Below are 57671 nucleotides of genomic sequence, written 5' to 3'. Positions count from 1 at the left end.
ATTTTGATGCACTGTTTATTCCGGGAGGCTTTTCACCTGATTTACTACGGGATGATGATCGAGTTGTTGCCTTCGCTAAGAAATTTATGAGTGATATGAAGCCTGTATTTGCGATTTGTCATGGACCGCAACTTCTTATTACTGCAAGAGCATTAGAAGGCAGAGATATTACAGGATATAAATCAATTAGAGTTGATCTAGAATATGCTGGGGCAAAGTTTCATGATGAAGAAGTATTCGTTTGTCAAAAACAACTTGTATCTAGCCGTACTCCAAAAGATTTACCTGCATTTAACCGGGAAATTGTTAACTTGTTAAAAGAAAAAGAGTTATAATTATGGTAGTGTAAAGGCATAGTCAATAAAAGTTGTTGTATAAATATGGAATTACAACTTCCGTTCACTTATAATCAACATAAGTGAACGGATTTTTTTGGGGAGGGAATTAATTGTTATATAGTCCTAAATGGAGTAAAGCAAAAAAGCATTTAAAAAGTTTTATTTGCGATTCTTTACAATCAAGAATTGATTTTCAAGTAATTAATTATAGAAGAGCACATGATCAGCTAGGCAGAGCTGTCATTACTGTAGATAAAATAGAAAAACTTAGTATGTGTACAATTACAGCAGAGCGAGAAGAGTTTCGAAGAACTTGGGATAAAAGAATTGAAATGGAAGACTTCGATTTTGATGATGTAGAAATGAATCGATCCCTTCAAGACCAGTCACATGAACAATTGAAAAAAGATGGCATCTATGGTCAATATGATTTTTTTGATGCTTTAGAAAAATATTTTAACGCACCAATTAAAGACTCTTTAAAGTCCACAGATATATTAATTAAAATTTTATGTCTATTAGACCGTCGTGTTGGAAAAAGAACTTTACTTAAAATGAAGGAAACTATTTTAACTGAGCATGTTTTAGTACAAGACTTTTATAAACTACGTTGCGAAGCAGAAAATATTCTTGTTGCTGTTTAGTCAATTTAAGATTTCATTTATAACCTACTGACATACGGATTATCATAAATGCATCTTAAGAAAATATTCCTCGCAAAAATTAACCACTAGAGATTATAAACTAGTGGAATTTTTTTGAACAAAAATAAGCCTAAATTAGTACTAAATGTACAAAAGATTGACGGCGTGTTGCATATTCTGTATGATGAAGGTGCTTTAAAAAAATAAAGCAAGGTTGCTTTGTTATTTTTAAAGCGAGCGCATGAAAGGAGAGAAAACGAGCGCTTTATAAGTAAAAGGAAAACAATAATAGCGCCTGAGCTAAGGAAATCGAACGGTCACAATCCTTAGTTGACGAGGTGGAGGATTATCGAATTTTCGGCGGATACCTCCCGATCGCATGCCCGATTGTAAATTTCGTTTTTAAAACAAAAAAGTGATTTTTTGGACAGAAAAACGAAAAGGCAAATACATTTCAAAGCAATATCAATCTCAAGTGCTTTTTGTTTGCAGCAAGTGAATTAGACAGAATTCATGCGCAAAATAAAAGCAATTGTTTTTACATTGTCTTATTAGGCATTTCCTGATGTTGCTTATGACGGAGGATAAATAATATGTGTGGAATCGTTGGATATAACGGTGAATTAGATTCAAAGGAAATTTTATTAAAAGGATTAGAAAAATTAGAGTACCGCGGTTATGATTCTGCGGGTATCGCTGTTCGTAATGAAGAAGGAATTACAGTTTTTAAAGAAAAAGGCCGCATTGCGGATTTACGTACAGCAGTAGATGATGAAGTATCTGCAAATATTGGAATTGGTCATACACGCTGGGCTACTCACGGTGTGCCAAATAAATTAAATGCACACCCTCATCAAAGTGCAACTGGACGCTATACTCTTGTGCACAACGGTGTAATCGAAAACTATCATTTATTGCAAAAAGCTTACCTAAAAGGTATCCAAATGCAATCAGATACAGATACAGAAGTAATCGTACAACTTGTTGAGTTATTTGCAAAAGAAGGTTTATCAACAGTTGAAGCATTCCGTAAAACACTATCTTTATTACACGGCTCTTATGCGATTGCGCTACTCGACCAAGAGGATGAAGACACTATTTATGTAGCAAAAAATAAATCACCTCTTTTAGTAGGTGTTGGCGACGGTTTTAACGTTGTTGCTTCTGATGCAATGGCAATGCTGCAAGTAACTGATCAATTTATTGAGTTACGAGATAAAGAGGTTGTATTAGTTCATAAAAATAAAGTAGAAATTTCTACATTAGATGGCCGTGAAGTTGAGCGTAAACCTTTTAAAGCAGAACTTGATGCAAGTGATATTGAAAAAGGTACGTACCCTCACTACATGCTAAAAGAAATGGATGAGCAGCCAAGTGTTGTTCGAAAAATCATTCAAGCATATAGCGATGCTGAGGGTGAATTAGCAATTGATGATAATATTTTAGAGGCTTTGAAACAAGCTGACCGTTTATATATTATTGCTGCAGGAACTAGCTACCATGCAGGATTAATTGGAAAACAATATTTCGAGAAGATTGCTGGCATCCCAGTAGAAGTCCATATTTCTAGTGAATTTGGCTACAATATGCCGCTTTTATCTGAAAAGCCTTTATTCATCTTCATTTCTCAATCTGGTGAAACTGCAGATAGCCGTCAAGTGCTTGTAAAAGTGAAAGAAGAACTGGGCTACCCAGCATTAACAATTACGAATGTACCTGGCTCTACACTTTCACGTGAAGCAGACTACACGTTATTATTACATGCAGGTCCAGAGATTGCGGTTGCATCTACAAAAGCATATGTTGCGCAAGTAGCAGTATTAGCAGTTGCCGCTTATGTAGCAGGCAAAGCGACAGGAAAAGACCTTGATATTGATTTAAAACAAGAGCTAGCAATTGCAGCCAACGCTATTCAAACAATAGTAGATTCTAAAAATGAGTTGGAGCAAATTGCAGAGGATTACTTAAAAATCGCACGCAATGCGTTCTTTATCGGACGCAACCTTGATTTCTACGTAAGTATGGAAGGTGCGTTAAAACTAAAAGAAATCTCTTATATCCAAGCTGAAGGTTTCGCTGGTGGAGAATTAAAACATGGTACAATCGCGTTAATCGAAGATGGCACGCCTGTATTTGCTTTAGCAACTCAAGAGCAAGTTGCACTAAACATTCGAGGTAACGTGAAGGAAGTAGTTGCGCGCGGAGCTAACGCATGCATCATTTCAATGGAAGGACTAAATGAGGAAACAGACCGTCTAGTTATTCCAAAAGTACATCAATTACTAACACCACTTGTGTCAGTAGTACCATTACAATTAATCAGCTATTACGCTGCTCTACACCGCCGCTGCGACGTAGATAAACCTCGTAATCTAGCAAAATCGGTAACGGTTGAGTAAAATAGATATAAAGTTAATCTTGTGAGTTATAATTAATACTGTCACATTTTATAACTATATTTGTCATAGATTTATAAGATGTAGTGACATCAAAAGCTAACCTTGGTACAGTGCAATCGTTACTGTACCAAGGTTTTTTGATTTTTTTCTAAAATGTTGTTTAATTATTGTTCAAATACATATACAGTTAAATATTATAACTGTACTTATAATTAATATTGTCACTTATTAGATAGCAACAATTAGGTTTTAGAAAAAGTTTCATTAAAAAATCCAGTGTCTATCTCAGATAATAAAATTATTAAATTTACAAAACATTCAGCAAAAACGTTAGTAATTTATTTAACAAACGGACCATATTGTTGAGAAAAATAAACATATATTTATTTATAATACAATTAAGATTGTGAAGGATTACACTCAAACTAACAGTCAGTTTAGTTTAAGCACAACCTTACATAAAGTTACAAAAAAGCCGAACTCCACTTTGGAAATCGACTTTTTTTCTTTTTATTAGCTTTTAGTTATAATTGATTTAATGGACTCCTTATTTCAAATCTTTTAAATACCACGCATCCATAGCAGAGTGTTCAGAACCTGGCAGGGGTTCTTGTAAAAGTGCAAATCCAAATTTTTTATATAATATACATGCTGTTTTTAATTCATGCTTTGTTTCTAAATAGCACTTTTCATAATGTTTAGAGGCAAATGATAAAGCTGTTTCCATTAGTTTCTTGGAAAGTCCTAAACCTTGTGCTTTTGGACTTAAGTATAGCTTTTGTAATTCGCAAACTTTATACTGTTCGCTGAACGGTGCTATACCAATTCCACCAACAACTTCCCCATCTAATTCTACTACCCAATAATTCGCATGTTTTAAATTATTATAATATTGGTGAAGGTCGTTAAGTTGAGGATCAAAGTAGGCAGATCCAGGAACCGCTAATCCAAGTGATTTTAATGAATCTTGTATAATTTCTTTTACTTTTGCATTGTCTTCTTTTTTAATTTCTCTAATAATCATATACGATCTCCTTCAATTAGATCTTAATAAAGAATGCCACAGGTTTTGAAAATAGTATTCTAAAATGTTGACTTTGTCCACATTTTAGAGATACATTTATATTAATATTAAATGTGGACTAAGTCAACTAAAGGAGAACGTATGGATAAAGAAATTATTTATGAAATCAGACAATTTAATCGCTTTTATACAAAGGTACTTGGTTTATTTAATAATCAAATTCTAGATACAGACTATTCATTAACCGAAGCACGAATACTATTTGAAATAAGCGAGAGAACTGAGTGTATTGCAAATAATCTCGTGCAAGAACTTAATATTGATAGAAGCTATATGAGCAGAATTTTACGTAAATTTGAGAGGGAAGGATTAATAGAGAAAAAAAACTCACCAATAGACAGTAGAAAAAATCTCCTATTTTTAACGAGAAAAGGGGAAGAACTACTAGATAAAATTAACAATCAGTCAGATGAACAAGTAAATCAATTGTTTAATGGACTAACTAATAGTGAGATCATTGAAATTCGTAATTCAATGATGGTAATAAAAGAAAAATTAGATAATAATAAACTTTAAAGATTATCTTGAAATCGAGTCTTCTGTTAAAGGACGTAATTCCTTAATTAGAGGGCACTGCAAAAAAAAATACTACAAAAAAGTCTCTAGTAATTTAAATTTTTTATTACCAGAGACTTTATTGTCATTATTGCCTATAAAAAGCCCTTAGTGGGTTGGTAACTGACCATCATTTTTGAGACAATAAGAAAACACCCTACTTTACAGTTAGTTGACGGTATTTTACCGGCGATTGGCTGTTTAGTTTCGTTTGAATACGGATATTGTTATAATAATTTATATAGTTTTCGACGATTTGGATCACATGCGCATTCGTTGTGCGATTGATTCCGTCGAGATAGAACGTTTCAGACTTTAGCGAGGAGTGAAACGTTTCAATTGGAGAATTATCAGCGGGCGTGCCTTTACGAGACATGCTCATGGTAATTCTTTTTTCTTTTACTGCCTTTTGATAGTCATAGGACGTATATACAGAACCTTGATCGCTATGCAGGATACAGCCTTCAGGTAATTCTGGTAGCTGATTTAATGTATCTAAAACAAACTCTGTATCTTGAGTAAATCCGATTGTACGCGCTACAATCTCGCCATTAAAGACATCTAGAATACTTGAAAGATACATCATTGATTGACCAAAAGGCAAGTAGGTAATATCTGTTACTAACTTTTCAAATGGTGCTTCCGCTGTAAATTCACGATTTAATAAATTCGGTGCGACGTATGCTGGTTGTCCAGTGCTTTTACGTTTCTTCACTTTTACTCGACACTGCCAATTATATTTTTGCATTACTTACTGTATTTTCACTTATCGGTTCTCCATAAATGCTTGTGATTTTTCGGTATCCGTATCGATATTTATGAAGTTTACACAACTCACCAATTCTCTTATCCCGAATATCTTTCTTTGTTTCAACGTTATTATTCTTTTTCCAACGATAATAAGATGATCTACCTACCCCCAAGTGGTCACAGATTTCACCAATTGTCATGACTTCTTTTAGTTCTTCTACCAATTGCACAACTATTCTTGGCACCACTTCCTTTCCAATTCTGCGTACTTTTTTAAAACTTCAATTTGTTGCTTTAAATAACGATTCTCAGCCTTTAATTTAGCTGTTTCATTTTCATATTCTGGTCCTTTACCAAAGGTATATTGCTTTCCAACTGGCTGTTCAAGGCGATGAAGTTCTCCATTTCGATACCACTTCATCCACGTTTTTAGTTGTGTATAATTTCGAATATTCAATTCTTCTAAAACTTGATTAACAGGTATTCCTGCTAACCTCATTTCGATTGCTTTCATTTTAATTTCTACTGGATAACTAACTCTTGTTCCCATAGAAAAAACACCTCCACGTTGGATTTATAGGTTTAATACCCGTTTCTCAACGAAAGGTGTTTTTATTTGTCTCATTTTTTTAGGTCAGTGCGGTTTCTTGTAGTTTTATCATTCTTTTTACATTTACAACAAATGCAGTGAGATACGCTTGCATTTTTATGCCCTGTATTAAATGATTTCATCAATGATGCCGTACTCTTTTGCGGCAACGGCACTCATAAAATAATCACGGTCCGTATCTTGTGCAACCTTTTCAATCGGTTGACCCGTTCGTTCTGCAATAATTTGATTAATGTGCTCACGCAGGCTAATGATCCGTTTGGCGGATATCTCAATATCTGTTGCCTGCCCTCTTGCACCACCTAACGGCTGATGAATCATGATCTCACTGTTCGGCAGGGCATATCGTTTTCCTTTTGTACCAGCAAGTAGTAGGTTCGCCCCAAAAGAAGCTGCCATCCCCATACAAATCGTCCTGATATCTGGTTTGATGTATTGCATCGTATCAAATATAGCAAAGCCAGCAGTTACTGACCCGCCAGGACTATTGATGTACATCGATATGTCCTTGTCAGGGTCCTCTGCTGCTAGGAACAACAGCTGTGCCACGACACTATTAGCAAGCCCGTCAGTAATTTCATCCCCGACCATGATAATTCGGTCCTTTAACAACCGTGAGTAAATATCATACGACCTTTCCCCACGACTGGATTGCTCGATAACATACGGTGTTACATTCATTTCGCTTCCTCCTTCTTTTAGGCGGTAACCCAATTACGCCGCCTTTAGGACAGGGCGTGAAGGACATGAGTGAATGAGTGTGCGGTGCAGAGATCTTGCCGGACGTTGATCTTTCACTAGCGAGCGCAGCAACGGTATCGTCTGGATCAGAATAGTTGGATCCTGTCTCTTAAATGAGGTGTGAAGTAGATGTTCCACTTGTTCACGTTCTTCTTGTTCCCAATAAAGGTCAATGAGCGGACTTCCTTCTTGATCCACCTGTTTCATTAAGCGTTGTTTGGCTCGATGAATAGTTGATTTTACAGCTGTCTCAGATGTCGAAAAGATGTCTGCAATTTCAGCGAGCTGATAGCGAAACCCTTCTTTTAAAACAAGCATAACAACTTGCTTCGGTGTTAATTGGCTCATCAATCGTTGAATGATCTCAAAGCGAGTCGCAATCTTGCTAGTCGTATCATCCGAATCCAATTCATCAGGATCAGCTTCTAAGCACTCTTTATTGTGCTTTCGAATCGTATCAATCCATTCATTATGCGCTATCTTATTCACTAAAGCTGCTGGAATAGAAGTCTGGTCCTCGTAATGTAGCCAAAGCTTCATCAACGCATTCTGTACCAGTTCCTCTCCATCCCATTGATTTTTGGCTAATACATGACAGTATCGTCGCAGCTTCGGATAAAGCTCAATAAATCATCTGCACCGTGCACACGGTTTCTCTGCATCACAATCACTCCTTCAGCACGTCTCTAGTTTATAAACGGATTACGAAAACGAAAAGATATGGGGTGGGAGAAATTTTTTATAAGTTTAAATGACAACTTGAACTTTTGTTTCTTTTAATTCTAACATTACTTTCCTTTAACATGTAAAATTTGCCCCCAACAGTCGCTAACATTCCTACAGGTATTATTACTTTATTTAACTCATTCACAATCGGTTCAAACTCAATTTTAATATGATCTTTTCCTTGCATAAGACTCGCAATTTCAACAGGATGGATGGTTAGATACCTCGCCTCCTCTTCTATGGTTCCGAAGAATGGAGCTCCCATTTAATACATATTTCATTAAACCAGCTAATAGAAGCTGATCGTTATTCAACAAAATCTGGCCGACCTTATATTACGATCGGGCGTATTTCCAGAGTATGGATCAGTGCTTTTTTTGTATGAAAGTTCCGTTTTATGGAATAACCTCAGTAAAGATTATCTGGATATTTATGTTAAAATTTAAGTAGAATTATGAAGAAATATATTTAAACTACGGCGCAGTTTACTTGAAGAGCAGGAGTATATATTTCTTTCTACAGTATTTAATTATAAGGCAGAAGGAGTGGGAATTATGAAGAAAATACTTTTATTTGTGTTTTTGGTAACTTTGATTTTGACCGCTTGTAATTCATCAACATCGAGTTTTAGCGAAGTTGAAAATGTACCTAATAGTGTGCAAGATAATGTTGATTTCAATTTAAGACTTCAATCAATTACTGATGGAGGAAAAGGGTCCTATATTGTTTTTCATTCAAGTGGAGATGTGGAAGCAGATTTAGAAACACAAGGGGATACAGTAACAATAAAGCTTAATGTAACTAATCTACAAAATAGAGCGGTAAAGCAAAATACATTTTATTTAATGACAGACCCTAAACACGATGTAATAGATGTTCAAGTAAATGGTGAATCAATACCTTTTGATAATGTTACAGTTCAATAATCAACGGGCTAACTGTATTAAGCTAAGGGGTATCTTAGTTGAACAACGATCTTCAACTATCGTGCGCTTTCTTAAATAAGTAGAGCGTCCTTCTTCATGAATAGGACCAGATTGTGGAGGATTGTTTTTTTATTGACTAAACGTTCATTCAATAATAAAATAAAGTCAATACTTCAAAAATGCATGGAGGGATTCCAATGGATTTGTATTACGAGGTTAATGGTACTGGGCACCCTATCGTTCTTCTTCACAGTGGTGGCGCTGATTTACGTGACTGGACATATGTTGCACCACTTTTAGCAAAACATTACATGGTTATTAGTTTTGACGGACGCGGAGCCGGGAAATCACCGGATCCAGTAGGAGATATTAATTTTGTGGAAGATTTAAAGGGGCTACTTGACCACCTGAACATTCATAAAACCACATTGATCGGACATTCTATGGGGGGACAGATTGCAATAGACTTTTCATTAGAATATCCTGAATATGTATCGGAATTGGTTTTAATCGCACCGGCATTGTCAGGGTTCAACTATTCATCAGAGTTTGAAGAATACATGAATAAGGTAAGTGCGCTAGCACCAGACATAGATAAAATGATTGAGGTTTCACAGAGTGCACCGTCGTATCGTGTTGTCCAGGCTAGTCCCCACAAGGAGCTGACTGAACAAATGCTTCGACACCATATCAAACGAACATTTAATTGGCCAGCTTTTGAAGTGATTTGGCCAAATCCTCCAGCAACCGAAAGACTGGATGAGTTGACTGTTAAAACTTTATTTATGATTGGTACAGAGGAATTACCTGATAACCTTCGTGTCGCTGAATACTTTCGAAAGCAATTAGACGCTCGAATCGTTGAAATTTCCGGTGCAGATCATATGGTTACTTTAACTCATCCCGAGGATTTGTATCGTCATATTATGGAATTTGTGGAGGGATGATAATTGCTATGCCAAGAACACCACAAGAGAATGAGCGTATTCGTCAGTTAGCCAAAGAGAGTATTCTTAAAGCTGCGATGGAATTGTTCATCAAGCAGGGGTATCACGCGACTTCCATTAGCGACATTGCCGAACAGGCTGGCATATCTAAAGGCTTGCTTTACAATTATTTTAAAGGGAAGGAAGAACTCCTGGCCACAATGGTTGACGCTAGGGTTGGGGAAATGGTTGAAGTCATGAATCAAGCAAAGACTATTGAGACCCCAGTGGAGCAGCTCAAGCATATTATAGAGGGAGCTATCGATAATGTCTACAAGAAGCCGGAAGTATTCCGTTTCTATCTCCACCTGCAAACGCAACCTGAAGCAGATCATGAGCTAATCAAATACAGTCGTTTTCTTATTGAAGAAAACGCCAGACAATTTGAGTTTCAATGTGAAATATTTGAAAAACTAGGAGCAAAGGAAGCGCGGAAGCGGTCGTTATACTTTTCATCCACGCTTCAAGGGATCATGTTGATGATATGTACTTATCCACAGCAGTTTCCTATACAAGAAATAAAAAAGCAAATCTTTGATGAGTTTTGTAACTCGCTTTCCTTTTAAAAAGCTTAATATTAATATTCAATTATAGGGCGCATCTCTTTAATTAAGAAGTGCGTCTATTTTCATTAAAGGGCAGTTTGTGGAGCAACGTCTTTAAGGAGAATTATATTTCTATACCTAAATTTACAGGCTATTATTGTAGTATGTAATTAAAATAGTACAAAAGAATTTCCACAATACTCCTTCTCTTTGACAGCAATTTTCTTACATATCCCTTTCTAAGTCAGCTATTTTAACAATAATTGATTAACACCTAACTTTAATTAACTTATAAAAGATTCAATCCCCTACCTGCATGTTAACTCACATACAAGTACCAATGGCGAATATTTAGTTATGTTAGTATTTGCCATCATCGGAATAGTAATTGCATGCTTTATGCCGAGAATAAGAAAAGCGAATAATACAACGACAGTTTTTCTTAAAGTCAGCCCCGTCCTTACTTAGAACGGGGTTATGCATGTTTAAGGCTTACAATTAGATAACTTATTTATGTTACAATTGAACTTTTAAAGTACTTTTTAAAAAGATGTACTTAAACTAGAATGGAGGGGCTTATGCTATTTGAATTCCTAATGTCTTACTGGTTAACTTTCACTACGGGTTTAATGACCAATTCACTAACATCGACATGGTCTGGCTGTTCAAGTGCATAAACTATAGCATTGGAAATGGCTGTAGCTGGAAGAGCGATACGTCGGTATTCCTTCATGATTTCCTTTGCCTCATTATCAGTAATGCTATCAGCTAGTTCTGATTCCGTTACCCCAGGAGATACAAGGGTCACTCGGATGCCCTGACCAGTAATCTCTTGCCGCAATCCATCCGTTATTGCACGTACGGCATATTTTGTCGCACAGTAGACAGCTGCTGTTGGGCTCACTTCGTAGGCGCCGATGGATGCGATGTTTATAAAATGACCAAAACCTTGTTTCTTCATGACCGGCAGACCTGCGGCAATGCCATGGAGAACACCGCGAATATTAACATCAATCATTCGATTCCATTCCTCAATCTTCAATGCTTCCAGCGGAGAGAGGGGCATCACTCCTGCATTGTTGATAATTGCATCAACTCGTCCAAAACGACTTTGGGCCATTCCCATGATTTCCTGCATTTGTTCTAGTTGTGTAACATCGAGCTGTTGAATGACTACAGATCCACCATCTGCACGAATGTTGGCCGCTAATGCCTCTAGTTTTTCCACACGCCTTGCACCGATGACAACATGAGCGCCAAGGCTTGCGAGTAGTCGGGCTGTTGTTTCACCAATTCCACTGCTTGCTCCAGTAATCACAACCACTTTTCCATTAAGTGCTGACATCTTACTTGCTCCCTTCACTATGTTTTTCTAGATATAGCACCATACCCGCATGGTAAAGCACTCCGTTGATAAAATCACCATCGGCAGTAAAGCCTGTATCATCGACATACTCAATATGATTGCCTTTAATGGTATAGCTCCCTCGATAAGCGCTTTTGCGCTCGCCACGAGCTTCGTCATATCGTCCATTTGGAAGCAGCTCGTGCCGAATGTAGCCGTCTGCGGTCACCCAGGTACCCAAATAAGAATGATAGTTTTCATGCTCTTTTTTCATTTCAAAATCTCCTTTCACTTAAACGATGGATGGCACTCAAATCTTGGTAGGGTTGAAATGTAAATACAGCGAACCAAAGGACATACATTACTTACCCTCCATTTGATGTGATGTGTCTGACCATAAACTTATTATGAAACTTTACATCAATGAGGAGGTAGCCGAAATTTATACTATTATTGCCTAATACTCCAAAAAAATATAGTATAGTGAGTGATAGATTCATAAAGATATCTGGAAAGATGGAGGAATTGTCCATGGAGCAAATTAAAGAATTGGCAGAGTTGATTGAGAGACATGTACCGATGGATGGAACGTTTGAGACAGCTATACCAGGCTTGCGACTTGTTCGTAGCTCGCAGATTTCTGAACCTGTTTACTCAGTTTATGAACCGTCCCTTTGTGTTGTGGCCCAGGGATCAAAATTAGTCATGCTTGGGGAAGAAAACTATCAATACGATACGGCAAGTTATTTGACTGCTTCTGTTCATTTGCCAATCACAGGACAGATCATAAAGGCTTCAACCGAAAATCCATATTTATGTGTAAATTTGTCACTTGATATGACCCAAATTTTTGAGGTGGTACAATCATCGAGTCAAGTAATTTCCAGTGAATCTCCAGGACGGGGTCTGGTAATTAACATTGTCAATGATTCACTCATTGAAGTGGTATTACGGCTAATTAGGCTTTTGGACACTCCGCAGGATATACCAATCCTTGCTGCCAGTATCAAACGTGAAATTATTTACCGTGTTCTGCAAAATGATCAGAATGATTCCTTGAAACATTTTGCCCTTGTAGGCAGTCAGGCCCAAAGGATTGCAAAGGTGATTGGAATATTGAACCGTGAATTTTCACAGTCATTGAGGGTGGACGAATTGGCGAGAGAAGCTAGTATGAGCCTTTCATCTTTCTATAGTCATTTCAAGGAAGTCACGGGTATGAGCCCAATCCAGTATCAGAAGCAGCTTCGACTACAGGAAGCGCGTCGATTGCTTTTAACGGAAAATCTGGAAGCGGCTGAGGCAGCATTCCAGGTAGGTTATGAAAGTCCATCATATTTCAACCGAGAATATAGTCGTATGTTTGGCTTGCCTCCAATGAAAGACATAAAACGTTTACGGGAGATGTTTTAAATAAAAGGAAATATAAATTATAAAAAATATTGATTAAAGGTAATTATTATACGAAAGAGCCAGATTGAACTAGAGATTCGTTGTATACGTGCCCACTGCCACTGCTCACTCACACTTTAATAATTTCTTCATAGTTTTCCTCACTCTTTCTTAAGATTTAATTTTTATAATTAAACCCTGTTATACGGAAAGATTTTTGTAAATTAACAAGGATGCAAGTAGACTGAATGCATCTACGTAAAACGAATTACACGCAGTTTTTTATTGCGAACGATTGTTATTGTGGGCAGGCACACTATTCGATAGAATACCGTATGAAAATGATAAGAAAGAGGCTAATTATAATGGAGCCAGTAATAAATAAGTACCGCATTAATGTTATTGATTTGATTAGAGGGTTTGCTCTGATGGGGCTTCCTTTTGTAAATGTGCTTGCATTTTGGAGCGCAAACATTAACTTAACTGGAACACAGGAGGATATTTGGGTTCAGCGTTTCTTGTATCTATTTGTTGAAGGGCGTTTTTACGCTATATTTTCTTTTTTGTTTGGATTAGGGCTTTGGATTTTTTTATCAAGGGCTAAAGAAAAGAACGATCGTCCATATTCACTTTTTATTCGGCGTATGTTGATCTTGGGTATAGTAGGATGGATACATCACCTAATAAACCCTGGTGAAGCTTTATTGATTTATGCAGTTTTAGGAGTACCTGTTGTTTTCTTTGATAAGGTTCCGAAACAGATTAACCTAATCTTAGGTATAGCAGGCGTTATTATAGGAAGCTTTATTGGAGCAAAACTGCTTTTAATCTTACCTTTAATGATGCTGGGTCTAGCGTTCGGACAGTATCGTATATTTGAATCTTATATAAAAAGGCGAAAAACGTGGATGATAGTTGCTGTTCTTTCATTTGTTGCAACTAGTATTTCAGTCGCTTTTCTTTGGCAAAAAGCACCTGTCGATGGGTTAGTATACTATATGGAGGGTGTTGAATTAACCGAAGCGCAAGTATTATCAAATCGTGCCTTTTTTGACTTTGCGAACTTGTCCTTGACTTTCGCCCCATTTTTCTCTGTTTTTTATGTTAGCTTTCTTGTTTTGCTCGAACCTTTAGTAAAGAAATTGTTATCACCATTAAACGCATTTGGACGAATGGCGTTTACGAATTATATAAGTCAATCCGTTATTTTGGTTATTATTGCAATGTTTATTCCCGCTGGTACAGTAGTTTCATATATCGACGCAACAATTACGTGTGTACTTGTAGTGATAGCGCAGATTATTACTTCTTCATTTTGGCTTAGATCTTTTAAGTATGGTCCATTAGAGTGGCTTTGGCGATGCGGAACTTATGGGAAATGGATCTCTATACGAAAATAAACAGACCGCTACAAGGTAAGAAACAAAGTTCGATATGTACAATGCATCACACTATTTAATAAAAATTGACCAAGACAAAGCAGGTATCCGCTTTTTATCCACATCCTATTGTGTACCTCAATCATAATTAAAAATTAAGATATCTTTTATGGGCCCTTACTTTTGTAAGGGTTTTTTTTCGTACAAAATTATTTTCGTTCATTTGTTAAGAAAAACTTAAGAAGTTTCTGCAATTAATATTAAGAATTGACCTTTATACTGTTAGCTATCTAGCTGTTTTAACTAATTGAAGGTCCAGCTTAATCCAAAATAAGGAGTGAGTTTGTAAATTGGATATAAAAGGTATTTTCGATAAATTACTACCGATTTTGCCGATAGCATTAATTGTGGCAGTTGTAATAATTGGAATAACCTATTTATCTTATACCCTGTATCGAAAACGGGGTGGGAGTAAAAAAGCAACTCTTAGTCAATTTAGTGCTTTATTTTTACTATTTGGTTGGTTTGTTGTTGTTATGGTATTAACAACATTTAGCAGGGGAGCAAATTTTGAGGGATGGGTTAATTTTCGACTATTTAGCGATTATATAAATGCTTGGAATCAATGGTCTCTTAGTGAATTGCAACTTATAATTTTTAATATGTTAATGTTTGCGCCTCTCGGGTTTCTGTTGCCGCTTCTCGGAAAAAGAACTCATCGAATAGTTCCTATTTTACTTATATCTCTAACTGTTACATTAAGCATTGAATTTTTTCAGATGTTCACACGTAGAGGAATATTTGAATTGAATGATATACTACATAACACAATTGGAAGTATTGCGGGATATCTCTTGATGAGTGCAATTCAAGATGTGGTAGTACATCGAAAAGTAAAGGCTCAGTCGTTATCTAAAGCTTTTTGTATACCACTCGTTTTTACGCTGCTATTCACAGGGGCAATGGTTGTATATCATTCAAAAGAGCTTGGGAACCTTTCCATTCGCCCAGTATATTCTCAAAATATGAATCAGGTTGAAGTAGTACTAAATACAGAATTGGAGACGGACGGTGACACAGTTTCTCTATATTATAACGACCAAATCCATAATATTGAATACGCAAATAATATAGCGGATTTATTGCAAAGTTCATTTAATTTATCGCAAAAGGGCAGTACCCGTATAGATGGCTACAATCGGATATGGTCTTTATTAGATAATAGTGGAAATGAATTAATATTCAATTACAATTCAAAAGATGGCACATGGGGATTTTATACCGAAAGTAATGAAACAGTCTATATGGCTCAGGAGGATTTAAATAGCTATAGGAAATTTTATGAAAAATGGTTGCTATCAAGTGAGTTATTACCTAAAGGGGCAATATTTAGTACACAAGATGATAATACTCTACGGTGGGATATGAAACAGTCTATTAAAAAAATTGCTTTTGAAGATAAAGATTTTTTTGAAGGTTTAATTATGCTTATACCATCTCAAAATAATCATATGCCAATTGATGTATTTTATGATATGAAGGAAAATGAATTCGTAAAAGATGTTAATATAATTAGTCCTTCAAAAGCTTATGAAGAAATTCTAAAAGGGAAATTTTATATATATAATAATCTCAACGATGGAGATAAATTAATTATAAATGACTATGAGCTTGACTATACTTACGACTCCAAAGGTTATTATCAGCCTGTTTACAGGTTTACGGGGTTAGTTAATGACCAACATTGGGAAGCATTAATTCCTGCAGTAATAAATTAATTAATATAATTAAAAGTTATTTGAGGATTAGCTATTTCCTTAAATAACTTTTTTATTTTGCACAAAAGGTCTAGATTTTGAAGGATAGATTGAACTATATTATAAACAATTTAGGATGGTGTGCAGAGGAAATACAGTTATTTAGCTTACAATAAAGTCGGTTAAAAATGTGAGTCATTTATTCAACAAACGGGCCACTTTATGGAGTTAAGATTGCATAAATCCCGCTTTTTATGCATCTGTTAAGATTCTGAAAAAATCCGAAACATTGATAAATCAATAATGTATAAATTTATGCTTAATCCATAATCAACAAGAGCCAAACCCTTGAAATAATAGGTTTGGCTCATTATACATTGTTTATAACATAAAATGAATTTTTATATAGCCCTTAAAATTTCTCCATAAAAGTTTTTTCTACTATGCCCTTATCTGCCATATCATTTCATTGAACCACCTAAACTCAATTACTTTTTGCAATTTCTTTTCTATTAGGAGCAAGAGGTGGTTGCTCTAACCAATTATTTTGCACCATAACATTAAACCATTTTTTAGTAATCATAAGATTTTGTAAAATGGTACTTTCGTAAGTGGCAACAAGGTCTGTTCGCATGGCTGATGCTAGACCTGCCCCGTGATAAGCTTGTGCAGCTTGGAATAAGAAGCCAGTATGATACATAATTAACTTATCGGAAAAAGGAGAGTCTGTTGAAGTCGTAACTTCAGTCTCCCACGACTTAGGAACTGGTAAATTATCCGTTTGCATAATTTTGGAAAAGGCTTTTATTTGTTGATCAGCGGTTTTTTCGGCATCCTCTAAAAACTTTCTTACTTCTTTTGTTTGTGTTATTTGACTGAATGCGATTGAAAGAGTTTTTGCCATAATACTTTTTTTAAGGTTGAAAGAAATGTTTATGATTTCTGGAGCTGATAACATCCTCTCCTTTCCGAAAAATCCAGCTATGAAATCTTGGCTGGAAACATATTCAGGGCTATTAACTGGATAGAATAAAGGGTCTCTCTGGAAACTTCCTTTCTCAAGCAATAAATCAATGGTTTGATGATACATTCTTTTCCCATCATTATCACAGGAATCGAAGAAATACCTTAAGTCCTCTCTAACAGAAACTCCCAACGAAGTTGAGTGTCCAAGCAAACCATGTAAAGTCATGACATGTAAATAATTTAGGCAAAATATATCTGTGAACAATCTTGGTTTACCTTCAAAGAGGTCATATTCAGTAAATCCAATTGGAACTGGAAAACCTTCGTTCTCTATAAAAGTTGCGATTTGTTGTTTTTGCTTTTCAAATGTCTTGATAGCATCCTCAAAAATAGTTTTAATTTGTTCATCCTCAATAATAGAAACCATATATCTATTTATAATATCAACGGCTGTTCCATTTACATATTCTACCCATAGTGACCCTATTTCAGAAGATGTTAGTTTTAATTTATTCTCATCCATTTTATCACCTCTTGGATATTATTCTTCGATTTAGCGATAATTATGAATTTAAAATCAAGATAACTTATTGATTGTAAGTAAGAAGCAAAGTAAATTGTTTTAAAAGTAAAGTAAAGTAAAGTAAAGTAAACTTGACATTTTGTTAATCAGACTTTACTCTTATAGTAGAATTTAGCTTACTTGAAAGGAGACTCAATCTTTGTGGATGTAAATAAAACCTTGTTGTCAAGCCGAATTCATATATTCTAAGTTGTTTATTTGTTGGAAAACTGTTTATCTATTACTTTTTGTATTTTGTACTAAGAAAAATAACGAATTCACTTCGAGGTGCAAAAATCAGAATAAAGGAAAAAGAGGTTTTAATCATGAAGTCGTACTCATTAAATTATTACATTATTATATGTTCTGTACTTTTTATTATTTCTATTAGCACCTTAATAAAAGTATTTGTCGATAACCACCCGCTAAAATTTATTTTTGTTTTATTATTTATTGTTGGTTTGTTTGTTGGATACTTCCGATACCTTATGCGCAAAAAGAGAGATGCAGTAAAACAAAGAAGCAAATATCAACGATTTGGAATACTTTTATTATTTATTCTAATCTATATGGGGATAAAAACAGGAGTAAGAGAGTTTGTAAGCAGTGAAGTATCAAGTCAAGATTACGGTATTGTTTTAGCTTTCTTTATTTTAGGGCTTTTCATATCTTATTATGCACTTTACTCATTTTATCTTTGGAATTTAAGAAAAATGGAGAAAATCGAGTAAAATAAAAAACAACAAAATTTTACCCCTTAATAAAAGCCTTTTTGAGTTCAATTATGTGTGTTAAATAAAACTCTTTTCAATTTAGGAAATTTTAGGATTTAAATTATTAATTTTGTTACCAACATTAATGTAGCCTTGGTACAGCGGGTTCGTTGCTGTATCAAGGTGTTTTTTATTTTTCTAAATGTTGCTTAATTATATAGTTGAATTTAAAGCCGAAATAATACTTCATAATCGTCCCTAATTATTGAGGAACGCTTCCACCTATTCGTGGATAGTTAATAATAAAGAATATGAAGGTTTACATCTAAATTAACGGGCAGAATATTTAAAGAAGTTTTAGTAAAGAATAATGCAAAAGAGGAGTTTATTTCTTATTATGTTCGGACTTATTATTTCGGTTATTCTGTTTAATACAGCTGCTATTATTACCGTCAAACGATTTACAAAAAATCAAATAGTACATATATGGACATTTACAATGATATTTCAATTTTTTGTTGATCTTTATTTGGGCCATAAATATCAAGCATATTGGTATTTTAGCAAGGAAATTGAATGGTCAGCACTGCCGGCACTTACTCTATTAGGTCCACCTGCCATTTTGTTGTTTTTAAATAGATTTCCGTTTCAAACCTCTTTATTAAAGCGTTTTCTATATATAAGTTTATGGTCCATCGTGTTAATAATTTATGAAGCCCTTGCTTCACTTCCAGAACCTTGGGGCTTTTTTAATTACGGATGGTGGAAATTAGCTTATTCAGCCCCTATTTACCCGTTTCTGCTTATCATAGCATTATCTTATTATAAGTGGATTTGCAGCTTGGAGAAAACAAGCTAAGAAGAGGCATTTTAACAGTAATTGAAGCAATCTTAATAAACAATGCTTCTGGAAAGACTTTAAATAATTTCTAAGGGGTAGCAGTAATGAACAATTATACTAATGATAATACAACCAGACGTTATAAAGCTCATGTAAGTACGGTTGGAACTACCCAACTACATTTACGAAGCCCTTATATTATTGCTTGGTGGTCAGCTGCGTTCCCTGGTTTTGGTCATCTCCTCTTATCCAAATATCTTAGAGGGTACTCTCTCGTTATATGGGAGGTTCTCGTGAATAATATGTCCCATTTAAATCAAGCAATTATATATTCTTTTACCGGGGAATTTGATATGGCGAAAGAGATTCTTGAACCGAGATGGCTGCTTTTATATCTTCCGGTTTATATATTTGGCATTTGGGATAGTTACCGGACTACTGTGGATATGAACAAAGTTTTTATATTGGCCGAAAGAGAAAATGCCAATTTTAATTCTTACGTTATTGGGGCCTTGGAAATAAACTATTTAGATAAAAGAAGGCCGGTAATGGCAATAATTTGGTCCTTTTTTACGCCAGGATTGGGTCAATTATATATCCATCGAGTGGTCACAGCTATTTTTATAATGATTCTTATGATTGTTTTTGTATACTTTTCCAATGTGCTTATTGCAGTTCATTACCTTTTCTTGGGGGAAATTAGCCAAGCGACAGCAGCTATTAACCCACAGTGGTTTTTGTATATGCCTTCACAAATAGGCTTTGCCGTATACGATGCTTACGTGAATACAGTGGAAAACAATAATTTGTTTGAAAGTGAGCAACGTAAATTTCTACAGAAGAACTATCAACAATATCGTGTGAAAATACCAGCATCTGATGAGGTGAATTAAATTGCAAATTTTTTCTACCTTTGAGCATTCATCATATCTTGAGTTAGCGATTACGGCAATAGAGAAAGCAGGGATACAAAAAGATAATATTCTTGCAGTGCCGCTTATGAATCGGGTTCAAGAAAGAAAGTTATTTGATACACTTCATCGAGCTGACGGCATTAGTTTGTTTGATAAGGGGGCAGCAATTGGAACAGCATTTTCTGTTATTGGAGCATGTGTTGGTTTTGTACTAGAATGGGGTCCAATTATTTGGGGGTTAATAGGTGGCGCGATAGGATTTATAGTTGGATTTATGATTGATTATATTTTCTATAAAGTCATTCATAAAAGGAAAAGGGTATTAAAGGGAAAACGTTCTGAAGTAGTGTTAGTGATCAATTGCCCTAATGAACTAGTAGAGAAAGTGGAGCAGCTGCTTTGGGATAATCTTGCATTAGGGGTAGCCAAATTAGAAGGAGCTGAATAACCAAAATATAGCTTATGTATCGATGCCTTGATTTGAGGATGTATCTCCTGTAGAAGCCTATGATCAGCATATAAACTGTATTATTATTGGAACTTATTAACATGTTAAATCGGGTTAATTAAGGGGATAGTCGAAATTAGATTTTATCAGCAGCTAAAAACCAAACCTACCTTATTTGGTCAATCCTTTCCAAATAAGTGGGTTTCTTATTTTTTCACTAAATATACAATCTCATTCCATTTTAATCAAATATTATCCAAGTTAAAAACTAAAGTGGATGGATCATTCCAAAACTAAAATCAATTTTCAGGAAGCACTAGGTTTATCAAGACAATGATTAATATACAAGTGGCAAATATAGTGACATAGAAATTGTGCTTTTAGGTCTTTTCTGAACAATAGCTAATACATAAAATGGATAATTGTGTTAAAGTTTAATTGAGCTAACTTTTAAATTAAATCCCTGAAACTGAAAAAGACATGCCCTAGTTCACTAACGAATTTTTTTAGACGATGATTCATCATTACATTAAAGCTGTAAATAGCTAAAACACTGAAAAATAGTATAATACCAGAAAATTGGGAATAGATGAAGTATTATAGTCTATAAAACGAATTTGTAATAACGCAAATCGGTTAAAAATAGGGTGTTAGTATAATCTTGAAAGGAGGTTGTTTGATGAATAAAACTACGTCTCTATTAATAATTTTTGCTATTTTAGTATCTGGTTATTCTATTGTTCAATATTTTATTATGGACGCACATCAAGCTGGATTTGTTCAATTGAAACTTTTATTTTCTTCTACATTAAGTTCCCTTTGGTACATTATGCTTTCTATACATATTATTTTTGGTATAGCAGCTTTAATCATTGGCCCCTTCACACTATTTGCCAAGTTTAGAGAAAGAAATATAAATCGTCATAAAATACTTGGCAGGATTTATATTATAGGCGTTTTCTTTGCGGGTATATCGGGAATCTATTTAGCAATTTATGCAACAGGTGGATTTATAGCACAATTAGGTTTTGGTTTTTTATCTGTATTTTGGTTGCTAACAGCATTCCAAGCACTTGTTAATGTAAAAAATAAAAATATTCAAGAACATCAAAAGTGGATGATTAGAAATTATTCATTAACTTTTGCAGCAGTGACTTTAAGAATGTGGTTACCATTGTTTACATTAATGTTTGGTTTTGAGAACTTTAATTACAGTTATGCTATTATTGCGTGGTTATGTTGGGTGCCAAATTTAATTGTTGCACAAATGATTATACAAAGAAACGTTTTAGTGAGTAGGTAACCCCCGATCTCTAGTTTGTTTGAATTCTTACTTGAATTTCAGTTAGGAATTCTTCACTACGTATAGTATCTCGATTATCAACTTCATATATCTCGAAAGGGTTACTTAATAATTGATAACCTTTTTCTTTTGCATAGTTAATTATATCAAGTATTCGATCATAGCTTTGACCGTAATCGCCTCGGTAGTAGAGAGAAAGGTAATCTCCTTCTAGGAGGACAAAATCACACTCAATGTTCTCATAATCCAAGATGAAAAAAACAGAATTAAATACATTCTTAATCCCTTTATTAACATCTCCAACTGATACGGATGCTCCAAATAATTATTAAACATTGCTATGAATTAATACATATCTACTACCGATATATGCAAAGTAAACAGGCTTCAATGAGGATGGAAAAGTAATGTTTTAGACTAAATTAAATAATAAGGAGGACACGATATGAACAAAAAAGTGATAGGGGTGTTATTTCTTTTAATGGCACTTTGTATTGGTGTGCTTCTATATGGAAATGTAGGACAAGCTGTTCAGCCAAATGAAATATATGTGTCTCAAGTCGGAAATGACAAAAACGAAGGTAGTAAGAGTAAACCTTTAAAAACCATACAACATGCTGTCAATCTAGCGAAACCAGGCACAACGGTTTTTATTAGAGGTGGAAATTATAATGAACAGATTGTTTTAAAGAATTCGGGAAAAAAGGACGCTCCTATCGTCATCAAGGCCTATCCGAATGAAAAAGTAACTATTGATGGAAAAGGTGTTAATGTTTCATGGGATTATCAAGGATTGATATCCATTCATGACAAAAGCTATGTCACGATTGATGGATTAGAAATCAAAAATTACACAACGAGACAACAAGATCTTCTACCAATCGGCATTTCTGTCAGCGGAAGTGGAAAAGGGATTCATATTTTGCACAACCATATTCATCATATCGAAACTCAACATCATGAAGGGAATGCTCATGGAATAGCTGTATACGGAACAAAAGCACCCGAGGCAATTGAGGATATTGTCATTTCAGGAAACACACTTGAAGATATGAAGCTAGGTGTAAGTGAAGCACTAGTTTTAAATGGGAATGTTTCGAATTTTAAGGTTACAAACAACATAGTAAGGCGAAACAATAACATAGGTATCGATGCCATTGGATTTGAGGGCGTATCACCTAATGAAGCCTATGATCAGGCGAGAAACGGTATCATTAGCGGCAACACAGTCTATCAAATTTCCTCTTTCGGAAATCCAGCCTATGGGAACGAATATTCAGCAGGCGGTATTTATGTAGATGGTGGAAAAAGGATTATCATTGAAAACAATAAAGTATTTCAAAGTGATATAGGAATCGAAGCGGCAAGCGAACATTCGGGCAAATCTACTAGTGAGATTACGATACAGAATAATTGGATTTATGAAAATAGAAGTGCCGGAATTGCAATAGGAGGGTATGATGCGGAACGAGGCAATACTATTAACAGTATCATTACCGATAATATCCTATATAAAAATGATACAAAGTTTCAAGATGCCGGACAGTTGCTAATCCAATATAATACAAAAGATAATAGAATCGAAAATAATATCATGGTTGCAGGCGATTCGAACCTCCTTATTAGCAACCCCTTTAAAAAAAATGATGGTAACAAAATAAATCACAATGTCTATTATCTAGATAAGGGAGAGAAGGAGACGCGTTGGATATGGGAAACGGAAGAAATAACAGGATTCACGAATTATAAACTGAGAAGTCTTCAAGATAGAAACAGTGTTTTTAAAAAGCCAACATTTGCAGATGAAAGTAAATACGACTTCCGATAAGACGTGAAAAGCTTCGACACTAGTAGTAGTTAAAAAGCTTAGACTTAATAATCAAATATAGTTTATGGGGAAAATGTGCGTTTCTACAGGATGTAGAGACGCATATAATCGTCTCCTATCGAAAAAACAAAGGTTAGCGATATATTCAATTTTCTTGCTTTCTAAACCATATTAGATTATAACTTTGGCTATGAATATAATTTTGATGCTAACAATTATCGGGTCGTGAATTCAGGGAGGAAATTGTGTCTTTTAATACACTTAGCCATGTTCCAGTTATTCCATTAATTTACTATATTATTAACATACAAAAAGAATCCACAAGAACAATTCTCATGGATTACTGTAGTTAATTGTATTATGGAGTTATCTTTGCTGTATCACTTGAAGTAGTATCATTTTCAACAATTTTTTCTACATCTATTATCTTTTGAAGCTACTATTTTCACATTGATATCACTGAATAAAATTTCGCCTTCTTTACGCATATCTGCGGCTAAAGTAATTGTATCTAAATATCTTGTATCACCATAGGAAGCAATATAGTTCAACACATCATTATTTTTTAACGATTTAATTTTTTCAGTAGCAATGTCACTTTGTATGCCTAATTTTACAAATTCATTAACAATAGCAGATTGGTTAAAAAAATGTAGATTTCCAGATTCTACTTTATAAAGCATATTAGCGAACTGTGAACGATTAATAGGTGTATTCGGTTTATAATTCCCATCATTATATCCACTTAAAATTCCAAGTGTTTCAAGTGTGGCGATTTCTTGACCCCATGGATAAGTAAATTTTTGCCCATCAAAAATATCAGATTTAACTGCCCCATTTTCTTTATAGCTTTGGAGTTTAATTAACGGAATATGATAAGCTTTTACTATAATCCCTGCAAACTGGCCACGTGTTAAAGGTTGGTTTATACCGAATGCTCTGATAGGGGAATCATCTCTTAAATAGTACCCACGCATAATACCATTCCACTCTAACTTATTAATATATGGATAGAATTGATTTGTTTTAGGTACATCAATAAAATCTACACCACTATACACATCTGAATACTCTACTTCTCTTAATCTATCATCTAACACTTTTGCCAGAATACTAGCGACTTGTCCACGAGTAACATTATCATAAGGTCTAAAGGTAGGTAATGTTCTGCTAATAGCTTTTTGGCCTAATAAGTACTAAACGGAATTATAAAAGTTATCTGTTTTCTTAACGTCTTTGTAATGTACATCTGCTGCGTTTACTCCAACACTAGTCGAAAAGAGTAAGCCTGCTGCGATGCAAATAGATGTTAATGTTTTTTTCACTTTTTTCAACTCCCTAAATTCATAGTAATCTATTAATTTGGAAAAATAACATTTATAGGGAATTATTTCAATAAGTCATCAGTGTTGATAAATTGTATGATTTTGTAAATTTCTATATATATTAATTGCCACAGAATAAGAATTGGTCAATTAGAAATCTAGTAAATTATTCTAAGGGGATATTTTTAGCTTGAGCAATAATATTATGAATCAATGTTTCAACGGTTTGATTTTTCGCTAGTCTTGGACTTTGGCCAGACCAAAGAGACATGTAATCTTGATTGTTTTGTGTTGCTGACGCTTTTCTAATATCTTGAGTTAATATATTCTGAACGGGAAAATCGGGTAAAACTTCTTCATGCTTTTTCATTTCTGAGATAAATTTATTTTTAATACCTCTTGCCCATTTCCCTGAAAATGAACGAGTTAATACAGTCTGGTCTTCATGTGCATTCAGAACGGCTTCTTTATATACTTTATGTGCTCCACTTTCAACACAAGTTAAAAATGCAGTTCCCATCTGAACACCTTTTGCTCCAAGGCAAAGGGAAGCCATTAAGCCTCTTCCATCCATAATTCCTCCAGCAGCAATTATAGGAATTCTCACATTATCAACAACCTGAGGGATAAGCGACATTAAGCCGATCATACTTTCCTGATCATTATCTAAAAAGCTTCCTCGATGCCCGCCTGCTTCACTTCCTTGAAGAACTATGATATCCATTCCTGCTTTTTCATTCTCCACAGCTTCTTTAACCGTTGTAGCTGTCCCTACTAGAATAATATTATGTTGTTTTAATTCATTAATTACTTTTTTAGAAGGAATGCCGAATGTAAAAGAGCAAATGGAAACCTTTTCTTCTATAACAATTTTAACTTGATCATGAAATGTTTCTTGTGCATTATGAATTGTAGAAATGTCAACGCTATCTTTTGGAGATACATTTAATTGCTCACGTATCGGGTTTAAGAACTGATTAGCTGATTTAGATTTAATCTCATTCTCGAAAACATTCACTTCGTTCGGAACGAATAGATTAACGCCAAAAGGTTTTGTTGTTAATTGTTTTATTTCTTTAATTTGTTCTCGCATTTGAACAGGTGTCATGTAACCGGCACCAATCATGCCAAGACCCCCAGAGTTTGAAACTTCAGATACTAATGGTGAAGTTGTTATCCCTCCAGCCATTGGAGCTTGTATGATTGGATACTCAATTTGTAAAAGTTTTGTTATTTCATTAGTTAACATAATGATCCCCCTCATGTTTTCATCCCTTATACTCAAATCGATTTAAAAGCTATAATGAACCTGTTAGAAACTGTGCTTCTCCGAGTCCGAAGCTCCAATCAGCATCAGTATTCTCTGTTATTGAAACAATCAAATCTTGTGGAGAAATTCCACATTCGGCCTCAAGTTTATGTGCTAAAAGGGAGTATAGTTTTTCTTTTTGTGTTACAGTTCTTTTTTTACTAACAATACTAATTATGACAAGGTCTTTACTTCTCTTAAACCCAAGTCCAGTATCCTCGATTATTAGCTCATGTAAAGGGTGCTGATGAACTATTTGATAACGATCGCTCTCAGGTACTTGGAAAGCTTCAACCATCGCACTGTGAGCTGAATCCAACAATTTTTTTAAAGTTTTTTCGTCTCTTCCTTCTACTAAATCAAAACACAATAATGGCATTTTGTATGTCTCCCCTTAAATTTGTATTTAGAGTCTTTTTTAAGAAATGAGTACTTTTGCTTCTACTCACCTCCAGTTAAAATTTGGATGCTTTAAGTATAGCGCTTTTTTGATATATGGTATAATACTGAAAAATGATAATTGGTATCAGTATTATTGATAGGTGAGGTTTATACCATATAAGGAGAGATTGTTATGGATCTTCAATCATTAAAGATTTTCCAGACCGTTGCAAAGTTGGGGAGTATTTCACAGGCAGCAAGAGAACTTCAATATGCCCAATCTAATATTACTATGAAAATTCAACAGCTAGAATCGGATCTCCAAACTACCCTATTTTATAGACATAATCGAGGCACTGCATTAACGGCTAAAGGAATTATGTTGCTAACATACACTCAAAAAATATTTAATCTTATAGAAGAAACAAAGAGCGTAATGAATGATGAACAAACACCAAAAGGCCCGTTAACGATTGGATCAATGGAAACAACCGCTGCAGTACGCTTACCGGCTCTACTTTCCAAGTACCATAAAGACTTTCCGGATGTTGATCTAACTATAAAAACAGGACCTACTAAGCAAAATATTCAAGGTATTCTGCAGTACGAACTTGATGGAGCATTTGTAGCTGGGCCTATTGGACACCCTGAACTCATCGAAAAAGAGGTATTCGAAGAAGAGTTGGTACTCATAACAGATTCTATTGACCCTCCTATTTCTTCTTTTGAAGACTTCCAAACAAGGACGCTGCTTGTATTTCATAATGGATGTTCCTATCGTGAGAAAGTTGAACAATGGTTACAAAAAGAGGGGTTAATTCCTAATCAAGTTATGGAATTTGGAACAATAGATGCAATCATTGGCTGTGTTGAGGGGGGGCTTGGTATAAGTATGCTTCCACAAAGTGTTGTTGCCAAGAATGTACAAAATGGTACCCTAAGACAATATTCACTTCCAAATGAATATGGAAAAGTTAAAACAGTATTTATTTATCGAAAAGATAAGTATTTACCAGCGTCTTTAAAAGAATTTATTAACATGTTAGATGAGGTAAAGAGCCTGATTTAAGGGGAAAGCGAAAAATTTTAATAAATATTCTCATACTAAAAGAAACCCACTCTATTAACGCACTGACCTAAAAAAATGAGACAAATAAAAACACCTTTCGTTGAAAAACGGGTATTAAACCTATAAATCCAACGTGGAGGTGTTTTTTCTATGGGAACAAGAGTTAGTTATCCAGTAGAAATTAAAATGAAAGCAATCGAAATGAGGTTAGCAGGAATACCTGTTAATCAAGTTTTAGAAGAATTGAATATTCGAAATTATACACAACTAAAAACGTGGATGAAGTGGTATCGAAATGGAGAACTTCATCGCCTTGAACAGCCAGTTGGAAAGCAATATACCTTTGGTAAAGGACCAGAATATGAAAATGAAACAGCTAAATTAAAGGCTGAGAATCGTTATTTAAAGCAACAAATTGAAGTTTTAAAAAAGTACGCAGAATTGGAAAGGAAGTGGTGCCAAGAATAGTTGTGCAATTGGTAGAAGAACTAAAAGAAGTCATGACAATTGGTGAAATCTGTGACCACTTGGGGGTAGGTAGATCATCTTATTATCGTTGGAAAAAGAATACTAACGTTGAAACAAAGAAAGATATTCGGGATAAGAGAATTGGTGAGTTGTGTAAACTTCATAAATATCGATACGGATACCGAAAAATCACAAGCATTTATGGATGTATTTCGCAAGTAAAAATTGAGCCATTTATTAATTAAAAACTGAGCCACTTAAACCTGACTATTTTCCAACCATTCCTTTGTGTCTAATATTCGATAAGATGGTCCTACCATGTCTACCATATATGCTCGATGTGTTAGTCGGTCCGTTAAAGCTGCTGTTAAAACTGGATCATGAAATATTTCTTCCCATCGATCAAATGATAAATTACTCGTAACGATGGTGGATGCTCGTCCTGCCCGAAGGGAAAGATGAGTAAATAATAACTCGGCTCCTTCTTTATCAAAGGAGATATAACCTAATTCATCAATGATTACTAAATCATATTTTTCAAACTTCAGTTCAAATGAACGTAACGTTCTTTCAGAACGGCTCTCTTTTAATTGGTTTACTAGAGATGATACCGTTGTAAAAAATACTTTATATCCTGCCAAACAAGCTTCAATTCCTAAACCTATTGCTATATGGGTTTTACCTGTTCCAGGTGAGCCAATTAATAAGACGTTTTGTTTTTCTTGAATAAAGTCCAATTTCCTTAAATGTGGGAGGCGAGAGGCCGCATTTTGCGGTAATCTCTCAAACTCTAATTCAGTTAATAGTTTCTTTTCAGGGAAATTTGCAGATCGAATGCGATTCGCTTTTGCTCGCACTTCTCGATCTTCCATTTCTTGCACTAGTGCGTGATATAAGAAATCTTCTGCTGTCTGATATTGTTTCCACATATCATCTTCTTGAATAAATCCCCGAATGCTTGGTAATCGAAGTTCCTTGCACATCTCAATCATTTCTTGTCTTTTATCCATTAGTGAAGCACCCCTGTCTTTTTCGTTTCAAATAACGCCGTTATGGCTGAAAGATTTTCGAGAGATTGGGTGGTGACCTCATTTTTGGAATGTACAGTTTTATGGATGTATTCGCCTTGACTAGCTATGAAAATAATTTTTTCTGTTGTTATTTGAACCATAGGGTTCTTTTCGAGTTGTTCAATCGCTGCTAAGACTTTTTCTAGATTGTTATGTTCTTTTAGATAAATAAGTAACTCTAGAAAATCTCGCTCATTTCCAATATAATAATCTTTGTATAATTTTTTTATTTTTGTTGGTGCTTGACTCAAACATTCACTTTGAGCCAATGCACCTTTTTTCTTTTCAAATGTACGTAAGTAATGATAAATATCCATAATCCATTGATGGATCTGCCAACTTCGCTTATGTGTCGCGATACAGGCATTTTCACTAAAAATAAGAATTTTTTCCGCACTCGCTTTTACTTTCACCCATTCTCCAACATGTCCTTCTGGAACAGAATAACGATTTTGTCTATAAGTAATCGTGCTATATTTGTCCACTCTAAATTCATACAACTCAGAGGCATCAAATGGAATAATTTCTGCGCTTACTTGCCTAGCTATACGCTCTTCTAGCATTAATTCATGGTGCGTTTGGTTTTTCTTATAATGCTTACGAGAGTTTAATTTCATGATAATTTCTGTTAGATAAGCCTGAGCTTCTTCTAGACTTGTAAACGTATCTCGATGGGCAAATGCTTTCCGGCGGATGTATTCTACACTTCGCTCTACATGCCCCTTCTGATTTCCTTTTCTCGGTTCACATAGTCGTATTTTAAAATGATAATGCATCGATAGATTTTTCATACCATCGGTAATCTCACGTTCAGTCCCAATAAAGTTCTTTACAACTGTCCGCATATTATCGTAGGTAAAAACTTCTGGTACAAAGCCTAAATAGTCAATACATTTTACATGAGCATCTTGTACGCACACCATTGTTTCGGATTCATATAAATATGCAATTCTTTCATTACTATATGGTAGGGTAAAGACCGCCATTGAAAGAGAACGTAATGTTTGATCAATGATTAATTTTACTTCACCCCAGTCAAATTCAATCTCATGACCAGCAGTTGCCTTTTGACGAATAAACACTTCTTTTTGACGTTTCTCCTCACTATTTACAAAATTTCTAACAGTGGTATAACTAATTTCAAAACCTTCATCTAATAACTTTTCATGAATATCAATCATTTTTAGTTGTTGCTTGTGCATCTGATGTTGCCGTTTATACTCATTATCTTTTAACATTTTTCGGATACGTTTCATCACCGTAGGTGTTAATGCTCTTTTATTGCCTTTTCGTTTCTTATACGACGGAGGCGTTACATAGTTATCTGTAATAGGTAGTTCTCGAATATCTTGCTTTCTTTTTTCAAGATCCTCTTCAATATATTTTTTTACAGTATTCCGAGAAATACCAAGCTCCTTCGCAATTTGACGCTGACTTTTATCATCTTGATGAAAGGCAATTAGCACTCTCTGTTTCTTTTCCAATGAAATCACCTCTATACGCTCCTAACTCTATGAAGTTAGGATTATTTTCATATAAAAGTGGCTCACTTTTCAACTGCGATGGTGGCTCAGTTTTAGCTTATCAAATACATATGGAGAACCGATAAGTGAAAATACAGTACAAAAAGTAATGCAAAAATATAATTGGCAGTGTCGAGTAAAAGTGAAGAAACGTAAAAGCACTGGACAACCAGCATACGTCGCACCGAATTTATTAAATCGTGAATTTACAGCGGAAGCACCATTTGAAAAGTTAGTAACAGATATTACCTACTTGCCTTTTGGTCAATCAATGATGTATCTTTCAAGTATTCTAGATGTCTTTAATGGCGAGATTGTAGCGCGTACAATCGGATTTACTCAAGATACAGAGTTTGTTTTAGATACATTAAATCAGCTACCAGAATTACCTGAAGGCTGTATCCTGCATAGCGATCAAGGTTCTGTATATACGTCCTATGACTATCAAAAGGCAGTAAAAGAAAAAAGAATTACCATGAGCATGTCTCGTAAAGGCACGCCCGCTGATAATTCTCCAATTGAAACGTTTCACTCCTCGCTAAAGTCTGAAACGTTCTATCTCGACGGAATCAATCGCACAACGAATGCGCATGTGATCCAAATCGTCGAAAACTATATAAATTATTATAACAATATCCGTATTCAAACGAAACTAAACAGCCAATCGCCGGTAAAATACCGTCAACTAACTGTAAAGTAGGGTGTTTTCTTATTGTCTCAAAAATGATGGTCAGTACCTAAATAAGTGGGTTTCTTTTATATATATAAATATATTGCATATGTGCCGTTAAGCCTTCGATGAAGAATAAACTATCTGATAAGTGTTTTCATGACAATCTGGTTAGTAGCTTTTAAATATTAAAAATGAAAAAAGTGTAATCAAAGTCAAACTTGATACTACTCTAAACACCATTTGAATATGGTGTTTTTAATTTATAAAAGTAGTATATGGTAAAGGTTAATTAGTAGCATCTATGCCGAAATAGTTTTTAAACCCTTCTTTTCCTAAAGGAGTAATTGTAATTTCACGTGAATTTGCTTTAGACTCAATCCACTTCAATTCCATATACCTTTCAAATAAACCATTTCCTAAAGCACCACCTATATGATGGGTACGTTCACTCCAATCCAGACATGCATGCGAAAAGGAGCGGCGTTTTTTAGATAAAGCTAATAGGTCAACACCCAAGTTCTTAAAGAAAATCTCTCCTTTAGGTGTAACAATAAAATTTTTATCTTTTCTCTCAATATATTCTAAATTATGCATCGCATTTGTTAATTTAACACTAATTCGACCGGCTAAATGATCATAGCAAGTTCTTGCATTTTCTAGTTTTTTTAATTGGCTGGATTGTTTTAGTGACCTAATTTCAGGCGGTGGAGAAATTGCCATTAATATTTCAAGTGTATTCGCAACCTCTTGATTGGCTAATTGGAAATAACGAAATCTTCCATTGTTCTCACTAATAACAATATTATTTTCTACTAACTTTGCAAGATGAAAACTCGCAGTTTGAGGTTTAATTCCCGCCATATAGGCTAATTCACTAGCTGTATGGAATTTTCCATCCATTAATCCTGCTAAAATAGTTGCTCTTGACTTTTCACTCAGTAAAGAAGTAAGGGCAGAAATATTTGGATTTATAGTCATTGTTAAACACCCTCCTTGTAATCCACACTTCGATAATCATCGTACAATTATGAATCTATACTAATTCTAAAGAAGTAATTATCTATTCTCAAGAGAGGGGTAAAATTATTCTCATTTAAACAAGTTTATAAACAATTAACTATTACTTTTTGGAACTGGAGTGTTTGTAAATGAAATTATATATATATTTTCTTTTAATTATCTTAACAACTGCTCTAATGGGGTCTTCCTTTGCAATTGGTAAAATAGGGCTGCAATATTCTTCTCCATTATTCTTGGCAGGATTGCGTTTTTTAATAGCGGGCGTAATAATGGCGATTATCGTAAAAATATTAAATAGAACGCATCCAGCTGGTAAGGAACAATGGGGAAAAGTATTAGTTATTGGTTCCTTGCAAACGGCAGCTGTAATGGGGTGTATTTTTATTAGCCTAAGAACAATAACAGCAAGTGAGTCATCTATTTTAACATTTATGAATCCATTGTTAGTCATTATTTTTGGTACTATTTTTATGCATATTCGATATAAATGGTACCAATGGAGTGGAGTCATTTTGGGGTTTATTGGTGTAGGAATAACATTAGGAGGCATAAAGGACATTAAAGTGGGCATTATATTCGGTGCTCTATCTTCTATTTTTTGGGCTATTTCTACACTATTAGTCAATAAATGGGGAACCTATTTTGATACGTGGGTACTTTCGGCATATCAAATGCTGTTTGGAGGGTCAATACTTATTATTTTAAGTATATTACTAGAAAAACCTTTCTTTGATATAAATACAAAATCAGTTTTATTATTATTGTGGTTAAGTATTATGTCTTCTATTGTCCAATTTGCAGTTTGGTATTTTCTCTTACAAAAAGGGGAACCAGGGAAAACAAGTTCTTATCTATTTTTAGCTCCTTTCTTTGGTGTTTTAACAGGCGTTGTTTTATTAGATGAACCTATTACTTTTGCATTTATTGGTGGTGGTCTTCTAATAATAGTCGGTATATTTTTAGTTAATAGTAACTTTAAATTTAGAAAAAGGTGAATTATTTATAATAGCTATACGATAGAAGAATAAAGTTCCAGTGATTATAACTACTTTGCCTTCAATTGGCATCTTTACTCCTCCTTTACGTTTATGTTGAGAATATAAACTAGAGTTAATGATATTTTTGTTTTTCATAAGATACGGATTTGAAATAAAAAACTTATATAAATATTTTTTTATTAAAAATTGTCTAAAAATATTGAATTATAATATTAACTATAATATGATAAAACAAATATGAAAACTTGGTTTTATTTTTAAGGAGGAAACATAATTTGAAAAAATGGTTATCAGCACTGCTATTAACAGCTTTAATCGGAGCACTAGCAGCATGCGGAAGTAATGAAGCAACTAATGCTTCAAATGCAGCAGAAGAAGACAGCACAAACAAACTAGAACAAATTATAGAATCAGGTGTCATCACTATCGGGCTAGAAGGAACTTTCCCTCCATTCAGTTATCATGATGAAACTGGTACTTTAACAGGATTTGAGTATGAAATTGCAGACCAAATTGCAAAAGATCTTGGTGTAGAAGCAAAGTATGTTGAAACGAAATGGGATTCATTAATCGCAGGTCTTGATACTGATAAATATGATTTTGTAATTAACAATATCTCTATTACAGATGAGCGTAAAGAAAAATATGATTTCACAATACCTTATATGGAGTCAGTTGCAACATTAGCAGTTCATGCTGATTCTGATATTAATAGTTTAGAAGAGTTTGCGGGGAAAAAGGCTGCTCAAACAGTAACTAGCAACTTTGCACAAGATGCACGTGACTTAGGAGCTGAAATTGTTCCTACTGAAAATCTAACAAATTCAATTGAATTAGTATTACAAAAACGCGCTGATGGAACAATTCATGATCGTGTTACTTTCCTAACATATTTACAAGAACAACCTGATGCACCAATTAAGCTAATCGACGGTAAGACAAGCTCCTCAGAAATCGCATTAATTTTAAATCAAGGTAATGAAGAATTCCGTGAAGCGCTGAATGAAATTATTAAAAAACGTCTTGAAGATGGTACATTTGCAGCAATCTCAGAAAAATACTTTGGTGAGGATGTAATGTATCAATAATACTTGCCGGATCAATCGGCTTAATTGGCCGATTGATTTTTATCTTTGTCTAACAGGTGTTTATGCACTGAAAGCGTTGCGACAGGTACGAGACTTCCAGTTGATAATGAGTTGAATTAAGTATTTTACTCTGCCTTCAAAAAGTAAAGGAGTAACGCTCAAAGATAAAAGACTCCAGCGAGTCATACGATTTTTGAATGGAATTGACTCATGTAAACCTAAGTTCGATTTTAAGCTTTAGATTAGTTAGGGCGTAGTTGTTTTAGAAAGGAAGGTAAAAGATGAGTCGTGAACTCGAAATTGTATTAAATTCTATATGGCCACTTTTAAAGGCAGGGCTATCTGTAACCATCCCATTATCACTAATTTCATTTGCAATTGCATTAGTAATTGCCGTTATAACCGCCCTTTTAAAGTTATCTAACTTTAAATTTTTAAAATTTATTTTCAGTACATATGTATGGATATTTAGAGGGACGCCTTTACTTGTACAATTATTTCTTGTCTTTTATGGATTGCCAAAGGCGGGAATTACATTAGACCCTTGGGTTGCAGCAATTATTACATTTTCATTAAATACGGGAGCCTATGCTTCTGAATCAATTCGAGCTTCTATTTTGTCGATTCCAAAAGGTCAATGGGAGGCTGCAGAATCACTAGGAATGACTTATTGGCAAGTATTAAGGAGAGTAATTGCTCCTCAAACTATCCGAATTTCTTTACCCCCAGTTACGAATGATTTTATTGATCTTGTAAAGGGAACTTCTCTTGCGGCGAGTATTACAATTGCAGAAATGTTTATGATTGGACAACAAATTGTGGCATTTACATATGAACCTTTAGCAATCTATTCACTTGTTGCTGTTTTTTACTTAATCTTCGTATCAATTTTAACGATTATTCAAGGTAAACTAGAAAAATATGCTTCCAAGTATATTTAGAGAGAGGTGGACACCATCGTTACTTTAAAAGAGATAAATAAATCATTTAATAATCATCACGTTTTAAAAAATATAAATGTACAATTTAAAAAGGGTGAAACGACAGTTATTCTGGGACCTTCAGGATCTGGTAAATCAACACTTTTAAGATGTATTAATTTGCTGGAAATCCCTCAATCTGGCACTTTGGAAATAGATTCATTAAAAGTAGATTTTTCAGGAAAATTAACTCAAAAGGATAAATTAGCAATTCGCCAAAATACCGCAATGGTGTTTCAATCCTTTAATTTGTTTCCACATATGACAGTACTAGAAAATGTGATTGAAGGTCCAATTACTGTGTTAAAAAAAGATAAATCAAACATGGTTCAGATTGGCGAACAATTACTTGATAAAGTAGGGTTGCTACATAAAAAGGAAAGTTATCCATCTCAATTATCTGGAGGTCAACAGCAGCGGGTCGCGATTGCACGTGCACTTGCAATGGAGCCTAAGTTTCTCCTGTTTGACGAACCTACTAGTGCACTTGATCCAGAGTTAGAGGGCGAAGTGTTAAAGGTATTAAAGGCTTTAGCAGAAGAACAAAAGTCGATGATTCTTGTGACTCATAATTTAAATTTTGCTCGTGTAGCTGCAGATCGGATTTTATTCCTCGAAAACGGTGAAATAGCTTTCGATGGAGATACAGAAGAATTCTTTAACAATACAGATAATGATCGTATCGTATCATTTATTCAGTCAATGCAATTTATTTAGGAGGAGAATAAGATGGCAAAAGAAAAAACAAATGTTGAAAGTTTTGATTTAGATCATACAAAAGTAGTTGCACCATATGTACGACTTGCAGGCGTCAAAGAGGGGGAAAAAGGTGATGTTGTAACGAAGTACGATGTTCGTTTTAAACAACCTAACAAAGGCCATATGGAAATGCCATCACTCCACTCTTTAGAACACTTAATGGCAGATCGTATTCGTAACCACTCAACAAAAGTAATTGATTTTTCTCCTATGGGCTGCCAAACAGGTTTTTATTTATCTTTTATTAATCATAATGATTATGAGGACGTATTAGATATTCTTGAGAAAACGTTAAACGATGTGTTAGAGGCAACTTCAGTACCTGCTTGTAATGAAGTACAATGCGGTTGGGCTGCAAGTCATAGCTTAGAGGGTGCTCAAGCTCTTGCAAAAGAATTTTTAGAGAAACGTGCTGAATGGCATATTGTGTTTTCTGAGTAATATTGAACTTACTGAAACGGTTGATTAAGAGATTTAATAAACAATTTTAAAGCAAGCTGAATCTTATTTTGATAAGCAGTTAAGCCAATACTCTTATTCAGCTAACTTGTAAATAGAACTAAAAAAAGAGTCGTATCCACGGCTCTTTTTTGTTTCACTTCATATATTTCAGTAGAAGAAGGATTATATAACTAATCTATTGAAATTTACTTATAGAATGAAGATTAGTTAGGAAAATCAAAAATCCATTTTTAGGTTCATACATATTTAAATACTTTGTTTTATACTTATGGTTGGTAGATAGTTGCTTGAGGATTATGAGGCAATTAAGAATTACTATCTAAGTTTATTTAACAATGATTAGGGGGAAGTGCATTGACTATTAAAGATATATTGATTTATCTAGTACTTTTTATCGGTACTTTCCTAGTTATTTGTTTGGGATGTACTGGTTTAATTCTGTCTACTATGACTGATGCATTTCCTAATTACCAATTTATAATAGCATTAGTTTTGATGTTTATTGCAACGTGGACCATTGGTTTAGGTATACGAAAGCATAGAAGCTTAATCGCTGAGAGAAATAAGTAATAATTTTTTAGCAACACTTTACGAAATTAAATAATGTTACTGTTTCAAAAAATTTTTTAAGGAGAGAACAACATGGAGGTTTTTTCGAAATATCTAGCTAGTATCGATAACCCTGATCATCGCGATCGGACAGAAGAAATTTTGACATGGATCGCTAATAAATTTCCAAATTTAAATCCAGAAATCAAGTGGAATACGCCGATGTTTTCAGATCATGGCACATTTATTATTGGATTTTCTACAGCAAAGCATCATTTAAGCGTCTCATCTGAAGAAGCAGGTATTGCACACTTTGTCGATGATATTGCAAAAGCAGGCTACAGTTCTACAAAAGGCTTGTTCAGAATTCCGTGGAATGAGCTAGTAAATTACGAATTGCTTGAAAAAATGATTGAATTTAATATTCAAGATAAAGCAGACTGTACAACCTTTTGGAGGAAATAAAAAATTGTTTTTTAAGATTAAAAGAACTATTGAAGAGAGTAAAATGTTTACTTAAAGAAAAGGGAGAGAAGATGACATTACAACAATTAAAATATGTGATAGAAGTAGCTAAAAGTCGTTCAATTAACAAGGCGGCACAGAGGCTGTTTATTAGTCAACCAAGCCTTTCCAATGCATTAAAAGAACTGGAGGAGGAAGTGGGGATTACGATTTTTCTACGATCTAATAAGGGAATTTTAATTACTCCTGAAGGATCGGAGTTTTTAGGCTACGCCAGGCAAGTAGTAGAACAGGCAGAACTTCTTGAGAATCGGTATACAAATACAAGATCTCCGCAGCAACATTTTTCAGTATCTGCTCAGCACTATGCATTTGCGGTAAGTGCCTTTGTACGTCTATTAAAGGAATATAACCCAGAGGAATACGAATTTAGTTTACGAGAAACAAAGACATACGAAATCATAGATGACGTAAAGAATTTGCGAAGTGAAATTGGTATTTTATATGTCAATGAATTTAATAAAAAGGTAATTCACAAGTTTTTAAGAGAAGGAAATTTACAATTCCATAAGCTATTTACAGCAAAGCCACATGTTTTTATTAGCTCAGCAAATCCACTGTCTAGAAAGAGTTTTGTAACATTATCCGATTTAGATCCTTATCCATATCTTTCATATGAGCAAGGGGATTATAACTCATTCTACTTTTCGGAGGAGATTCTAAGTACGCTTTCTAGACCGAAAAATATCCGGGTTACGGATCGTGCAACTTTATTTAACTTACTAATCGGATTAAATGGTTATACCATTTCAACAGGTGTCATTAGTCATAAATTAAATAGTAAAGATATTATAGCTATTCCTTTAAAGGTAGACGAGGAAATTCATGTTGGCTATATTACTCAAAAAAATGTCACAAATAGTACGTTGGCTAATACTTATATTCAATATTTAAAAGAATCTATTGAGGAAGAATTACATCAGTTATAGTTAAAAGCTATAGCGAGGAATAGATTTTTTGTGTTACGTTATAATGATTTCCCTATGCTACACTTACCTTACATTAAAGGAAGTGGTTATTAATAAAATGGAAAGAGGGAGATCGTATATGACAAAAACACTTATAAAAGCCCCATTTAGAGCAGATCATGTAGGAAGTTTATTACGACCAGAGAGAATTCATAAGGCAAGAAAGGATTTTCAAGAAGGCAATATAACTAAACAAGAGCTACATGCAATTGAAACAGAAGAGATTAAAAAAATTGTTGATAAACAAATTGAAGTTGGGCTTCAAGCTGTTACAGATGGAGAATTTCGTAGAAGATTTTGGCATACAGATTTTCTCGAGCATTTAAATGGAGTAGAAGGATACGTTCCAAATCATGGTTTCGCCTTTAAAGGGGAAGAAACAGAAAGATACGATGTGCGTGTTGTAGGGAAAATCTCATTTAACCCGGATCACCCGCATATTAAAGATTTTCTCGAATTTAAAGAAATTGTCGGGGACCGTGCTGTTGCAAAACAAACAATCCCAAGTCCTAACCAATTATTTAATGCGGGTATTCGTAATCTTGAAATTTACCCAGATATTGAAGAATATACAAAAGATATTATCCAAACATATCGGGATGCTATCAAGGCCTTTTATGATGCAGGTTGCCGTTACTTACAATTAGACGATGTATATATTGCGGGTCTGAATGCTCCGGAAATTCCATTTAATGATAGCGCCTATTCTCGCGAAGAATTAATAGACTTAGCACTGCGTGTAGTAAATGGAGTACTAGAAGATAAACCGGAAGATCTAATTGTAACCACTCACCTTTGCCGCGGAAATTACCGTTCAAAATGGGCCTTTGAAGGAAGTTATGCCAAAATTGCTCCAACATTGTTTGCAAAAGAAAAAGTAAACGGATTTTTCTTAGAATATGATGATGATCGTTCTGGAGATTTCGGACCATTGGAATATATACCAAATGGTGGACCACAAGTGGTACTAGGGGTATTCACATCAAAACATGGGGAGCTAGAAGATAAAGAAAATATTAAGGCACGTATAGAGGAAGCAACAAAATATGTGACGTTAGAACAATTATGTATCAGCCCTCAATGTGGATTTGCTTCCACTCATCATGGGAATATTTTGACTGAGGATGAACAATGGGCGAAGTTGAAATATATTGTGGATATTTCAAAAGAGATTTGGGGATAAGTTTTTAAGCGAACACCTTTAACTGGGTTGTTCGTTTTTTTAGTAATAACAATAAAAATCGAAGAAGACATCCTCAACATAAACACTGGAATATTGTCACTTTGCAAAGTCAACACATACGATAAGAGGATAGTATCGTATGGAAGGAGCAAAAAATGAGTGATTTACTTTCTTTGCTGCTATTAGGAATTGCAGTTAGTCTTGATAGTTTTACAGTAGGGCTAACCTATGGAATGCGAAAAGTAACTATACCAATTAAATCATTTATTATCATCTTTTCCTGCACTTTCTTTGTTTTATTATTGGCAATGGGAATCGGTTCAATTATCGAGTTGTTCATATCTTATGAAGCTGCTGAAAGAGTTGGTGGCATTATACTAATAGTTATTGGTATTTGGGTTCTTTATCAATTCTTAACGTCTCAAAGTGATTCACAACAACATCAAAGTGATATCAAAATTGTTGAGTTTGAAATTAAACGATTGGGAATTATTATTAAGATATTAAAAAAGCCAACGGAAGCAGATTTTGACCGTTCTGGAAGTATTGGCAGTATAGAAGCTTTGTTTCTAGGATTAGCATTGTCATTAGATTCATTCGGAGCTGGAATTGGTGCAGCGTTGATTGATTTGCCTCCAATTTTATTTTCAATCGTTGTGACGGTTTCAAGTGTCTTTTTTGTAATAGCAGGCATCAACATAGGTTCAATATTTAGAAATATGAATTGGGTTAAAAAACTTACGTTCTTACCGGGAATTGCCCTAATATTAATTGGGCTATTTAAAATGTGAATAGAGATCTCATATGTCAATATAAGAGTCTGTTCTAGAAGTATATGTCAAACTTCTAGAGCAGCTTTCTTATGTTTAAGCTCTTTATTATTTTCGATTTTTACTTTTTTGTAACTATTCTACAAACCGATTAGGCTAGTATAGTGTATCAAAAAATTGCTAAAAGATATGACAACATTAGCTTGTAGGAGGGTCTTTTACTATGTATTCAGTTTGGATTAATTAGAAAAAAACAGCTTCAACTGCTATTTTGTATATAAAAATTTGTCTATTTTAATAATCGTTGTCTTAGTTATATTTAAAAATATTCTCTCATATTTACCCGCCTCATACATATAATTTACTGTGTGTTACACAAAGTTTGTTTCAAAAAAAGGAATATAAGTATAAAAGTGGATAATAGGTTAGGGGAAAAAGAAAGGTTCAGAATGTATTTTTTTCGGGGAAAACGATTGAGTAAAAGTATAGCATCCTTATCCTTACTAGAAACAATTAGATGTTAACAGTAGAGTTTCTTTTGCCAATAAGATAAAACAAATTACTAGAATATGGGGGATTATCTAATGAACGTGACAGAATATTACCGAGAACCTGTACAAAAAGTAATGAATGAACTAGAAGTAACCCATCAAGGATTAACGGATTATGAAGTTCGGACGAGACAAAGGCAGTATGGCTATAATGAATTACAAGAGGGGAAACGGAAAAGTGCAAGTCAAATTTTCCTTGAACAGTTTAAAGACTTTTTAGTCATTATTTTAATGGTAGCTGCTTTAATTTCTGTATTTTTAGGAGAAGTACAAAGTTCAATCGTTATTTTAGTCGTTGTCATTTTAAATGCTATACTTGGCACAGTTCAACAGATTAAAGCTGAAAAGTCTTTAGAAAGCTTAAAAGAAATGGCAGCCCCAATTGCAAGGGTACTTCGAAATGGACAAGTCACTGAAATCCCCTCAAAAGAGGTTGTCGTTGGAGATATTCTTATTTTAGATGCCGGTGATTATATTAGTGCAGATGGCCGAATTATTGAAAGTCATAGTTTGCAAATTAACGAGAGTTCTTTAACAGGTGAATCACTTCCGATCGTAAAAGTGACAAAGGTTATTAATGAAGAGGAAGTCGCACTCGGTGATAAGACAAATATGGTATTCTCGGGCAGCTTTGTTACAAATGGACGTGGAAAAGCTATTGTAACATCTATTGGTATGAATACTGAAATTGGTAAGATTGCAAACTTACTAGATAATGCCAAAGAGAAGAAAACGCCCCTTCAAGTAAGTCTTGAACACTTTGGAAAGCGACTCGCAATTGGGATTATTATAATTTGTCTTATTATTTTTGGCTTGGATATTTTACGTGGCCGCGAGCTAGTAGATTCATTTATGTTTGCAGTGTCTTTAGCAGTTGCGGCAATTCCCGAGGCATTAAGTTCCATCGTTACAATTGTCTTGGCATTTGGAACACAGAAAATGGCAAAGGAAAACGCAATTGTTCGCAAGCTGCATGCAGTAGAAAGTCTTGGCAGCATTTCAGTCATCTGTTCAGATAAAACAGGGACACTAACTAAAAATAAAATGACTGTCCAAAAGGTATATATAAACGAAAAAGTTATTCAACAAGATCAATTGCAAATAGGTGATGAACTTCATCATACATTTTTGCACATGGCTTTATTATGTAATAACTCAGTTACTTTTAGCGATAGAGAAATAGGAGATCCAACAGAAGTAGCCCTTGTCCATCTAGGAAATAAATATAACATTGATGAGCTCAATATACGCAAACAGTATAAACGATTTGGTGAAGTACCTTTTGACTCGAATCGTAAATTAATGAGTACCGTTAATCGAGTTGGCAATCGATATATTATGATTACGAAGGGGGCTGTCGACGTACTGCTTTCTCGTATTGTAAAAATTGAAACTTCACAAGGGGTATCACTCATTACTAAGCAACAACTAGAGGACATTAAACAAATAAACAGTAATTTTTCAAATGAAGGGTTGCGAGTACTAGCATTAGTATATAAAGAAGTTAATTCAACTGAAGTAAGCGCAAAAGATGAGAATAATTTCATCTTTGTTGGATTAGTAGCGATGATGGATCCACCTCGAGAAGAATCAAAACAAGCAGTAGCAGATTGCATCAAGGCAGGGATTAAACCTGTGATGATAACAGGGGATCATAAAATTACAGCCGCCGCTATTGCAAAACAAATTGGCATATTAAAAGATCCGTCCGAAGCAATTGAAGGAAAAGAAATTGAAAATTTATCAGATAAAGAATTAAGGGATAAAGTTGAGAACTTCTCTGTTTATGCACGTGTGTCACCAGAACATAAAATTCGTATTGTAAAAGCTTGGCAAGAAAAAGGGAACGTTGTGGCAATGACTGGAGATGGTGTCAATGATGGTCCAGCGTTAAAACAAGCCGACATAGGGGTGGCAATGGGAATTATGGGTACAGAAGTTGCCAAAGATGCCTCATCAATGATTTTAACAGATGACAATTTCTCAACAATTGTTAAAGCTATATCTAATGGTAGAAGCCTTTACGAAAATATTAAAAACTCGATTAAGTTTTTATTATCTGGAAATACGGGAGCGATTTTGGTCGTTCTTTATGCAACACTTTTTGCATTACCTGCTCCATTTACACCGGTTCATTTATTATTTATCAACCTACTAACAGATAGTTTACCAGCTATAGCAATTGGTTTAGAACCACATAATAAAAAGGTTATGGATAAAAAACCCCGAAATATCCATGAGCCTTTATTAAATAAAAGGTTTGTCTCTCAAATAGGGTTGGAAGGGCTTCTCATCGCTGCCGTAACTATTATTGCCTTTCAAAGAGGTCTGGCAACAGGGGATACGACAGTTGCTAGTACGATGGCATTTGCAACATTATGTCTATCAAGATTGTTCCATGGCTTTAACTGTCGTTCAAATGAATCTATTTTTAAAATAGGAGTTTTCTCGAATTTATCAGTTTGGATAGCTTTTCTTATTGGATTTATACTATTAAATGTAGTGCTAATAGTAGGATTATTCGATGTGGCAATATTAAGTCGTTCACAATTATTAACGATTTATGGTTTGGCAATTGTACCATTAATAATAATTCAGTTTGAAAGACTATTTAAAAAATAGAGATTAAACAATTTCTTAAACCTAGCATTAAGATTTTTAAAAATACCAATTAGCAACGAAAGAGTTCATTTTGATTTTTTCAAAATGAACTTTTTTATTTTGTGAGAAAAAGCAATTTTAAAATAAAGGATAATTTTCCCTTGCTAAATCGTAATCATTACGATAAAATCTAAAACGTAATTATTACGATTTGCAATAGGGGGAGAGGAGTATTACTATGAAATCAATCAAAAGAAATGATAGGTATAATTTAACTATTATAAAGAGGCTTCGCTCATTCACAGGAAGTCACTTCCTTCAATTCGCTGCCATGTTGGTATGCATATGCATATTAAGTGCTTGTACGGGCTCTTCGGAAAACACTATTGAAGAAGAATCAAAAGAAAAGCATATCAATTTCCTCTATAATTTCTCTACTAATTCATTGGATCCTCATGTTGATTCTAGTTATGTTCCGCTAAGAGCTGGGATAACTGAGACATTAGTACGATTAGATGAAGAAAATTTAACGGTTGCACCATGGCTTGCTGAAAGCTGGGAAGGCGAAGATGGTCTAAATTGGACTATTAAGCTTCGGGAAGATGTTACATTTCATAACGGTAAAAAAATGGATGCAGAAGCGGTGAAAGCTTCTCTTGAACGGGCCCTGGAAGAGAGCGTTGCTATTCAGAATGCTCTCAAAATAGAAAAGATCGAAGCTGATGGATACACACTACATATTTCTACAAAGGAACCTTTTCCTGAGTTTATTTCTGAGCTTGTCAATCCCAATGTTTCAATTATTGATGTAACAGAAGAGGATATTATCAATAAACCAATTGGTACAGGTCCTTTTATATTGAAGACATTTTCACCAGGAAGCAAACTTGAGCTTGAGCGTTATGATGATTATTGGGATGGAGCTTCTAACCTTGATTCAGTAACTTTTTCTTTTAATGAGGATGCAAATGCCCGCTCTCTTGCTCTAAAGTCAGGACAAGTAGATATTGTTTATCGTCCAGAGGTAGAAAGCTTGGAATCATTAAAAGCACTTGATGGGATAAAAGTTGAATCTACTGCAACATTTCGTGTTCATCAAATGACAATGAATATGGAACGCAAAAGTTTACAGGATATTAATGTTCGTCGTGCAGTTGATGCATTGATTGACCGCCAGAAAATTGTTGATAACATTCTTTTAGGTTACGCTGAACCAGCTGTTAGCCCATTTTTACCCTCTTTGCCATTTGCTCCATCATTTGAACAAAGCAAAACTGGAACGGATATAGCAATTAAATATTTAGAGGAAGCAGGCTACTCAATTGAAGACGGAAAAATGCAAAAAGATGGAGAACCGCTCAAATTTACACTTTTAACTTACAGTGCAAGAGCGGATTTGCCATTAATAGCTCAAGTATTTCAATCGGATGCTAAACAAATTGGAATTGATGTAGAAATTCGTCAAATCGATATCCCTGAGGAATATATGGCGTCAAACCGTGATTGGGATTTAGCAACTTATAGCAATTTAACCGCTCCAAGGGGGGATGCAGGCTACTACTTTAATGCAACCTATCATCCAACGGGTGCACTTAATTTTAGTGGTGCTCATGAACCCGAACTAACGGCAATTATTGATAAGCTCAATCAAACTGTTAGTCAAGAAGATCGCGCCGTTCTAGCAGAGCAGGCGGCAAAATTTGTACATGACAATGTAATCAACTCATTTGTTTTGCATCCTTCTACTATTGTTGCCTACAACGAAAACAAAGTAGAAAACTGGCAGACAACACGAAGTGAATATTATATGATTACTAATCAGTTGGATGTGAAGTAAATGATTCGAATTTTTGTTCGTAAATTCTTTGAAATATTAATTTTCATGTTGTTTATTACATTTGTTAGCTTTTTATTTGTCCGACTTGCTCCTGGTGATCCGGTTTTGACCATTTTAAATGTTGATGAGCTTTCTGTTAATCAGGAACAAGTTGAGGAATTAAGAGAAGAAATGGGATTCAACAAGCCATTGCTCGTCCAGTACGGACTTTGGCTGCTTAAATTTATTAAGCTGGATTTCGGTGTATCGTATGTTACTGGCCAACCTGTAATGGATATGATTTTAATTGGGCTGCCTGCCACAATAGAATTATCCGTTGGTGCATTAATTGTGATGCTTGTTGTATCGATACCACTAGGATCGCTATCTGCCCTTTACCGGAATAGCTGGATTGATCAGGTAAGTAGAACACTGTCAATACTTGGTGCAGCCATTCCAAGTTTTTGGCTTGGTCTTATTTTTATTGAACTATTCGGTGTGCGTGTTAACTGGTTTCCGACTATGGGTAGAGATGGGTTCATTTCCTTGATTTTACCTTCATTAACACTTGGCCTAGCCATTTCAAGCGTATATGTTCGTTTGCTTCGTTCTAGCCTTCTTGACTCGCTTGGTCAGGAATTTATTCGTGCAGCAAGAGCGCGTGGATTATCAGAAAAACGTATTTTTTTAGTACATGCATTTCGACATAGTCTTCCACCTGTTATTACCGTTTTTGGAGTCAGTTTAGGAAGTTTAATTGGTGGGGTTGTAGTTATTGAAGTTTTATTTGCGTATCCAGGGATAGGAAAACTAGTCGTTGATGCTATTCGTCAACGCGATTATCCACTTATACAAGGATATATTCTAATCATGGCAATTATTGTTTTTATTGTAAATGCATGTGTGGACATATCTTACAGGTATTTAAATCCTGAAATGAGACTAAAAGAAAGGGGGAGCAATCGATGAAAGAACTCTCATTACCAAGCATTAAAAAGTACAGTTGGCAAGGTATGGTTGCTTTAATATGTGTAATCTTTATCTTTTTAGTTGCTCTATATACTTTTTTCTATTTAAAACATGATCCAAATTTAACAAATCTCGATCAACGTCTTCAGGGAATGAGCCTGCAACATCCGCTAGGTACAGATCAACTTGGTAGGGATGTTCTAACAAGACTATTATTAGGTGCTAAACAAACAATCGGTTATAGTTTACTGGCACTTATTATTGCACTTATCATTGGAGTTCCCTTTGGTCTTATTTCCGGATATAAGCGTGGATTAGTTGATCGAATATTTATGCGAATTGCCGATGGATTTTTAGCCTTTCCCGATACTATTGTGGCAATTGTCCTAAGCGGTTTACTTGGACCGGGGATTGGCAATCTAGTTCTAGCAATAGTAATGATTAAATGGGTAAGTTATGCACGCCTTGTAAGAAGTACGGTTTTATCCGAATCTCAAAAAGATTATGTTTTGGTTGCCCGTATTAATGGCCTTTCTTCAAGGAAAATCATGCAAAAGCATTTATTACCCCACATTGTCGGACATGTACTAGTGCTTGCTAGTCTTGATTTAGGTAAAATTATTTTGCTCATTTCAGCTTTTTCATACATCGGTCTAGGTGTGCAGCCCCCAACGCCTGAATGGGGGGCGATGCTAAATGACTCACGCTCATATTTTCAATCAAGACCTGAATTAATGATATATCCAGGATTAGCAATTGTTGTAGTTGTGCTATTAACGAATATGCTGGGAGATTACTTACGTGATCATTTTGATGTTAAGAAAGAGGTGCAGCAGTGACTTTATCAGTTGAGCAAGTTTCAATTCAAAGTAGAGAAAGGAAAATAGTTGATAACGTATCACTCTCTATCAGTGAAGGCGAATGGTTCGCACTTGTCGGACAAAGTGGAAGTGGTAAAAGCTTACTTTCACAAGCGATAGGGCGTATGCTTTCCGCTAATTTGCAGGTTAAAGGAAATATATTCTTTAATGGGGAAGATTTACTTACATTATCATCTAAACAGATGCGGACAATTCGTGGAAGAAAATTATCCTACATTTTTCAAGATTATCAAGGCTCTTTTACACCGTTTAGAACAATTGGACAACATTTTCAGGAATATCAAAAAGCCCATGGTATATTGGATGCTAAAAACAGAAAAATAAAGTCAATTGATGCACTTGCATCTGTTGGATTAGATGCAACTTTTTACAATAGATACCCTTTTCAGTTAAGTGGTGGACAACTTCAACGGGTATCAATTGCTATGGCACTTTTGTTGTCTCCGGATTTATTAATTGCGGATGAAATAACAACCTCACTTGACAGTGTATTGGGACATAGAATTTTAGAATTACTTGCAAAAAAGCAACAGGAAACTGGATGTGCAATTTTATTCATAACTCATGATTGGCGGTATGTCAGACGCTATGCTAACCGTTTAGCAGTAATGAAGGATGGGGAAATTGTTGAGTCAGGCGGAAAACATCGTATACTTGACCATCCGAAGCATGAGTATACAAAACAGTTAATCCAAGCTGCACCTACTATTGGTCAAGGTCTGCCATCTGGGTTACAGGAGGTAGTCAAAGTATGACTATGCTTACAATTAAAAACCTGACAAAATCCTATCAGGAAGGGAAAAAAGCAGTTGACCATGTTTCATTCGGACTGAACAAGGGTGAATGTCTAGGTCTAGTTGGAGAAAGCGGTTGTGGTAAAAGCACATTGGCTCGTTGCTTGCTGCGGATAGAACCGATAGATAGCGGCTCGATTTATTTTAAGGGCGAAGCAATCGAAAGTCTTGATGAACGTCGTTTGCATCCTTATCGAAAAAAGATGCAAATTGTATTCCAAAATCCTTCAGCTGCTTTAAACCCAAAGCTAAAAATAAAGGAATCATTGATTGATCCATACGCCCAATTTCACAAGGAACTTACCCCTAGTCATTTTTCTTTTACTTCAAAGGATGCTTTTATAAAACAACTTCTTGAAGCTGTTGAGTTGCCTGCTAATTTGGCTGATAAATATCCTCATGAAATAAGTGGTGGACAGCGGCAACGTGTAACGATTGCCCGTGCTATTAGTATCGAACCGGAGCTTATAGTGTTAGATGAGCCAACCGCAAGTTTGGATGTTATCTCACAAAGGGCGGTGCTAACTTTATTAACTAAGCTTCGTGAAACTTTAAATCTCTCTTATTTATTTATTTCACATGATCTTGCTGCTGTCAGCCAAATGTGTCAGCGAATTTTAGTTATGAAAGAAGGGCAATTGATTGATCAATTTAGTAGTGATCAACTGTTTAGCGAAGAACGGCATTCATATACAAAAGAACTTATTTCAATTTTTTAGAAATGAAAAAGTCATCTTCCAAAAGATACAAATACAGACTAGGTAGAGTGTAAAATCCTTAGGTATGTTCTTCTATCATTTACTATTTCAATTTAATAATAGATTATTAGTAAATTCATTGTGATTCTATCTGATACGTTAGGAATTCAAAAATAAAACAGGAGGGAGTCTGTTGAATCATCGAACTTATCTTGCCTTAGCAATCCCTCTCATTATTTCGACTATAACAACACCTTTATTAGGTATAGTTGATATGGCTGTAGTAGGCCAGTTGCCAAATCCAGCTTATATCGGAGGTGTGGCAGTCGGTACAATTATTTTCAATACAATGTATTGGTTATTTGGCTTTTTAAGAGTAAGTACATCTGGTTTTGCAGCCCAAGCGCAAGGAGCTAATGATGAAAGGCAACAAGCACTTGCACTAATTAGGCCTTTGTTTATTGCTTTTATTATAGGAATTAGTTTTCTTATTTTACAGTTGCCGATTCTAAATTTGGCACTTGCAATCATCAGGCCTTCATCAGATGTTTTTGAGTTCGCATCTGATTATTTTTCGATCAGAATATGGGGAGCCCCATTCTCACTAATGAACTATGTAGTAATGGGTTGGTTAATTGGAAGAGCGCGGATAAAGTTAACACTAACACTTCAAATATTTATGAATGTTATTAATATTATATTAACGGTTTTGTTTGTTAACGTTTTTTTATGGGGCGTATCTGGTGTAGCTGCAGCAACACTTTTAGCAGAAATAATAGCATTTGCTTTAAGTTTATTCATAATAATAAAATTACTGCCAAAATCATTTAGCTTTCCTTCAAAAAGTGAGATTATGGATCCAGTCCCTTTTAAAAAGATGGTAGTTATGAATCGAGATTTAATGATAAGAACCTTCTGTTTACTTGTTGTTTTCAATTTATTTACAGCAAAAGGTGCAATGTATGGGACAGAAACATTGGCTGCAAATGCAATCCTAATTCAAATCCATTATTTGATGGCTTACGCTTTTGATGGCTTAGCTAATGCTTCGAGTATTTATGTTGGGAAAGCAATAGGTTCCAATAATAAGGTTCTTTATAATAAAACATTATCATTATCCTGTCAGTGGGCATTTTTTGCTGCTGTTCTTATTACTGGAATTTTTTATTTATGCAAGGGGCTAATCATCCCTATCTTTACACAGAAGCAGACCGTTATTGAATTAATTGACACATATGAAGGATGGATTATACTGTTTCCAATATCCGCGAGCTTTGGACTCGTTCTTTATGGTGTGTTTACTGGTGCGACTGAAGCTAAACCGATTCGAAATTCAATGATTTATGCATTAATAGTTTTTCTATTAGTTTTATACATATCCATTCCTACTCTTCAAAATCACGGATTATGGTTGGCTTTCATTTTATTTAGTGTAGGTCGCTCTATTTTTTTAGCTATGTATATTCCATCTTTAAATCGTAAACTTTTTAATTAAACGTAGGTTTAAAAAACATAAAGCGTATTTTAAAAATACTAAAATAGAAATTTGAGGTGTATAGATAAGGTGCACAAACCTAAGAACGGGTTGTGCACCTTTTTCGTGCATCTAATCGAAGTTAAATGTAGACTGTTGATGATATTCACATGATAGGTTCGAATTTGATAATATTATAATAGTAAAAGATTATTTAGGAGATGAACCATTTTGAATATCGATATTATTCAGCATGTATCTTTTGAAGGTCCTGGATTAATAGCTGCATGGGCTTTAAGCAGAAATTATTCACTTCGAATTCATAAAATTTTTGAAGGTGCTGCTATACCTCAGGAAGAAAATATAGAATTTTTAATTGTTTTAGGCGGGCCGATGAGTGTTAATGATGAAGACTTTTGGATTAATGATGAACGCGAATTAATTGAGAATATGGCTAGGAAAAAGAAACCTGTATTTGGTGTTTGCTTTGGAGCTCAACAGATTTCCAAAGTGCTAGGCGGAGAAGTTTTACCATGTAAAAAAGAAGTAGGTTGGGGGGAGGTAACATTGAAAAATACGCCTTTCCAAACAAACAAAACAAATTTCAATGTACTACATTGGCATGGAGAACAATTTACAATTCCTTCGAAAGCAACACGTTTATTTACAAATACATATTGTGAAAACCAAGGTATTATGTTTGAAAACTTAATTGGTGTACAATTCCATCTTGAAACTGATCGGGAGAGTTTACAAAAAATTGTACAAAATGATTCATCTTTTATAAATAATTCAGTTTATAATCAAAGTGCTGAACAAATTAGTTCATTTGAGATTCCAAAAGAAAACAAAGAGCTGTTATATACAATATTAGATTCTTTAGCATCTATAAAGGGAGAAGTATCATATGAATAGATTGTATTTAATTGATGGTTATGGAGGATCTCCAGAGATCAATTGGCTGTCAAACATTGAACAGAAATATAAAAATCGATTTGATATTCAAATTATTCCGTACACAAACCCTACTGAAGCTAATGTAGTGCAGTGGGATTTAGATTTAGAGCGAGGGATTGAAGCTCCTAAGGATGCTTATTTTATATGCCATAGCTTAGGATGCATTACATTTTTAAGATATTTGCAACGCCATGGGATAAAAATCAAAGGGGCTATTTTAGTATCTGGCTTTAAAAATGAAATAGAAGCTTTCCCACAATTCAATCCTTACTTTAAAGGACTAAAAGAAGTAAGCTGGAAAGATTTAATAGGAGATGCCTATGTGATTTCTTCTAAAACAGATCAAATTATTAATTGGAAATTTACATATGAGTTAGCGGATGTACTAGAAAGTCCGTTTATTTTATTACCACATGGAGGGCACTTCTCATCAGGTGAAGGAATTGTTGAAATGCCAGTTATTGAGAAGCTTATTAACTCAAATTGGTTGGGAACTTGCTAGTGTGAATTTAGGAATAAGTAAACAGTTAATCTATTAAAAAGTTTGATTAATAAATCTCTTCTCTATATTAGAGGGGGGATTTTTTTATTGGGTATTTCTGTTAACGTTATGATAGAAATTATAAAAAAAGCATTTAAACTACAAAAGACAATCCAGTTTCGTTGGACAAATATTCAATAAAATTCATAGCAACACAGCCTAGAATCACTTATATGGTCCAAGCAAAACCGCAACTCGTAAAATAAATCAAAAAATTTTAAGCCAAATAATCTTCTCGTTTGTCTAATATATGTAAATCAAAACGAAAGGAGGAAATCGCAATGAAGCTCGAAAGCTTAGTAAAAAAAGCGCAAAAAGGAAATGACAAAGCTTACTTAATGCTTTTCCAGCAGTTTGAAGAAGATATTTATCGAATGGCGTATGTCTATGTGAAAAATAAAGACGACGCTTTAGATATTGTTCAAGAAGTAGCCTATCAGTCATTTAAAAAAATCAGTACATTGAAAAATCCAGAGTATTTCAAGACATGGCTCATGAAGATAACAATCAATAGTGCACTGAATTTAATTAATAAAAATAAAAAAGTGATTCAACTAAACCCAAGCTTTGAAGTACTTAATGGGAAAGAAGATGAAGACATCGCACTTTCTTTATCTTTATATGAACTGATGGATACTTTACAAGAGGATGAGAAAAGCATCATTTTATTAAAGTATTACGATGATCGCACTATAAAGGAAATTTCAGAGATATTAGACATCCCACTTGGAACAGCAAAGTCTGTTTTATATCGTGCTTTGGATAAGCTTCGCCAAAATTTAAAGGAGGTAGAGAATTATGGATAATCAATTTAAACAAGAGTTAACAAAAATTGAAATCCCAGTAGAGCTTCACGAAAGAAGTAAACTGGGCATTAATAAAGCAAAAAAAGAAATGGGAGGAAGAGCAACTCGATTTGTAAAAAAACGGTTAGCAGTAGCTGTTATAGCAGCTTGTTTAATGGTTCCAACAGGTGCGTTTGCTTATCAAGCGCTGCTTGCTGATGACTTATATGGTTCTTTTGACAACCTAAAAAAGCATGTTGCTAGTGCAACAATGGAGAGTTACTTATTGTTTGATGCAAAATTAAATCAAGCTAGTGGTGAGTTAGGACAAGAACAATTTGAACAATTTAAAGATCTATTAAATGTGTTCACAAGTGCAAAGCTTGAATATGGCGATAAAAATGGAAACATAGATTATTCTCAAATACCTGCCGAACGATTGGAAGAAATTAAAATAGCAATGCACGAAATCCAACCATACTTTGATAAATTAAATGGACTACCATCAAGTAAAGATATTTTAACAAAAGAAGAATATGATCAATATATAAAAGCATTAATGACTTATGAAACTACTATGGCGCAAATAGGAGTTTCAAGTGCTCCAGAAATCGATATGATTCCTGCTGAATTGCAAGAGGAATTTATAGAAGCCCAAGAATACTTAAATTATGTAAATGAAAAACAAATTGAATATTAATTTATAGAAAAAGACAGACAGAAATTTAATTTTTCTGTCTGTCTCTACTTTTAAAATGAATAGGATTCACCATCATTTGGTACTAATATATTAGAAGAGATTCCTTTTTCATTAATAAAGATTCGTAATTCTTCTCTTGATAACGTCCAATGATTGACCGCTTCCATGTGAACAGCCAGGATTTTAGCATTTGGGGCAGCATTATACACTTCATAAACATCTTCTTTTCCCATTACTAGAGAACCGCCTTGTAAGAATTGGTTATCCCCAGCATTAACGACAATAATTTCTGGTTTGAGTGTTCCAATTACTTCCTGAACACCTTCATACCAAACCGTATCTCCAGCTACATATAATGTTTTTTCAGTTGGATGCTTAAAGACAACACCACACACTAGACCAGCAAGGCTTAAAATTTCACCTCTTCCATGCTCCCCTTTAGTTTTAATTAATTGAATACCTTCGAAGACGGTATCTTGTTGTAAAACTTCTATATTTAAAAATCCAGCATTTTTAATTTCTATCGCATCTTCTTCATTTTGTACAAACATTTTAATATCCTTTGGCAATGCTTCTTTAGCCGCATCATCCCAGTGATCTAAATGTAGGTGAGTAACAATAACAGCATCGATATTATCAATAATTTTATCAATGGAAATAGGCAGACTTACTAATGGATTAAATTGATCTTGTCTCAATGAGTTTGGGAAAGGTGGGTAAGTTCCCTTCTCGGCAAGGAATGGATCAATGAGAAACTTTTTCCTAGCAAATTGTACTACGAGTGTAGCATTACGAATTAATTGTATGTTCATATTAATTAACTCCTTTCAAATAAACTATGAATAGTCTATACTATGACCAACTATAAATACATGGATGAAATCAAGTCTTTTGGCTGTTTCACTTGATTAATGAAAGGAGTCTAATAAATGCTGGATAACACTGATATACAAATTTTAAATGAGCTTTCTAAGAACAGTCGTATCACTATGAAAGAACTTGGAGAGAAAGTACATTTAACTGGACAAGCTGCTTCAGCAAGAGTTGCAAAATTAGAGGATAATGGCGTAATTGAAGGATATACCATTAAAGTTAATCAAGCTAAATTAGGATGTAATATCCATGCTTTTATTACAGTCATTATACAATCCATAAATCATCAGCCTTATCTTTCATTTATAAAAACTCACGAGAAATATACAATCAATAACTATAAAATTAGTGGAGACGGTTGTTATATCCTTGAATGTAAATTTCCTACTAATGAAGCATTAAATCAATTTTTGGAAGACCTAAATAAACATGCAAACTATAAATTATCGATTGTTATTAATAAGTAAATGAACTAATAATGTGTTTCTTACAGAATAACGTTCTTTTTTGTTGAGCTGATTGTATTAAGCTGGTTATAAGATTAGACTGTTGGTGAAAGGGAATTTAAAGGCAATCTAAAAAACAACTTACTTAGATAGGATGTGTAGTTTTAAAATGATTTTAGTTAGTTCTTGTTTAGCGGGAAATCCTGTTAGATATAATGGTACTTCTTGCTTGAATGATCGAATTCAAAAATTGATTGATGAGAACAAGGCAATCCCAGTCTGCCCAGAGCTTTTAGGTGGTTTTGTTACACCTAGAGAACCAGCTGAAATTTTAGGTGGTGATGGGTTTGATGTGATATCCGGCAAAGCTAAGGTGATGGAACGCTCAGGAAATGATGTAACTGAATTATACATAAGTGGCGCTAAAAAAACGTTGGCACTTGCAAAGGAAATGAATTCTACTTACGTAGTATTAAAGGAATATAGTCCCTCTTGTGGCAGCAAGAAAATCTATAATGGAAAGTTTATTGGAGAAAAAAGAGCAGGTGTTGGCGTAACGACAGCTTTGCTGGAGATGAATGGAATTAAAGTTATATCCGAACAAGAACTTGAAGAGTTACTAGATTAAATCAAGGTTAATTCATTTAACCACTAGCCAAATTAGATACTTTATTCCGTTTATTAAGTAAAAAGGAATGAAGCATTAACAAAAGAAAGCAGCGCATTTCTTACGCAATTCAATTTTTTGTTTCAATCTAGACACCTTTCCCTCCAATTTTAGCATTGAGTCCCTCTGAAGTTAAAAGCGTTATTAACAACTTTAACTTGCAAGAATAAAAGAAATGTATTGCATTCGGTTAGAGGTAGCATTTCCACAATTATTTAATACTATTTTTTTAAAGTAATAAGGCAGTGTTAAATAAACTCGAACTTTAAACTCCCTAATTTATAATTTATGAACTATTCAGTGGCCTGTCCCTTTAGTAGTATCTACCTTCTTTATATTTGAAATAAATACACCGGACAGTGTAATTAAACCTCCGATAATTGCAGAAGAATGAGGAACTTCACCTAGCCAAATCCATGCAATAGCAAAAGCGAAAACAGGAGTTAAATAAAGAGAGCTTGTTGCTTCTGATGCTCCGGTTCGCGAGGTAATATATGCTAGAGTAAAATAAGGAATGACTGTAGGAAAGATGCCTAGATAAACTACTATAAGTGTTATATCAATTGGAGCATGAGAAATCGCACCCCAAAGACCGGGTGAAAATATCATCATAAAAATAGTGCCAGACCAAACTGTATAGATAGTAAATCCAACAAAACCATATTTTTTTAGATAAGTATTTTGAAAAACAAAGTAAATACTTTCTGAAAGGGATGCTGCTAAAACTAGTATAATTCCAGCGTTAAGCGAAAAACTCTCAGTTAATCCGCCCAATGAGATAAATGCTACACCAGAAAAACCAATTAATGAACCAATCCATCCCCAAAGTCCAAATTTCTCATGAAAAAATAATAAAGCCAATAGAGCTGTAAATATTGGGGTTGTTGATACTAATAGACTAGCGACCCCGGCACTAACTGTTTGCTCACCAAAACTCAGTGCTGTTTGGTAAACCGAGAACCCTAAAAAGCCGAGTAATAGAATGATTGGTATATCTTTTAGTTCCGGTAAACGAACTTTTTGAATAATTGCCACAAAAATTAAAGCTATTGATCCAACTAGTAAGCGCAAAAGTGATACATGTTCAGGCAAGTATGCTGTTAATGCAGCCCTTATTCCAGTGAATGCAGATGCCCATAAAAAAATTGTTATAAAATGTGCAGAGACTATTTTTAAATCAAAAGATTTTAACATAAATACACCTCAATTAATTTTAAATCCAACCACTTCCCTTAATGTTTTCTCATATTAATACGAATTTGATAAAATTTCTTCAACAGGTTAAATAGAAAAAAACCAACCAGTTAAGGTTTGATAAAAAGGAGTATATATGAAAAAACCAAAATACCAGTTAATCGTTGATTTTATAAAAGAAAAAATTTCTATAGGTGAATGGGCGATAGGAAGTCAAATACCGAGTCAGCGTAACTTGGCAAAACTTTTTGAGGTTAATCGCAGTACAGTCATAACAGCACTGGAGGAATTAATGGCAGAAGGACTGATTGAAGGTCGAGCAGGAAAAGGGACAGTTGTAACTAATAATACTTGGAATTTGATGGGAAACCAACTTTCAACTAATTGGAATGAAAATGTTTCCTTAGGTATCCATAAACCAAGTGTTTCAACTGTACAAGAGATAAATGAAGCCGAATCTAATAATAATCTAATTCAACTAGGAAAAGGGGAACTATCACCGGATATGTTTCCTTTAGAAGAAATGAAATCCATCGTTCAAAAGGTTTCAAATCAGTTGACATCGTTTGGATATGAAAAACCAAAAGGAAATATAAAGCTACGCCAAGCAATCAGCGACTATCTAAAGGTAAGAGGCATTAACGCGTCTCCATCATCCATTTTAGTAGTTTCAGGCGCCCTTCAAGCGCTGCATCTAATTTCTATTGGTCTATTAAAAAAAGGATCGACTGTGTTTTTGGAAGTGCCTTCGTACCTTTATTCATTGACTGTATTTCAATCGATGGGTATGGATTTGAAAGGAGTTCCCATGGATAGTAAAGGTCTTATGATTGACTCGATTTATCAAACAAA

The 57671-nt window shown here is 34.5% G+C and carries 56 protein-coding genes and 3 pseudogenes (2 of these 59 only partly in view); 43 read left to right on the top strand and 16 right to left on the bottom strand.

Going from position 1 to position 57671, the window contains the following annotated elements; translation table 11 throughout:
* The 3 genes from MKY04_RS20960 to glmS form a co-directional block, all read left to right on the top strand.
* Window positions 1–335 carry the 3' portion of a type 1 glutamine amidotransferase domain-containing protein gene (locus MKY04_RS20960; RefSeq protein WP_126295724.1) on the top strand. Its footprint begins 190 nt before the window's first position, so only the last 335 of its 525 coding nucleotides appear in the window; its start codon lies beyond the left edge, outside the window; its stop codon occupies window positions 333–335.
* A 113-nt stretch (window positions 336–448) separates the two neighbouring features.
* Window positions 449–982 (top strand): SF0329 family protein, encoded by a 534-nt coding sequence (locus MKY04_RS20955; protein WP_126295725.1) that lies wholly within the window; start codon window positions 449–451, stop codon window positions 980–982.
* Window positions 983–1575: 593 nt separating this feature from the next.
* Window positions 1576–3381: a glutamine--fructose-6-phosphate transaminase (isomerizing) gene (gene glmS, locus MKY04_RS20950; protein WP_126295726.1), complete on the top strand. Its 1806-nt coding sequence runs from the start codon at window positions 1576–1578 to the stop codon at window positions 3379–3381.
* A gap of 547 nt (window positions 3382–3928) precedes the next feature.
* On the opposite strand, the gene MKY04_RS20945 is transcribed toward glmS, so the two are convergent.
* Window positions 3929–4405, bottom strand: a complete 477-nt coding sequence (locus tag MKY04_RS20945; RefSeq protein WP_126295727.1) for a GNAT family N-acetyltransferase — start codon at window positions 4403–4405, stop codon at window positions 3929–3931.
* A gap of 141 nt (window positions 4406–4546) precedes the next feature.
* Between MKY04_RS20945 and MKY04_RS20940 the strand changes: the two genes are divergently transcribed.
* A complete protein-coding gene (locus MKY04_RS20940; RefSeq protein WP_126295728.1) occupies window positions 4547–4981 on the top strand; it encodes a MarR family winged helix-turn-helix transcriptional regulator in 435 nt (144 codons plus the stop codon).
* A 196-nt stretch (window positions 4982–5177) separates the two neighbouring features.
* Here MKY04_RS20940 and MKY04_RS20935 read toward each other — a convergent pair.
* The 3 genes and pseudogenes from MKY04_RS20935 to MKY04_RS20925 all read right to left on the bottom strand — a co-directional run bounded on the left by MKY04_RS20935 (window position 5178) and on the right by MKY04_RS20925 (window position 7730).
* A pseudogene (locus tag MKY04_RS20935) lies at window positions 5178–6320 on the bottom strand (IS3 family transposase).
* A 168-nt stretch (window positions 6321–6488) separates the two neighbouring features.
* Window positions 6489–7061, bottom strand: a complete 573-nt coding sequence (clpP, locus tag MKY04_RS20930; protein ID WP_126296220.1) for an ATP-dependent Clp endopeptidase proteolytic subunit ClpP — start codon at window positions 7059–7061, stop codon at window positions 6489–6491.
* A gap of 33 nt (window positions 7062–7094) precedes the next feature.
* A complete protein-coding gene (locus tag MKY04_RS20925) occupies window positions 7095–7730 on the bottom strand; it encodes a sigma-70 family RNA polymerase sigma factor (RefSeq protein ID WP_246020506.1) in 636 nt (211 codons plus the stop codon).
* Window positions 7731–8401: 671 nt separating this feature from the next.
* On the opposite strand from MKY04_RS20925, the gene MKY04_RS20920 reads away from it, so the two are divergent.
* From MKY04_RS20920 to MKY04_RS20910, 3 genes are all read left to right on the top strand, one after another.
* Window positions 8402–8773 carry a peptidylprolyl isomerase gene (locus MKY04_RS20920; protein WP_126296217.1) on the top strand — a complete coding sequence of 124 codons (372 nt, stop codon included), beginning with the start codon at window positions 8402–8404 and terminating at the stop codon, window positions 8771–8773.
* A 197-nt stretch (window positions 8774–8970) separates the two neighbouring features.
* On the top strand, window positions 8971–9720 hold the full coding sequence (locus tag MKY04_RS20915; RefSeq protein WP_126296216.1) for an alpha/beta fold hydrolase: 750 nt from the start codon (window positions 8971–8973) through the stop codon (window positions 9718–9720).
* 8 nt (window positions 9721–9728) lie between these two features.
* Window positions 9729–10325 (top strand): TetR/AcrR family transcriptional regulator, encoded by a 597-nt coding sequence (locus tag MKY04_RS20910; protein WP_126296215.1) that lies wholly within the window; start codon window positions 9729–9731, stop codon window positions 10323–10325.
* A gap of 580 nt (window positions 10326–10905) precedes the next feature.
* Here MKY04_RS20910 and MKY04_RS20905 read toward each other — a convergent pair.
* Together MKY04_RS20905 and MKY04_RS20900 are read right to left on the bottom strand one after the other, a co-directional pair.
* Window positions 10906–11649, bottom strand: a complete 744-nt coding sequence (locus MKY04_RS20905; RefSeq protein ID WP_126296214.1) for an SDR family oxidoreductase — start codon at window positions 11647–11649, stop codon at window positions 10906–10908.
* Between the two features lies 1 nt (window position 11650).
* Window positions 11651–11923 carry an Atu4866 domain-containing protein gene (locus MKY04_RS20900; RefSeq protein ID WP_126296213.1) on the bottom strand — a complete coding sequence of 91 codons (273 nt, stop codon included), beginning with the start codon at window positions 11921–11923 and terminating at the stop codon, window positions 11651–11653.
* Between the two features lie 257 nt (window positions 11924–12180).
* On the opposite strand from MKY04_RS20900, the gene MKY04_RS20895 reads away from it, so the two are divergent.
* The 3 genes from MKY04_RS20895 (at window position 12181) to MKY04_RS20885 (ending at window position 16198) form a co-directional block, all read left to right on the top strand.
* Window positions 12181–13062, top strand: coding sequence for an AraC family transcriptional regulator (locus MKY04_RS20895; RefSeq protein ID WP_185807835.1), 882 nt, complete (start codon window positions 12181–12183; stop codon window positions 13060–13062).
* 344 nt (window positions 13063–13406) lie between these two features.
* Window positions 13407–14441 (top strand): DUF418 domain-containing protein, encoded by a 1035-nt coding sequence (locus MKY04_RS20890; RefSeq protein ID WP_346235086.1) that lies wholly within the window; start codon window positions 13407–13409, stop codon window positions 14439–14441.
* A 329-nt stretch (window positions 14442–14770) separates the two neighbouring features.
* Entirely contained in the window at window positions 14771–16198 is a 1428-nt protein-coding gene (locus tag MKY04_RS20885; RefSeq protein ID WP_346235085.1) for a VanZ family protein, read from the top strand.
* A 463-nt stretch (window positions 16199–16661) separates the two neighbouring features.
* Here MKY04_RS20885 and MKY04_RS20880 read toward each other — a convergent pair whose 3' ends face one another.
* Window positions 16662–17666, bottom strand: coding sequence for a DUF3231 family protein (locus tag MKY04_RS20880; protein ID WP_346235084.1), 1005 nt, complete (start codon window positions 17664–17666; stop codon window positions 16662–16664).
* A gap of 365 nt (window positions 17667–18031) precedes the next feature.
* Here MKY04_RS20880 and MKY04_RS20875 point away from each other — a divergent pair, with 365 nt between their 5' ends.
* The 6 genes from MKY04_RS20875 (at window position 18032) to MKY04_RS20850 (ending at window position 23752) form a co-directional block, all read left to right on the top strand.
* Complete coding sequence (locus tag MKY04_RS20875; RefSeq protein WP_346235083.1) at window positions 18032–18436, top strand: hypothetical protein; 405 nt, start codon at window positions 18032–18034, stop codon at window positions 18434–18436.
* Window positions 18437–18815: 379 nt separating this feature from the next.
* Window positions 18816–19277, top strand: coding sequence for a hypothetical protein (locus MKY04_RS20870; RefSeq protein ID WP_346235082.1), 462 nt, complete (start codon window positions 18816–18818; stop codon window positions 19275–19277).
* Between the two features lie 86 nt (window positions 19278–19363).
* On the top strand, window positions 19364–20152 hold the full coding sequence (locus MKY04_RS20865) for a hypothetical protein (protein WP_346235081.1): 789 nt from the start codon (window positions 19364–19366) through the stop codon (window positions 20150–20152).
* A 1-nt stretch (window position 20153) separates the two neighbouring features.
* Entirely contained in the window at window positions 20154–20621 is a 468-nt protein-coding gene (locus MKY04_RS20860) for a hypothetical protein (RefSeq protein ID WP_346235080.1), read from the top strand.
* A 679-nt stretch (window positions 20622–21300) separates the two neighbouring features.
* Entirely contained in the window at window positions 21301–21924 is a 624-nt protein-coding gene (locus MKY04_RS20855) for a DUF2306 domain-containing protein (protein ID WP_126296106.1), read from the top strand.
* A 445-nt stretch (window positions 21925–22369) separates the two neighbouring features.
* On the top strand, window positions 22370–23752 hold the full coding sequence (locus tag MKY04_RS20850; protein WP_346235079.1) for a right-handed parallel beta-helix repeat-containing protein: 1383 nt from the start codon (window positions 22370–22372) through the stop codon (window positions 23750–23752).
* 401 nt (window positions 23753–24153) lie between these two features.
* Here MKY04_RS20850 and MKY04_RS20845 read toward each other — a convergent pair whose 3' ends face one another.
* The 4 genes from MKY04_RS20845 to MKY04_RS20830 all read right to left on the bottom strand — a co-directional run bounded on the left by MKY04_RS20845 (window position 24154) and on the right by MKY04_RS20830 (window position 26765).
* Complete coding sequence (locus tag MKY04_RS20845; protein ID WP_346235078.1) at window positions 24154–24852, bottom strand: S-layer homology domain-containing protein; 699 nt, start codon at window positions 24850–24852, stop codon at window positions 24154–24156.
* Window positions 24853–24948: 96 nt separating this feature from the next.
* On the bottom strand, window positions 24949–25077 hold the full coding sequence (locus MKY04_RS20840; protein WP_346235077.1) for a hypothetical protein: 129 nt from the start codon (window positions 25075–25077) through the stop codon (window positions 24949–24951).
* A 166-nt stretch (window positions 25078–25243) separates the two neighbouring features.
* Complete coding sequence (locus MKY04_RS20835; protein WP_126296109.1) at window positions 25244–26326, bottom strand: NAD(P)H-dependent flavin oxidoreductase; 1083 nt, start codon at window positions 26324–26326, stop codon at window positions 25244–25246.
* A gap of 49 nt (window positions 26327–26375) precedes the next feature.
* Window positions 26376–26765, bottom strand: a complete 390-nt coding sequence (locus MKY04_RS20830) for a tautomerase family protein (protein ID WP_346235076.1) — start codon at window positions 26763–26765, stop codon at window positions 26376–26378.
* A gap of 195 nt (window positions 26766–26960) precedes the next feature.
* On the opposite strand from MKY04_RS20830, the gene MKY04_RS20825 reads away from it, so the two are divergent.
* Complete coding sequence (locus MKY04_RS20825) at window positions 26961–27836, top strand: LysR family transcriptional regulator (protein ID WP_346235075.1); 876 nt, start codon at window positions 26961–26963, stop codon at window positions 27834–27836.
* 150 nt (window positions 27837–27986) lie between these two features.
* Window positions 27987–28504 (top strand): annotated as a pseudogene (locus tag MKY04_RS20820) (helix-turn-helix domain-containing protein); the annotation flags it as partial.
* 57 nt (window positions 28505–28561) lie between these two features.
* On the opposite strand, the gene istB reads toward MKY04_RS20820, so the two are convergent.
* On the bottom strand, window positions 28562–29314 hold the full coding sequence (gene istB / locus MKY04_RS20815; RefSeq protein ID WP_126296391.1) for an IS21-like element helper ATPase IstB: 753 nt from the start codon (window positions 29312–29314) through the stop codon (window positions 28562–28564).
* Window positions 29314–30858, bottom strand: coding sequence for an IS21 family transposase (gene istA, locus MKY04_RS20810; RefSeq protein ID WP_221766347.1), 1545 nt, complete (start codon window positions 30856–30858; stop codon window positions 29314–29316). Before istA ends, istB begins: the two co-directional genes overlap by 1 nt.
* Before the next feature lie 121 nt (window positions 30859–30979).
* On the opposite strand from istA, the pseudogene MKY04_RS20805 reads away from it, so the two are divergent.
* Window positions 30980–31597: pseudogene (locus MKY04_RS20805) on the top strand (IS3 family transposase); the annotation flags it as partial.
* 258 nt (window positions 31598–31855) lie between these two features.
* Here the strand turns inward: MKY04_RS20805 and MKY04_RS20800 are convergent.
* Window positions 31856–32548, bottom strand: a complete 693-nt coding sequence (locus tag MKY04_RS20800; protein ID WP_126296133.1) for an ArsR/SmtB family transcription factor — start codon at window positions 32546–32548, stop codon at window positions 31856–31858.
* 170 nt (window positions 32549–32718) lie between these two features.
* On the opposite strand from MKY04_RS20800, the gene MKY04_RS20795 reads away from it, so the two are divergent.
* From MKY04_RS20795 to MKY04_RS20695, 21 genes are all read left to right on the top strand, one after another.
* The gene (locus MKY04_RS20795) at window positions 32719–33585 is read left to right on the top strand and encodes a DMT family transporter (protein WP_126296132.1); all 867 of its coding nucleotides are present in this window, start codon (window positions 32719–32721) and stop codon (window positions 33583–33585) included.
* A 278-nt stretch (window positions 33586–33863) separates the two neighbouring features.
* Window positions 33864–34676: a transporter substrate-binding domain-containing protein gene (locus tag MKY04_RS20790; protein ID WP_126296131.1), complete on the top strand. Its 813-nt coding sequence runs from the start codon at window positions 33864–33866 to the stop codon at window positions 34674–34676.
* A 281-nt stretch (window positions 34677–34957) separates the two neighbouring features.
* Complete coding sequence (locus tag MKY04_RS20785) at window positions 34958–35617, top strand: amino acid ABC transporter permease (protein WP_126296130.1); 660 nt, start codon at window positions 34958–34960, stop codon at window positions 35615–35617.
* Window positions 35618–35632: 15 nt separating this feature from the next.
* Entirely contained in the window at window positions 35633–36373 is a 741-nt protein-coding gene (locus tag MKY04_RS20780; RefSeq protein WP_346235898.1) for an amino acid ABC transporter ATP-binding protein, read from the top strand.
* Between the two features lie 12 nt (window positions 36374–36385).
* Window positions 36386–36856 carry an S-ribosylhomocysteine lyase gene (locus tag MKY04_RS20775; protein WP_126296129.1) on the top strand — a complete coding sequence of 157 codons (471 nt, stop codon included), beginning with the start codon at window positions 36386–36388 and terminating at the stop codon, window positions 36854–36856.
* A gap of 375 nt (window positions 36857–37231) precedes the next feature.
* Window positions 37232–37447 (top strand): hypothetical protein, encoded by a 216-nt coding sequence (locus tag MKY04_RS20770; protein WP_126296128.1) that lies wholly within the window; start codon window positions 37232–37234, stop codon window positions 37445–37447.
* 72 nt (window positions 37448–37519) lie between these two features.
* Window positions 37520–37891 (top strand): iron chaperone, encoded by a 372-nt coding sequence (locus MKY04_RS20765; RefSeq protein ID WP_346235074.1) that lies wholly within the window; start codon window positions 37520–37522, stop codon window positions 37889–37891.
* 71 nt (window positions 37892–37962) lie between these two features.
* Window positions 37963–38880 carry a LysR family transcriptional regulator gene (locus MKY04_RS20760; protein ID WP_346235073.1) on the top strand — a complete coding sequence of 306 codons (918 nt, stop codon included), beginning with the start codon at window positions 37963–37965 and terminating at the stop codon, window positions 38878–38880.
* Between the two features lie 118 nt (window positions 38881–38998).
* Complete coding sequence (locus MKY04_RS20755; RefSeq protein ID WP_126296125.1) at window positions 38999–40102, top strand: 5-methyltetrahydropteroyltriglutamate--homocysteine S-methyltransferase; 1104 nt, start codon at window positions 38999–39001, stop codon at window positions 40100–40102.
* A 155-nt stretch (window positions 40103–40257) separates the two neighbouring features.
* Window positions 40258–40893, top strand: a complete 636-nt coding sequence (gene ytaF, locus MKY04_RS20750) for a sporulation membrane protein YtaF (protein ID WP_126296124.1) — start codon at window positions 40258–40260, stop codon at window positions 40891–40893.
* A gap of 563 nt (window positions 40894–41456) precedes the next feature.
* Window positions 41457–44045 (top strand): calcium-translocating P-type ATPase, PMCA-type, encoded by a 2589-nt coding sequence (locus MKY04_RS20745; RefSeq protein ID WP_246020498.1) that lies wholly within the window; start codon window positions 41457–41459, stop codon window positions 44043–44045.
* A 310-nt stretch (window positions 44046–44355) separates the two neighbouring features.
* Window positions 44356–45861 carry a nickel ABC transporter substrate-binding protein gene (gene nikA / locus MKY04_RS20740; protein WP_346235897.1) on the top strand — a complete coding sequence of 502 codons (1506 nt, stop codon included), beginning with the start codon at window positions 44356–44358 and terminating at the stop codon, window positions 45859–45861.
* Window positions 45862–46809, top strand: coding sequence for a nickel ABC transporter permease (nikB, locus tag MKY04_RS20735; protein ID WP_126295852.1), 948 nt, complete (start codon window positions 45862–45864; stop codon window positions 46807–46809).
* Entirely contained in the window at window positions 46806–47648 is an 843-nt protein-coding gene (nikC, locus tag MKY04_RS20730) for a nickel transporter permease (protein ID WP_126295853.1), read from the top strand. The genes nikB and nikC overlap by 4 nt, the downstream gene beginning before the upstream one ends.
* Window positions 47645–48445 carry an ABC transporter ATP-binding protein gene (locus MKY04_RS20725; RefSeq protein WP_126295854.1) on the top strand — a complete coding sequence of 267 codons (801 nt, stop codon included), beginning with the start codon at window positions 47645–47647 and terminating at the stop codon, window positions 48443–48445. Before nikC ends, MKY04_RS20725 begins: the two co-directional genes overlap by 4 nt.
* Complete coding sequence (locus tag MKY04_RS20720; protein ID WP_126295855.1) at window positions 48442–49203, top strand: ABC transporter ATP-binding protein; 762 nt, start codon at window positions 48442–48444, stop codon at window positions 49201–49203. The genes MKY04_RS20725 and MKY04_RS20720 overlap by 4 nt, the downstream gene beginning before the upstream one ends.
* A gap of 172 nt (window positions 49204–49375) precedes the next feature.
* Window positions 49376–50677, top strand: coding sequence for an MATE family efflux transporter (locus MKY04_RS20715; RefSeq protein ID WP_346235072.1), 1302 nt, complete (start codon window positions 49376–49378; stop codon window positions 50675–50677).
* Window positions 50678–50887: 210 nt separating this feature from the next.
* A complete protein-coding gene (locus tag MKY04_RS20710; protein WP_185807807.1) occupies window positions 50888–51571 on the top strand; it encodes a type 1 glutamine amidotransferase in 684 nt (227 codons plus the stop codon).
* Entirely contained in the window at window positions 51564–52115 is a 552-nt protein-coding gene (locus MKY04_RS20705; protein WP_126295858.1) for an RBBP9/YdeN family alpha/beta hydrolase, read from the top strand. Before MKY04_RS20710 ends, MKY04_RS20705 begins: the two co-directional genes overlap by 8 nt.
* A gap of 320 nt (window positions 52116–52435) precedes the next feature.
* A complete protein-coding gene (locus tag MKY04_RS20700; RefSeq protein ID WP_126295859.1) occupies window positions 52436–52960 on the top strand; it encodes a sigma-70 family RNA polymerase sigma factor in 525 nt (174 codons plus the stop codon).
* Window positions 52953–53639, top strand: coding sequence for a DUF3600 domain-containing protein (locus MKY04_RS20695; RefSeq protein ID WP_126295860.1), 687 nt, complete (start codon window positions 52953–52955; stop codon window positions 53637–53639). Before MKY04_RS20700 ends, MKY04_RS20695 begins: the two co-directional genes overlap by 8 nt.
* A gap of 50 nt (window positions 53640–53689) precedes the next feature.
* Here the strand turns inward: MKY04_RS20695 and MKY04_RS20690 are convergent, their stop codons facing one another.
* Complete coding sequence (locus MKY04_RS20690; RefSeq protein ID WP_126295861.1) at window positions 53690–54451, bottom strand: MBL fold metallo-hydrolase; 762 nt, start codon at window positions 54449–54451, stop codon at window positions 53690–53692.
* Window positions 54452–54568: 117 nt separating this feature from the next.
* Between MKY04_RS20690 and MKY04_RS20685 the strand changes: the two genes are divergently transcribed.
* Window positions 54569–54979 carry an Lrp/AsnC family transcriptional regulator gene (locus tag MKY04_RS20685; protein WP_126295862.1) on the top strand — a complete coding sequence of 137 codons (411 nt, stop codon included), beginning with the start codon at window positions 54569–54571 and terminating at the stop codon, window positions 54977–54979.
* 148 nt (window positions 54980–55127) lie between these two features.
* On the top strand, window positions 55128–55586 hold the full coding sequence (locus tag MKY04_RS20680) for a DUF523 domain-containing protein (protein ID WP_126295863.1): 459 nt from the start codon (window positions 55128–55130) through the stop codon (window positions 55584–55586).
* Between the two features lie 336 nt (window positions 55587–55922).
* On the opposite strand, the gene MKY04_RS20675 is transcribed toward MKY04_RS20680, so the two are convergent.
* Window positions 55923–56819 carry a DMT family transporter gene (locus tag MKY04_RS20675; protein WP_126295864.1) on the bottom strand — a complete coding sequence of 299 codons (897 nt, stop codon included), beginning with the start codon at window positions 56817–56819 and terminating at the stop codon, window positions 55923–55925.
* 136 nt (window positions 56820–56955) lie between these two features.
* Between MKY04_RS20675 and MKY04_RS20670 the strand changes: the two genes are divergently transcribed.
* Window positions 56956–57671, top strand: the 5' portion of a protein-coding gene (locus tag MKY04_RS20670) for a PLP-dependent aminotransferase family protein (RefSeq protein WP_346235071.1). Its footprint extends 694 nt past the window's final position; only the first 716 of its 1410 coding nucleotides appear in the window; its start codon is at window positions 56956–56958; its stop codon lies off the right edge, out of view.

It is taken from the genome of Lysinibacillus telephonicus (genome assembly GCF_039654155.1).
Taxonomy (GTDB): domain Bacteria; phylum Bacillota; class Bacilli; order Bacillales_A; family Planococcaceae; genus Ureibacillus; species Ureibacillus telephonicus.
The sequence above is the reverse complement of the archived record's forward strand: the minus strand, read 5'-3'. Positions and strand labels throughout refer to the sequence as shown.

Bases quoted from the DNA above. Each gene is read 5' to 3' on its own strand.
- MKY04_RS20875 (WP_346235083.1), top strand. From the start codon at position 18,032: ATGAAGTCGTACTCATTAAATTATTACATTATTATATGTTCTGTACTT.
- MKY04_RS20865 (WP_346235081.1), top strand. From the start codon at position 19,364: ATGAACAATTATACTAATGATAATACAACCAGACGTTATAAAGCTCAT.
- MKY04_RS20895 (WP_185807835.1), top strand. From the start codon at position 12,181: ATGGAGCAAATTAAAGAATTGGCAGAGTTGATTGAGAGACATGTACCG.
- MKY04_RS20905 (WP_126296214.1), bottom strand. From the start codon at position 11,649: ATGTCAGCACTTAATGGAAAAGTGGTTGTGATTACTGGAGCAAGCAGT.
- clpP (WP_126296220.1), bottom strand. From the start codon at position 7,061: ATGAATGTAACACCGTATGTTATCGAGCAATCCAGTCGTGGGGAAAGG.
- MKY04_RS20945 (WP_126295727.1), bottom strand. From the start codon at position 4,405: ATGATTATTAGAGAAATTAAAAAAGAAGACAATGCAAAAGTAAAAGAA.
- MKY04_RS20940 (WP_126295728.1), top strand. From the start codon at position 4,547: ATGGATAAAGAAATTATTTATGAAATCAGACAATTTAATCGCTTTTAT.
- istB (WP_126296391.1), bottom strand. From the start codon at position 29,314: ATGGATAAAAGACAAGAAATGATTGAGATGTGCAAGGAACTTCGATTA.
- MKY04_RS20775 (WP_126296129.1), top strand. From the start codon at position 36,386: ATGGCAAAAGAAAAAACAAATGTTGAAAGTTTTGATTTAGATCATACA.
- MKY04_RS20745 (WP_246020498.1), top strand. From the start codon at position 41,457: ATGAACGTGACAGAATATTACCGAGAACCTGTACAAAAAGTAATGAAT.
- MKY04_RS20830 (WP_346235076.1), bottom strand. From the start codon at position 26,765: ATGCCATTATTGTGTTTTGATTTAGTAGAAGGAAGAGACGAAAAAACT.
- MKY04_RS20690 (WP_126295861.1), bottom strand. From the start codon at position 54,451: ATGAACATACAATTAATTCGTAATGCTACACTCGTAGTACAATTTGCT.
- nikB (WP_126295852.1), top strand. From the start codon at position 45,862: ATGATTCGAATTTTTGTTCGTAAATTCTTTGAAATATTAATTTTCATG.
- MKY04_RS20680 (WP_126295863.1), top strand. From the start codon at position 55,128: ATGATTTTAGTTAGTTCTTGTTTAGCGGGAAATCCTGTTAGATATAAT.
- MKY04_RS20835 (WP_126296109.1), bottom strand. From the start codon at position 26,326: ATGTTAACTAATGAAATAACAAAACTTTTACAAATTGAGTATCCAATC.
- MKY04_RS20870 (WP_346235082.1), top strand. From the start codon at position 18,816: ATGTTCGGACTTATTATTTCGGTTATTCTGTTTAATACAGCTGCTATT.
- MKY04_RS20880 (WP_346235084.1), bottom strand. From the start codon at position 17,666: ATGGATGAGAATAAATTAAAACTAACATCTTCTGAAATAGGGTCACTA.
- MKY04_RS20855 (WP_126296106.1), top strand. From the start codon at position 21,301: ATGAATAAAACTACGTCTCTATTAATAATTTTTGCTATTTTAGTATCT.
- nikA (WP_346235897.1), top strand. From the start codon at position 44,356: ATGTTGGTATGCATATGCATATTAAGTGCTTGTACGGGCTCTTCGGAA.
- MKY04_RS20900 (WP_126296213.1), bottom strand. From the start codon at position 11,923: ATGAAAAAAGAGCATGAAAACTATCATTCTTATTTGGGTACCTGGGTG.
- MKY04_RS20700 (WP_126295859.1), top strand. From the start codon at position 52,436: ATGAAGCTCGAAAGCTTAGTAAAAAAAGCGCAAAAAGGAAATGACAAA.
- MKY04_RS20850 (WP_346235079.1), top strand. From the start codon at position 22,370: ATGAACAAAAAAGTGATAGGGGTGTTATTTCTTTTAATGGCACTTTGT.
- MKY04_RS20890 (WP_346235086.1), top strand. From the start codon at position 13,407: ATGGAGCCAGTAATAAATAAGTACCGCATTAATGTTATTGATTTGATT.
- nikC (WP_126295853.1), top strand. From the start codon at position 46,806: ATGAAAGAACTCTCATTACCAAGCATTAAAAAGTACAGTTGGCAAGGT.
- MKY04_RS20765 (WP_346235074.1), top strand. From the start codon at position 37,520: ATGGAGGTTTTTTCGAAATATCTAGCTAGTATCGATAACCCTGATCAT.
- MKY04_RS20785 (WP_126296130.1), top strand. From the start codon at position 34,958: ATGAGTCGTGAACTCGAAATTGTATTAAATTCTATATGGCCACTTTTA.
- MKY04_RS20675 (WP_126295864.1), bottom strand. From the start codon at position 56,819: ATGTTAAAATCTTTTGATTTAAAAATAGTCTCTGCACATTTTATAACA.
- MKY04_RS20685 (WP_126295862.1), top strand. From the start codon at position 54,569: ATGCTGGATAACACTGATATACAAATTTTAAATGAGCTTTCTAAGAAC.
- MKY04_RS20920 (WP_126296217.1), top strand. From the start codon at position 8,402: ATGAAGAAAATACTTTTATTTGTGTTTTTGGTAACTTTGATTTTGACC.
- MKY04_RS20755 (WP_126296125.1), top strand. From the start codon at position 38,999: ATGACAAAAACACTTATAAAAGCCCCATTTAGAGCAGATCATGTAGGA.
- MKY04_RS20720 (WP_126295855.1), top strand. From the start codon at position 48,442: ATGACTATGCTTACAATTAAAAACCTGACAAAATCCTATCAGGAAGGG.
- MKY04_RS20800 (WP_126296133.1), bottom strand. From the start codon at position 32,548: ATGACTATAAATCCAAATATTTCTGCCCTTACTTCTTTACTGAGTGAA.
- MKY04_RS20695 (WP_126295860.1), top strand. From the start codon at position 52,953: ATGGATAATCAATTTAAACAAGAGTTAACAAAAATTGAAATCCCAGTA.
- MKY04_RS20910 (WP_126296215.1), top strand. From the start codon at position 9,729: ATGCCAAGAACACCACAAGAGAATGAGCGTATTCGTCAGTTAGCCAAA.
- MKY04_RS20825 (WP_346235075.1), top strand. From the start codon at position 26,961: ATGGATCTTCAATCATTAAAGATTTTCCAGACCGTTGCAAAGTTGGGG.
- MKY04_RS20915 (WP_126296216.1), top strand. From the start codon at position 8,971: ATGGATTTGTATTACGAGGTTAATGGTACTGGGCACCCTATCGTTCTT.
- MKY04_RS20760 (WP_346235073.1), top strand. From the start codon at position 37,963: ATGACATTACAACAATTAAAATATGTGATAGAAGTAGCTAAAAGTCGT.
- glmS (WP_126295726.1), top strand. From the start codon at position 1,576: ATGTGTGGAATCGTTGGATATAACGGTGAATTAGATTCAAAGGAAATT.
- MKY04_RS20795 (WP_126296132.1), top strand. From the start codon at position 32,719: ATGAAATTATATATATATTTTCTTTTAATTATCTTAACAACTGCTCTA.
- MKY04_RS20705 (WP_126295858.1), top strand. From the start codon at position 51,564: ATGAATAGATTGTATTTAATTGATGGTTATGGAGGATCTCCAGAGATC.
- ytaF (WP_126296124.1), top strand. From the start codon at position 40,258: ATGAGTGATTTACTTTCTTTGCTGCTATTAGGAATTGCAGTTAGTCTT.